Genomic DNA, 50,645 nt, shown 5'->3' on the forward strand with positions numbered 1-50,645 from the left:
AATGCGCTCCGAGCGCGAGTTCAAGGCCGCCGCCGAGCGCGGTGCCGTGAATTGCGGCGACCACCGGCTTGGAGGAATTCTCGATGACCTCGATCACTTCATGAAGGCTGGGCGACTGTGGCGGCTTGCCGAATTCGGTGATGTCGGCGCCTGCGATAAATGTGCGGCCGGCGCATGCAATGACAATCGCTTTGACCGATGCATCAGCTTCGGCGCTCTTCACGCCGTCGGCGATACCCTTGCGCACCGCAGCACTGAGCGCATTCACGGGAGGGCTGTTGACAATGACGATTGCAACCGCGTCGCGACGTTCCACCTTGACCACTTCGCTCACACAACTCTCCTTGTAGCGCTGTTTTTTGAATATTTCGCAGTGCGGAATTAAATTCCACATCTTGACACGGAGGGATATTTTGAAGCACGTCCTTTGTCAACGAAGACCACATATGCGGTTTGATGAATGAAACGCCCGCCGAAGAAATCTGCGACGGATCGCAGTTTTGTCATCGCGTTATCGCGCGGGCTCGATGTGTTGCGCGCATTTCGTCCGAGCGATGGCCTTCTCGGAAATCAGGAAATCGCCGCGCGCACGAATTTGCCGAAGCCGACGATTTCGCGCCTTACCTACACGCTGACAAAGCTCGGTTATCTCACGCCCGTTCCGCGTTTCGAGAAATACCAGCTCGCGCCCGCTGCGATGGCGCTCGGATATTCCGCGCTCGCCAACATGGGCGTGCGTCATGTGTCAGATCCCTATCGCGATCAGCTGATGCGCGAGACCGGAGGCGCCGTCGCCATCGGCGCGCGCGACCGTCTCAGTATGATCTACTTCGGCCAGAGCCGCAGCGAACTGACTGTCGGCGTGCTGCTCGATGTCGGCTCCAAGGTTCCGATCGCCACCACCGCTATGGGCCGCGCCTATCTGTGGGCACTGCCGGAAGACGAGCGCGCCAACCTGCTGCGCGAGATCAAGGAGCATACCGGCGCCAACTGGCCGAAGGTCCGCGACGGCATCGAGCGCGCCGGCGAATGCGTGGCCAAGCACGGCTTCGCCATGTCCGCCGGTGAATGGCACAGCGATATCCATGCGGTCGGCGTTGCGCTGAAGCTGAACGATGGAACCGGCCCCTATGCCTTCAACTGCGGCGCACCGGCCTTCAAATTCAGCGAAGTTCTATTAAAGAACGATATTGGTCCGCGCCTGGTCGCGATGGTAAGAAATATCGAGATCGCGATGACCGGGAGTGTCGGACGCGGTCCGCAAACCAAAGAAAATACAAGCATCAAAAAAATGAAAACCGCAGGGGGAAAAGTAACACGTGTTGCCGAGGGAATCCGCTAGCCGCCACCGTCGCGGTGGCATGCCAGATGACCTGGGCCTGGCGACACCGTCCTGGCCCTGAAACTGGAATTCTTTCAAGTTCAAAAAAAGAACTTTGTTGGATTCTGTCCGGCGACAGTGCTAAGGGAAAACTCGAGATCGCGCCCGCCCACGGCGTTGCGCGCGGATCGCAAAACAAAGAAACTGCCGACACCAAGAAAATGAAACCGCCAGGAGGAAAAGTTGCACGTTTTGAGGGGATCGGATAGCCGCGCGCGTTGCGGTTACATGCAGGCGGGAACTTCCCGGCCTCGCGTGGACATCAACACATGATGCAGGCACAGGTTGCGCAGGGGCATGCCCCCTTGCTCGCGGTCCGCGACGTTTCCGTCGTGTTCGGCGGCATCATTGCGTTGAACGGTGTTTCGTTCGACATGAAGAAGGGCCAGATTCTCGGCCTGATCGGTCCGAACGGCGCCGGTAAAACGACGCTCTTCAATTGTCTCAGCAGGCTTTATCAGCCGAGCAAGGGCGAGATCCTGATGGAAGGCCAGAGCATTCTGGTCCATCAGCCGCAGAAGATCGCCGAGGTCGGCATCGGCCGCACGTTCCAGAACGTCGCGCTGTTTCCGCGCCTGACGGTGCGCGACAACATCCGCATCGGCGGACATTGCCGCACCAAGAGCGATTTCATCAGCGATGCGGTGAAACTGCCGTGGGTTCGCGAGGAAGAGCGCAAGCTCAACGCGAAGGTCCATGAAATCCTCGATTATCTCGACCTGCACGACGTCGCCGACCGCGAAGTCTCGGGTCTTCCGTTCGGCACGCAGAAGCGGGTCGAACTTGGCCGCGCGCTCGCCGCCGAGCCGAAAATCCTGCTGCTGGATGAGCCCGCAGGCGGCCTCAATCACGAGGAGGTCTACGTTCTCGGCGACCTGATCTGCCGCATCCGCGACCAGCGCAACATCACGGTTCTGCTCGTCGAACATCACATGGGATTGGTGATGAAGATCGCCGATCACGTCGTCGCACTGAATTTCGGCAAGAAGCTCGCTGAAGGCACCCCGTCTCAGGTGCAGTCCGACCCCGACGTCATCAAGGCCTATCTGGGGAGCAAGGACCAATGAGCACGATGCTGACGATCAGGGACCTGCGCGCCTATTACGGCCAGGTGCAGGCGCTGCACGGACTGGAATTCTCCCTCAACGAGGGCAGCGTCACCACCCTGCTCGGCGCCAACGGCGCCGGCAAGACCACGACGCTGCGGGCGATCTGCAACATGATCCGCTCCACCGGCAACATCGAGTTCGACGGCAAGTCGCTCGCCGGCGTATCGACCGAGAACGTGGTGCGGCTGGGCATTGCCCATGTGCCGCAGGGCCGCGGCACCTTCACCAACATGACGGTCGAGGAAAACCTTCAGCTCGGCGCCATCTCGCGCGGCGACAAGAAGGCGATCGAAAGCGACATCGAGCAGATGTACGGGTTCTTCCCCGTGCTCAAGCAGCGTCATACCCAGCAGGCGGGAACGCTGTCGGGCGGTGAACAGCAGATGCTCGCGGTCGCCCGGGCGCTGATGCTGCGTCCCCGGCTGATGCTGCTGGACGAGCCCTCGTTCGGTCTCGCGCCGCTCGTCGTCCGCGACCTGTTCGGAATCCTCGGCCGCATCAACCGCGAGCACAAGGTGACGATCCTGGTGGTCGAGCAGAACGCCCAGCTCGCGCTCGAGCTGGCGGAGCAGGCCTACGTGATCGAAACCGGGCGTATCGTGATGTCGGGAAGCGCGAAGGAAATCGCGAACAACGAAGACATCCGCAAATCCTATCTCGGATACTGAGGACGCAGCCATGGAACTGTTCACCAACCAAGTCCTGGCTGGCATTGCCACAGGCGCGATCTACGCCTGCATGGCGCTGGCCGTGGTCATGATCTATCAGGCCATCGACCACCTGAACTTCGCCCAGGGCGAAATGGCGATGTTCTCGACCTTCATCGCCTGGCAGCTGATGCAGTGGGGCCTGTCGTTCTGGCCGGCCTTCCTGCTGACGCTGGTCATTTCGTTTATCGGCGGCATCGTCATCGAACGCGCGCTGTTCAAGCCGCTGACCAATGCGCCGGTGCTGGTGCATGTCGCCGGCTTCATCGCACTGTTCGCGATCCTCAACAGCGTCGCGGGCCTGACCTGGGACTTCACGATCAAGCAGTTCCCCTCGCCGTTCGGTTCGTCCGGCTTCCTGGGCAGCCAGCTGATCTCGACCCACCAGGCCGGCATGATCGGCGTTACGCTGGTCCTGCTTCTGCTGCTCTACATCTTCTTCCGCTTCACGCGGGTTGGCCTCGCGATGCGGGCAGCGGCGTCGCTGCCTGAATCGGCACGTCTGGTCGGCATCAACACGAGCTGGATGATCGCGCTCGGCTGGGGCATGGCCTCCGCCATCGGCGCCATCGCCGGTCTCCTGATCGCTCCGGTCGTGTTCCTCGAGCCCAACATGATGGGCGGCATCCTGCTGTACGGCTTCGCGGCGGCGGTGCTCGGCGGCCTCACTTCGCCGTTCGGCGCGGTGGTCGGCGGCTTCCTGGTCGGTGTCTTCGAGAACCTCGTCGGCACCTACATTCCGGGCGTCGGCAACGAACTGAAACTTCCGATCGCGCTGGCACTGATCATCGTCGTGCTTGTCATCAAACCGTCCGGTCTGTTCGGCCGCGCCATCGTACAGCGAGTTTAATCATGAGCACCGTTCAGGACTCCGTTTCGCAAGCCCCGGCGGTCACCGCCCCGTCGAAAAAATCGATGACGGTCGGCACCACCGCGACACTCGTGATGCTCGCACTGCTGGTCATCACGCCGCTGTTCGTGAAGAACTTCATCATCTTCCAGATGACGATGGTGCTGATTTACGCCATCGCCATCCTGGCCCTCAACCTGCTCACCGGCGGCAGCGGGCAGTTCTCGCTCGGCCAAAGCGCCTTCTATGCGGTCGGCGCCTATACCGCCGGCATTCTGATGGAGCATCTGGGCGTCAATTACGCCCTGACGATTCCCGCCGCGGGCCTCATCTGCTTCATCTTCGGGTTCCTGTTCGGGTTCCCGGCGCTGCGGCTCTCGGGCGTGTATCTGGCGCTCGCGACCTTCGCACTGGCGGTCGCGATGCCACAGATTCTCAAGCTGAACCTGTTCGAGCACTGGACCGGCGGCGTGCAGGGCCTCGTCATCACCAAGCCGGACGCGCCGTTCGGCCTGAAGATGTCGCAGGACATGTGGCTGTATTACTTCACGCTGTTCGTCTCGGGCATCATCTACGTCCTCGCCGTCAACCTGCTGCGAAGCCGGTCCGGACGGGCGCTGATGGCGATCCGCGACAATCCGATTGCCGCCTCGGCGATGGGCGTCGACCTGCCGCTGTACAAGACCCTGGCATTCGGCGTCTCGGCCGCCTTCACCGGCATCGCCGGAGCACTCGGCGCCATCGTGGTGCAGTTCGTGGCTCCCGACAGCTTCACCATTCAGCTTGCGATCGCGATCTTCGTAGGCATGGTGGTCGGCGGCGTCGGCTGGCTGCCCGGGTCGCTGGTCGGTTCGGCGTTCATCGTGTTCGTGCCCAACGTGGCGGAACACATTTCGAAGGGACTGTCCGGCGCGGTGTTCGGCGTGTTCCTGTTCGCCGTCATCTTCCTGCTGCCGCACGGCGCCCGGCAGGTCGCCTACGCCATCGAGGCCTTGTTCCGAAAAAAGAGCAAATCCTAAGGGTAAGTCGTAAGTCTGATTCCGGGACGTCAAATGAGACTTGTCGGCATCTGATTGTTTGCGCATGGTGTTTCCGGAAAATCGGTTTCCGGACCAAGTGACAGGGGGCCTGATTCAGTTTTGCTGAATCGGGCCCCTCATTTTAGCCCTCGGGGTATAATCTCTTTCCGGATCCGTTTCCGCCAATGTCCTGAATCCGAATTCCGCTTCTTTTTGCAGCGCGCTCAGGAGCGAACTTCGGATTCAAAAGGACACTGGAAACCATAATTCTGGTGTGGTTTTGGTTCTCCACACCAGGCGGAAAACCGCATCTCAGGGAGAGACTACAATGCTATCCAAACTCAAGCTCAACGTAGCAGCAGTGTCGGCCGTCGCCGCGCTCGCGATGACGAGCGGCCATGCGCTCGCGCAAAAAAAATACGACACCGGCGCGACCGATACCGAAATCAAGATCGGCAACATCATGCCCTACAGCGGACCCGCCTCCGCGTACGGCGTCATCGGGAAGATGGAAGAAGCCTACTTCAAGATGATCAACGATCAGGGCGGCATCAACGGCCGCAAGATCAACTTCATCACCTATGACGACGGCTATTCCCCGCCGAAGGCCGTTGAACAGGCCCGCAAGCTGGTCGAGAGCGACGAAGTGCTGCTGGTGTTCGGGCCGCTCGGCACGCCGTCGAATTCCGCGATCCAGAAGTATCTGAACGCGAAGAAGGTGCCGCAGCTGTTCGTGGCGACCGGCGCCACCAAGTTCGGCGAGCCGAAGGAATTCCCCTGGACCATGGGCTGGCAACCGGCCTACCAGAGCGAAAGCCGCGTTTACGCCAAGCATCTGCTTGCAACCAAGCCGGACGCCAAGATCGCGATCCTCTACCAGAACGACGACTTCGGTAAGGACATGCTGAAGGGCCTGAAGGACGGCCTCGGCGCGAAGGCGTCGCAGATCGTCGCGGAGGACAGCTATGAAGTGTCCGAGCCGACCATCGACTCGCACATCATCAAGCTGAAGGCCTCCGGCGCCGACGTGTTCGTCAGCTTCACCACGCCGAAGTTCGCCGCCCAGGCCATCAAGAAGGTGGCGGAACTTGGCTGGAAGCCGACCTACATCCAGAGCAATGTCGGCGCGTCCGTCGGCAGCGTGCTGAAACCGGCGGGCTTCGAGAACGCGCAAGGCATTCTCTCGGCGGCCTACGCCAAGGACGGCGCTGATCCGCAGTGGGACAACGACGAAGGCATGAAGAAATTCTACGCCTTCCTCGCCAAGTACGCCCCGGACATGAACAAGACCGACGGCTCTGTCGTTTACGGCTACGGCCAGGCGCAGACGCTGGTCCAGGTCCTGAAGCAGGCCGGCGACAACCTGACCCGCGAGAACATCATGAAGCAGGCGGCTAACCTGAAGGACTTCACCCCCGACACCCTGCTGCCGGGCGTGAAGATCAACACCAGCCCCACCGACTTCTACCCGATCGACCAGCTGCAGATCATGCAGTTCAAGGGTGACAAGTACGAGCTGCAGGGACCGATCATCACCGGCGGCATGGGCGGAAGTTAACCTTTCGCCCTGCGAAACGGACTGCCGCAAAAACGAGCCCTCCGCGACCCCGTCGCGGAGGGCTTTTCATTGAACCCGGCCTGCAAAGGGTATTGAATATCGTCGAGCCGCAAAGAGCTCGAAATCAAAAACAGTACGAGGACACAAACACGACCCAGGGAGAGACATATGGTTATTGCCGCATCTCGACTCGCGACAGTCTCGGCTGCGTTCACGATACTCGCCGCAACAAGCACCGGCGCACTGGCCCAGAAGAAGTACGATACCGGCGCATCCGATACCGAAATCAAAATCGGCAACATCATGCCCTACAGCGGACCGGCCTCCGCCTACGGCGTCATCGGAAAATCCGAACAGGCCTACTTCAACAAGATCAATGCGGAAGGCGGCATCAACGGCCGCAAGATCACCTTCGTCACCTACGATGACGGCTACTCGCCGCCGAAGGCCGTCGAGCAGGCGCGCAAGCTGGTCGAAAGCGACGAGGTTCTGATCGTCTATGGTGCGCTCGGCACGCCATCCAACTCGGCAATCCAGAAATACCTGAACGCCAAGAAAGTGCCGCAACTGTTCGTCGCCACCGGCGCGACCAAGTGGAACGATCCGAAGGAATTCCCCTGGACGATGGGCTGGCAGCCCAACTACCAGAGCGAGGGCCGCATCTACGCAAGCTACCTCATGAAGGAGAAGCCGAACGGCAAGATCGGCATCCTTTATCAGAACGACGACTACGGCAAAGACTACCTCAAGGGCATCAAGGACGGCCTCGGCAAGAAGGCCGCGACCATGATCGTCGCGGAAGAGCCGTATGAAACCAGCGTGCCCACCATCGACTCGCAGGTCGTCGCCCTGAAGTCGAAGGGCGTGGACGTTTTCATCAGCATCACCACGCCGAAGTTCGCGGCCCAGTCGATCAAGAAGGTCGCGGAGCTGCAGTGGAAGCCGCTGTTTATCCTGAACAACGTCTCGGCCTCGGTCGGCTCTGTGATCAAGCCCGCCGGATTCGAGAATTCGCAGGACATCATCTCGGCAGCCTATGCCAAGGACCCGACCGATCCGCAGTGGAAGGACGACAAGGGAATGAAGGACTTCGACGCCTTCCTCCTCAAGTATTTCCCCGATGCGAACCGGAGCGACGGTTCGGTGATCTATGGCTACAACTCGGCCCAGACCCTGGTCCATGTGCTTAAAGCCTGCGGCGACAATCTCACCCGCGAGAACGTCATGAAGCAGGCAGCGAGCATCAAGAATCTTGAACTCGGCGGCCTGCTGCCGGGCGTCAAGATCAACACCAGCGCCACCGACTTCGCCCCGATCAGCCAGATGCAGCTGATGCGTTTCAAGGGCGAAACATGGGTGCGGTTCGGAGAAATCCTGAATGGTGATGTCGGCGGTTAGTTCGCCCTCGCACAACAATTGCCCCCTGCGACATTTCGCAGGGGGCTTTCGATTTCAATACGGTTTGTTGAAACAAAAGAGCGAACGGTATTGAATACAAGAGAAGCCAAAAAGGCTTCCAAGGCAGAACGCCTAAAACAGCAAAAAACTAGGTTAGGGAAACAACAGAAATGGCTTTCAAAAAACTGAATCGCATGCTGCTGCTCGCGACCGCCGCGGCTTTCGCCGCGTCGACGGGCAGTGCGCTCGCGCAAAAGAAATACGACACCGGCGCCACCGACACCGAGATCAAGATCGGCAGCATCATGCCCTACAGCGGACCTGCGTCCGCCTACGGCATCATCGGCAAGACCCAGGCCGCCTATTTCAACAAGATCAACGCCGAAGGCGGCATCAATGGCCGCAAGATCAATTTCATTTCCTATGACGACGGCTACTCGCCGCCAAAAGCCGTGGAACAGGCGCGCAAGCTGGTCGAGAGCGATGAAGTCCTGCTGATCTTCAACTCGCTCGGCACGCCATCGAATTCGGCGATCCAGAAATACATGAACACCAAGAAGGTGCCGCAACTGTTCGTCGCCACCGGCGCGACCAAGTGGAACGATCCGAAGAACTTCCCCTGGACCATGGGCTGGCAGCCCAACTACCAGAGCGAAGGCGTGATCTATGCGAAGTTCCTGATGAAGGAGAAGCCGGACGGCAAGATCGGCATTCTCTATCAGAACGACGACTTCGGCAAAGACGTGCTGAAGGGGCTGAAGGACGGTCTCGGCGCCAAGGCCGCGACCATGATCATCGCGGAAGAACCTTATGAAACATCCGTGCCGACAGTGGATTCGCAGATCGTTGCGCTGAAGTCGAAGGGTGCGGATGTGTTCGTCAGCATCACCACGCCGAAATTCGGCGCGCAATCGGTGAAGAAGGTTGCGGAGCTTGGCTGGAAGCCGCTGTTTATCCTGAACAACGTCGCCTCCTCCACCGGCTCGGTGATCAAGCCCGCGGGCTTTGAGAATGCGCAGGGCGTGATCTCCGCGACCTACGGCAAGGATCCGACCGACCCGCAGTGGAAGGACGATCCGGGCGTGAAGAACTTCGACGCCTTCCTTGCGAAGTACTTCCCCGAAGCCAACCGCGCTGACTCGTCGGTCGCCTACGGCTACAGCTCGGCGCAAACCTTGGTGCATGTGCTGAAAGCCTGTGGCGACAACCTCACCCGCGAGAACATGATGAAGCAGGCCGCCAGCATCAAGGACCTGCAACAGGAAATGGGCCTGCCGGGCATCAAGATCAACACCAGCGCGACGGACTTCGCTCCGATCGAGCAGTTGCAGATGATGCGTTTCAAGGGCGAGCGCTGGGAACTGTTCGGCCCGATCATCAGCGGCGAGATCGGCGGCTGACAATCAGCCGGAAGGAGCCGGATTTCCAGTCCGGAAATCCGACTTTCCCGCTCCAGACAGGCACTCCTGAAAACATTTCCGCCCTCCGCAATAACTTGCGGGGGGCCTTTTATCGCACGGCCGATCATGTCATGTCTTTGAGTCCGTGTAGCGCCAAGCGATGACCTGATGACCGACAAACGCCCTTTGCTGCGTGCCATTTTCGACGCCGCTGTCGCCGCAGCCCATCCCGACCGGATACTTGCCGAGCACCTGCCGCCGCCGCCGCGCGGGCGGATTCTCTGTCTGGCCGCGGGCAAGGCCGCCGGTGCATTGGCGCACGCCGCGGAACGGCACTATCTCGACGGCGGACGCATCGATCCGGCGCAGTTGTCGGGGCTGGCCACCACACGCCATGGATACGGCAAGCCGACACGGCGCATCGAGATCGTCGAAGCCGGACATCCCGTGCCGGACGAAGCAGGCATGAAGGCTGCGGCACGGACGCTTGAACTGGCTGAAGCCGCCGGTGCCGACGATCTCGTTCTGGTGCTGCTGTCCGGCGGCGGTTCGGCGAACTGGGTCGCGCCGGCGGATGGAATTTCATTCGCGCAGAAGCAGGCGATGAACAAGAGCCTGCTGCGATCGGGTGCACCGATCGGCGAAATGAACACCGTCCGCAAGCATCTGTCGCGCATCAAGGGCGGGCGGCTTGCGCGCGCCGCTGCACCTGCACAGGTTCTGACACTGGCGATTTCGGATGTGCCGTTCGACGATCCGGCCACCATCGCATCGGGGCCGACGGTGCCGGACACCACGACGCTGGCCGACGCACGCGAGATCGTTGCGCGCTACGCAATCAAGACGGATGACGCCGTGACCGCGGCGCTGAACGATCCGCGCAACGAGAGCTGCAAACCGGGCGACGCCGCTTTCGCACGCTCCACATTCAAGATCATCGCACGGCCGCAGGAATCGCTCGACGCTGCGGTGACTGTTGCGCGCAACGCGGGCTACGAAGTCGTTGCGCTCGGCGCGGATCTCGAAGGCGAAGCCCGCGACGTCGCGGCGGCCCATGCGCAGCTCGCACTGAAGGCGCACGCCGAGGGAAAGAAGCTTGCGGTCCTGTCCGGCGGCGAACTCACCGTCACGGTGCGCGGCAATGGACGCGGGGGACCCAACCAGGAATACGTGCTCGCGCTGGCAAGTCTGTTCGCTGAGACAGCGGGCATTTCCGTGCTCGCCGGCGACACCGACGGCGCGGACGGCGGCGCCGGTCATCCGACCGATCCGGCCGGCGCGATCCTCGATCAGCGCACGTTCGCGAAGATGCGCGAGCTCAAGCTCGATCCGACGGCCTATCTCGCCAATAACGATGCCACCGCGTTCTTTGAGGCCACCGGCGATCTTCTCATGACGGGGCCGACGCTGACCAACGTCAACGACATCCGCATCATTCTGGTGGACCCGTAAGCCCGCATCGGCATCACGCCATCGCTTCACGTCCGATGTCGTCCCCGCGAAAGCGGGGACCCATAATCACCAGAATAGTGATGACAGGGAGTATGGGTCCCCGCTTTCGCGGGGACGGCGCGGGGAAAGATCGCGCTGGACGCGATGCCCGCTAAAACTCCTGCGCGATCTTGCCGAGCATCGCCAGCAGCAGGATGCGGTTATCCTCTCCCAGCAGTTCCTTAAGGCGCGCTTCGTGCCGGGTTTCGATCAGCTTCCTGGCGCGGGACAGGACCGCACGGCCCTTGTCCGTCAGCTTCAGGATATGGGAGCGGCGGTCGCTGCTGGAGCGAACCCGGACACAGAGATCCCGGCTTTCCAGTTCATCCAGCATGGCGACGAAATTCGGCCGCAGAATGCCGAGCGTCGAGGCGATCTCGGTCTGGTTCCGTCCGGGATTGGCGTCCACCAGCATCAGGACCGAGAACTGCGCCGGTGTCAGTTGCAGCGCCGCGACGCAACCGATGAAGTCGTCGAAAATCCGCAGTTGCGCGCGCTTGAGCGAATAGCCGAGGAAGTCCGCAAGATCCCCGATCCGGATCGGGGCGGCAGGCGATACCGTCCGCGTGCGCGCCGCGGCCGGACGCTTCTTGGCTTTGGCGGCAGCGGTGCTCGCGGTCCTGGAAACTGCCATCGTGCGCTTCCTGTCGTCGGTCTGCTCTTGCTATAAGGGCGCCTCGACTTCCCAAGGCGGCCGAGACTTGTGATTATACTCGATAATCGTTATAAAACATATCAAATAGCGATGGCGGAATTCAACCGCCGCGCTGGGTGCAGCGGACCCTTCACTCCGTATGCGCGCGACGCTTGAGGGGACCCCTTGGATAGCACGATCCTTCTGTTCCTGTTGCAGGACGGAATAACCAGCGGCGCGATCTATGCGCTGCTCGGGCTCGCGCTCGTTCTGGTGTTCGCGGTGACCCGCGTCATCCTGATCCCGCAAGGCGAATTCGTCACCTTCGGCGCACTGACCTATGCCATGCTGGCCACCGGCAAGGTGCCGGGCACCACCCTGCTTGCGCTGGGCATGGGCGTGGTTGCTTTCGCCTTCGACATGATCGCCGGACGCAACACGATGAGCGCCGGCAAGTTCGTTCGCTCGCTGGCGCTTAACATTGTGCTGCCACTGGCGATCTGGGCCCTCGCGACCGCGCTGGCGGGACGGCAGAACAATGTCGCCGTCAACTTCCTGCTGTCGATCGTCATCGTCGCTCCGATCGGCCTCTATCTCTATCGCATCGCCTACCAGCCCATCGCCCATGCGTCGGTGCTGGTGCTGCTGATCGCATCGGTCGGCATGCATCTGGCGCTGCAGGGACTGGGCCTCGCCTTCTTCGGCGCGGAAGGCCTGCGCGCGCCGGCGATCTCCACCGCCGCCTTCACCATCGGGCCGTTGCGCTTCACCGGCCAGAGCATCGCGATCTACGCCATCACCATTCTGCTGATCGTCGGGCTGTGGCTGCTGTTCGGCTACACGCTGTACGGCAAGGCGCTGCGCGCCACCGCAGTCAACCGCCTTGGCGCGCGCATTGTCGGCATCCGCACCACCCTGTCGGGACAGGTCGCGTTTCTGCTCGCCGCCGTGATCGGAACCATCTCCGGAATCCTGATCGTCCCGATCACCACGATCTACTACGACACCGGATTCCTGATCGGCCTGAAAGGCTTCGTCGCCGCGATCATCGGCGGCCTCGTCAGCTATCCCCTCACCGCCACCGCCGCGCTCGTGGTCGGCATCGTCGAGGCGTTCTCGTCGTTCTACGCCAGCAACTTCAAGGAGGTCATCGTCTTCACGCTGCTGCTGCCGGTCCTGATCCTGCGCTCGCTGGCTTCGCCAGAAGTCGAAGAGGAAGAGGATTAAGCGATGGCACAACGCTGGGGCATGATGATTTTCGCGCTGGTGATGGCGGTGATTCCGTTCATTCCCGGCATGCCGCCGTTCTGGATCGTGCTGCTCGACAATATCGGGCTGGCCGCGCTGGTGGCGATGGGCCTTGTGCTGCTGACCGGTGTCGGCGGCCTCACATCATTCGGTCAGGCCGCGTTCTGCGGTTTCGGCGCTTACACCACCGCGGTCCTGACAACGTCCTATGGCCTGTCACCGTGGCTGACATTGCCGCTGTCGCTGATTGTCAGCGGCGTGGCGGCGGTGATCCTCGGTCTGATCACGGTGCGCCTGTCCGGTCATTATCTCCCGCTCGGCACCATCGCCTGGGGCATCAGTCTCTTTTATCTGTTCAGCAAGCTGGAGCTGGTCGGACGCAACGACGGCATCTCGGGCATTCCGCCGCTGGCGATCGGCGGACTGCAACTGACCGATCCCGGCAGGATCTATTTCGCGATCTGGTTCGCGGTGATCGTCTGCGCGCTGCTAACGGTGAACCTGCTCGACTCGCGGACCGGCCGCGCGATCCGCGCACTGCGCCGCGGCCATATCGCGGCGGAAGCTTTCGGCGTACAGACCGCGCGGGCGAAGCTGCTGGTCTTCATCTACGCCGCCGTGCTCGCCGGGCTGTCCGGCTGGCTGTACGCACATTTCCAGCGCGCGGTGAATCCGACGCCGTTCGGCCTCAATGCCGGCATCGAATATCTGTTCATCGCGGTGGTCGGCGGCGCGGGCTACGTCTGGGGCGCAGTGCTCGGCGCTGGCATTGTGGTCGTGCTCAAGGAAATCCTGCAGAGTTATCTGCCTGTGGTGTTTCACGGCTCGGCACAGCTCGAAACCGTGATCTTCGGCATCCTGCTGGTGGCACTGCTGCAGGCCGCGCCTGGCGGCATGTGGCCACGCCTCGCCGCCCTGCTCAAACTGGACACCGGAAAACTACCTCTGCCGAAGAATGCACTGGCACTGCCGCCGCGCAGCAAGGCGGTTCCGGCGTCCGAAACGCTGCTGGACGTTCAGGCCGCGCGCAAACAGTTCGGCGGCGTGATCGCGGTCAATGATGTGTCCTTTAACGTGAAGGCCGGCGAGATCGTCGCGCTGATCGGCCCCAATGGCGCGGGCAAGAGCACCACATTCAACCTCATCACCGGCGTGCTGCGCTCGTCGGGCGGCACGATTTCCGTTCTCGGCCGCAACGTCGACAACGCGCCACCGCAGGAGATTGCAAAACTCGGCGTCGCCCGCACCTTCCAGCATGTCAAACTCGTTCCCGACATGAGCGTATTGGAGAACGTCGCGATCGGCGCGCATCTGCGCGGCCATGCCGGCGCCATCGCCAGCATGCTGCGCCTCGACCGCAAGGACGAGGCCGCGCTGCTCGCCGAAGCCGCACGACGGATCGAGCGCGTTGGCCTCGCCAGCCAAATCCACCAGCTTGCGGGCAGCCTGTCGCTCGGCCAGCAGCGTATCGTTGAAATCGCCCGCGCGCTCTGCGTCGATCCGATCCTACTGCTGCTCGACGAGCCCGCCGCAGGCCTGCGCCATATGGAGAAGCAGAAGCTGGCGTCGCTGCTGCGCCAGTTGCGCGCCGAAGGCATGTCGGTGCTTCTGGTCGAACATGACATGGGCTTTGTGATGGACATCGCGGACCGCATCGTCGTGCTGGAATTCGGCACCAAGATCGCCGAGGGCACGCCAATGGCCATTCGCGCCAATCCCGATGTGATCAAGGCCTATCTGGGGACGGCATCATGACCAGGCTGCTGTCCGTCGAGAATGCGCACATCGCCTACGGCAAGGTCGAAGCCGTGCGCGGCGTCTCGCTCGATGTCAACGCCGACGAGATCGTGACCATTGTCGGCGCCAACGGCGCGGGCAAGACCACGCTGCTCAACGCCATCATGGGAATTCTGCCGCTCTCCGGTAGCGTGGTTTTCTCCGGCCAGCAGATCTCGCGTCTCGATATCGAGGACCGGGTCGCGGCAGGACTTTGCATTGTGCCAGAGCACCGCGAGCTGTTCGGCACCATGACGGTCGAGGAGAACCTGCAACTCGGCGGCTTCCGTGTGCCGCGCGCAAAGGCCGCCAGCGAACAGGAGCGTGTCTTTGCGCTATTCCCGCGCCTGAAGGAGCGCCGCACCCAGCTTGCAGGCACGCTCTCGGGCGGCGAGCAGCAGATGCTGGCCATGGGCCGCGCGCTGATGAGCCAGCCGCGACTGCTGATGCTGGACGAGCCGTCGCTTGGCCTCGCGCCGCTGATTGTGGCGGACATTTTCCGCACCATCGGCGAACTGCGGCAGGCCGGCGTGTCCGTGCTGCTGGTGGAACAGAACGCCCGCGCCGCACTTGAGATCGCCGACCGCGCCTATGTCATGGAGCTTGGAGAGTTCATCATGAGCGGCTCAGCGAAGGAAATCAGCGGCGACCAGCGCGTGGTGGCAAGCTATCTCGGATTCCAACACGACGAACAGAGCAGGCTGTAAGAACACCAAGGCCGCTTTATCAACGTGGGTCGTCCCCGCGAAAGCGGGGACCCATAACCTCTAAGTTAGCTTTTAGAGCCGCTGTGTTGGCCCCTTGCACAAATAACACCGACAGGGAGTATGGGTCCCCGCCTACGCGGGGACGACATCGTGTTTGTTTCAGCTCCAACGATCCTCAGGGTCACCCAGCGTTGTCTGCCAAAACCATCTAACAATCTGCTCCGTTCTGCCCGATACTGGCCCCGGCAACATCCTGGTGCGGGGGCACTTCGGTCATGGACGCGCGGTCACAGCGAAAGCTGCGTTTCTTAACGGCAATTCTCGGAACCGGGGCGCTTGGCGGAATCATCTTTGTTGTCGCCCGCGTCGGCTTTTCGCCGTCGCAACTTGCCATCGGCATCATTTACGGTGTTCTGATCAGCGGCGCGATCGGCACATTCGAGCTTCTCGCCTCGTCGGGGCCGTTGCGCGACTGGCTGGGAAGCCTTCCGCTCACTGCAAGCCTCGCCGTCCGCAGCGCGTTCTATGCGGCTGTGATCATTCCCGTGCAGTATTTCGATCTCGGCGTTCTGATCGCCGGCCTGACGCCGGACCCCAATCAGAATGTCTGGACGCCCATTATCTTCTCGGCCGTGTTTGCAATCGCGCTGAACCTGCTGTTCGCGATCAGCAACATCATCGGACCGCGCGCCTTCCTCCATCTGGTCACTGGACGATACCACACACCGGTCGAGGAAAGCCGGTTTGTCCTGTTCGTCGACATTGCAGGTTCGACGGCTCTCGCCGACCGCCTCGACGGCCTTGGAATCCATAGTTTTCTGGACAAGACGTTCCGGAGCCTGACCGGACCGATCATCGATTGCCGGGGCGAGGTGCTGAACTATGTCGGCGACGAGATCATCGTGACCTGGTCGGAAGCCTCGGGCGTAGTGGATTGCCGGCCGCTGCGCTGCTTTCTGGCCATGCGCGACACCTTGCAAAAACTTCAAAGCCGTTTTGAGAAAGAATTCGGCGTTGCGCCGAGAATCCGCGGCAGCCTTCACTTCGGCCCTGTGATTGTCGGCGAAATCGGCGACATCAAACGCGCCATTGTCTTTAATGGCGATGTCATGAACACAGCCGCCCGGCTTGAAGAACTCAGCCGCAATGTCGAAGGCGGGTTTGTCGCCTCGCGCGCAGCGATCAATCAGTTCAAATCCGCTCTGCCGGCCCCACTGCAAGATCTCGGGGTCCGCGACATTCGCGGCAGGTCCGACGGACTCGCCGTCATGGGCCTCGCATAACACGGTGCCCGCACCGCTAAACAAAATGCCCGGCGCGAGGCCGGGCATTTCATCGAGCAATCGCTCTTAGAGACGTTACTTCACGAGTTCATACTTGCCGTTCTTGACGGTCAGGATGATGCGCGAGCGGTCGTCGGTGCCGAAACGGTTCGTCTCGGTGAAATTGTAGACGCCATGGCTGGCGGCAATTTCCTTCTCGCTCAGCAACGCCTTGCGGATCGCCTCGCGGAATTCCGGGGTGCCCGGCTTGGCGGTCTTCAACGCCACCGGCACGACGCGTTTCAGCACTTCAAAGGCGTCGTACATATGGCCCGCGAACTGGCTGCGGGTATTGGGGCCGTACTTCTTCTCATACACTTCGTTCAGGGCGAGACCCGGCTTCTTGGTCAGCGCGCTGTCGGCCTGGCCTTCCGGAGCCATCACCGGACCGGCGGCCATGATGACGCCTTCCGCCGACGGACCCGCGATGCGGATGAAGTCCATCGAAGCCGCGCCGTGGGTCTGATAGATCAGGCCCTTGTAGCCGCGCTCGCGCAGCGCCGACTGCGGCAGCGCCGCGCCGGTGCCCGATGCGCCGATCAGGATCGCGTCGGGATTTGCCGCGACGAGCTTCAGCACCTGACCCGCCACCGAGGTATCGGGGCGCGCGTAACGCTCTTCGGCAACAACAGTGATGCCGCCCATGGCGCCGGTCTGGGTCTTGAGATCGTTGAGCCACAGATCACCGTAGGAATCCGAGAAGCCGATGTAGCCGACGGTCTTGATGTTGTTCTTCTTCATGTGCTCGTAGAGCACCTTGCCCATGGTCGGCACCGGCTGCGGCAGCACGGCGGTCCACTTTTCGCGGGCCGGGGTGATCGGCAGCGGCGCAAGGCTGAGCTGCGGCACGCCGACTTCATTGGCGACGGTCGAGATCGCGATCGACGGCGGCGTGGTCGACGAACCGATCATGATGTCGGCGTTGGATTCGGTGACGAACCGGCGCGCGTTGGTGGTTGCCGCGGTCGGGTCTCCGGCGTCGTCCAGCAGGATGGTCTTGATCTTGGCGCCGCCGATTTCAGTCGGCACGAATTCGAGCGCGTTCTTTTCAGGAATGCCGAGCGCAGCCGCAGGACCGGTGGTGCTGATGCTGATGCCGATGGTGATGTCCTGCGCGAGCGCAGCGCCCGGCAAAGCCATCGCGGCGGCAAGGACCACTGCGGTCCAGGTGAAAGTCTTCATGTCATCCTCCCTCGAAGGTCTCTTTTGACGTTTCTGACAGTCGTTAACGATTGGCGAGACAAGGCTATTTGCGGTGCACCATCCCGTCTCGATTGCCGCCATTCAGATACAAGTTAGCGGCCATTTGCAATGCTTTCCGCATGTACATTGGTATGATGCGCGAGGTCTCGAACGGCCTTTCCGGATATTGTTATCTGGTATAATCAATTTTAGCGATGCGCAAAACCATATTCGGGCGGCCAGGAGAGACACAGATTGCGGACACAGGTTGCCATCATCGGCGGAGGCCCGGCAGGTTTGCTGCTCGGGCAGTTGCTGCACCGCTACGGCATCGACAATGTCATTTTCGAGCGCAAGGATCGCGACTATATCCTGGCGCGGATTCGGGCCGGTGTGCTCGAACAGGGCACCGTCGGCCTGCTGGAAGAGGTCGGTGTCGCAGAGCGGCTGCACCATGACGGCCTGATTCATCATGGCATCGAACTGGCCTTCGGCGGCGCACGCCACCGCATCGATATGACGCAGGCGACCGGCAAGACGGTAACCGTCTACGGGCAGACCGAAGTCACCCGCGACCTGATGGATGCGCGCCTCAAGGCCGGGCTCACCACCATTTACGACGCCGCCGATGTCAGCCTGCATGACTTCGAGAGCGGCCAGCCGCGGGTGCGCTACATCAAGGATGGCATGGCGCATGAAGTCGCCTGCGACTTTATCGCGGGCTGCGACGGCTTCCACGGTGTCAGCCGGCAGAGCGTCAAGCCGGATGCGCTCAAGACGTTCGAGCGCATCTATCCGTTCGGCTGGCTCGGCCTGCTGTCGGAAACGCCTCCGGTCTCGCCGGAGCTGATCTACAACAACCACGAGCGCGGCTTCGCGCTCTGCTCGATGCGATCCTCGCATCGCAGTCGCTACTATCTGCAATGCAAGCTCGACGACCATGTCGACAACTGGCCCGACGATAAGTTCTGGGATGAGCTGAAGCGCCGGCTGGACCGCGAGGCCGTCGATCATCTGGTCACCGGGCCCTCGATTGAAAAGAGCATCGCGCCCCTGAGGAGCTTTGTCGCCGAGCCGATGCGGTTCGGCCGGCTGTTCCTGGCCGGCGACGCCGCGCATATCGTGCCGCCGACGGGCGCCAAGGGACTCAACCTCGCCGCCAGCGACGTGCACTATCTCTCCATCGCGCTGCGCGAGTTTTACGCCGACAAATCCCCGGCGGGTATCGACGATTATTCGCGGCGCGCGCTGAGCCGGGTGTGGAAGGCCGAGCGCTTCTCCTGGTGGATGACATCGATGCTGCATCGATTCCCCGGCACCGATGAATTCAGCTCGCGCATCCAGATCGCGGAGCTGAATTACCTGATCGAATCCGACGCCGCGAAGATGTCGTTATCGGAAAACTATGTCGGATTGCCGTACTAGCGCACCTGAAGGCGTGTTGGAATTTCGTCATTGCGAGCGAAGCGAAGCAATCCATTCTTGATCTGGAGAGCTGGATTGCTTCGTCGCTCCGCTCCTCGCAATGACGCAAATAACAGCCACCCGTTTCAAACAGCCAGCATTCTCACGTTTCAAACTTGATTTCGAATGATCGCACGCGACGCCGGCTTTATGATGCGAGAGAGCCACACAGCACTCATTCGAAAGAGCTGAGATGACAACGCCAGAAACATCAGATGCCGCCGTCCCCGAAGGCTTCGCGCGCCATCCGCGGCGCAGTCCGCTCACCGAGCCCTGGGAGCCGATCTATTTCAAGGCGACACCAGATGCCTACATTCTCGGGCTTCGCCTCGCCGAGGCACACACCAATTCACGCGGGCTGATCCATGGCGGGCTGATCGCGGCGCTTGCCGACAATGCAATGGGACTGAGCTGCAGTCTCAAAGCCGGCAATCTTCTTGGGCTGGTCACCATCAACCTCTCGGTCGATTATCTCGGCTCGGCTAATATCGGGCAGTGGCTCGAGATCGACACCAACTTCATGAAGATCGGCGGTTCGATCTGCTTCGCGCAATGCCTGGTCACCGCCGACGGTGAACCTTGCGCGCGCGCCAACGCCACCTTCAAGATTGCCCGGAAAAAATAGCGACCGTCGTTGCGAGCCGACGGGTCCGGCTTCGCCGGCCCGATGATAAACTCCGCGAAGCAACCATTCTTGGAAAGAAAAACTGGATTGCTTCGCCGCGGCGTTCCTCGCAATGACAACCTATGCAATCTGGCACCGCTCTTCGCCGCTACTTCGTACCAAACCGCCAGTCGGTCTGCGCTACCACGAGATCGATGAACGCGCGGACCTTCGCGGAGAGCAACCGCGAGGTCGGATACACCAGATGGATCGGCATCGGTGGAAGTTCGTATTTCGCCAGCACGATCTTTAGCCGTCCTGCCTTGAGCGATTCCGCCACCTGATAGGCCAGGACACTGATGAGGCCTCCGCCCTGCTCGGCATGGAGCACGGCGGCATCGGTGCTGTTGGTTGCAAAGCGCGACGTATTCGGCACGCGGATTTCGCGCCCGTCTTCGACAAAGCGCCATTCCACCAGCGCACTGCTGCCCGAGAACTGGATCACCTCATGATCGGCGAGGTCAGACAGTTTCTGCGGCGTACCGTGCGCCTTGAGATACCGCGGCGATGCCACCACAACCCGCCGCATGTCACCCACCGCACGCGCGATCACACTGGAATCCGCCAGATGGCCGATGCGCACGGCAAGGTCGATCCCTTCGTCTACGAGACTTACCGTCCGGTCCGACAGCCGCAGTTCGGCGCTGACATCAGGATACTGTTTCAGATAGGCCGACATCACCGGGCCGACATGCAACCGTCCGAACATCAGCGGCGCTGAGACGATCAGCCGGCCCGATGGCTTGCTGCGTTCGGCCTGGACTGAACTTTCAGCCTCCTCAAGATCGCCGAGAATCCGCCGTGCCCGCTCCAGATAACGCGCACCGACATCGGTGAGCGTCACCGAGCGCGTGGTGCGCTGGAGCAGCCGGGCCCCGAGATGATTTTCCAGACTCGCGATCAGGCGCGTCACCGCAGACGCCGACAGGCCAAGCTTGCGCGCAGCGGGAGCAAACCCCTCAAGGTCTGCCACCGAAACAAAGGCGCGCATGGCGTCGATCCGGTCCATGGTATTATTTCATATCGTGCAATTATGTACTGTCAATTGCATTAATTGTCTCGGAACAGGAAACGACACACCTTTCACAGGACGAACGGCAACGGGCCGGCTCGCACGAAAAGGATGATGTTGATGTCCCTGATCCCAACCCCCACCTCGATCGAAGCTGCCCCGGCAGAATCGCGCCCCCTGCTGGAGGCGGTGAACAAGCAGATCGGCAGAGTGCCTAACCTGTTTCGCCTTGTCGGCGTCAGTCCCGCCAGCCTTGAAGCTTACCTTGGCATGAGCAGCGCGCTCGGCAAGGGCACACTCGATGTCAGGACGCGCGAGCGGATCGCCCTCGCTGTCGCAGAGATCAATGGCTGCGGCTACTGCCTGTCGGCGCATTCCTATTTCGGCAAGAATCTCGCCAAGCTGAGTGACGATGAGATTCTCGCCAACCGGAACGGCGGCTCGGCCGACGTCAAGGCCGACGCCGCAGTGCGCTTTGCAGCGCAGTTGGCGAACGCGCGTGGTCAGGTCGGCGACGATGCCGTGCAGGCAGTCCGGCAAGCGGGCTACACCGATGCGCAGGTCGTCGAGATCATTGCCCATGTCGCGATCAACACATTCACGAATTACGTCAACGAGTCGCTGAAGACCGAGATCGACTTTCCGGTCGTGTCGCGCCGCGCCGCGGCCTAGTCTGCATAGAGGCCGCCGGGTGGGACTACGTCTCATCCGGCGGGCACAATCGAACGCCGGCACAATCAACGAGGTGTGAGATGACAACCACCCAGTCCTATTCGAGCGACGTTGCCTTTACGCCGGCCGTCAAAGCGATCCAGACCCGCAAGGGATCGCGCGGCGGTTACGCGCATATGGAAGACGGCGGCGGTTTTCGCACCGAGATCGATGAAGCGCTGGCCGCCTTCATCGGCGAGCAGACCAGTTTCTTTCTGGCCACCGCGAACGCCGAGGGTCAGCCCTATATCCAGCATCGCGGCGGGCCCGCAGGCTTCATCAGGATTCTCGACAAGACCACGCTGGCCTTCGCGGACTACAAAGGCAACCGGCAATACATCACGCAGGGAAATCTCAGCGAGAATCCGAAGGCCTATATTTTTCTGATCGACTATGTGAACCGCCGGCGGATCAAGATCTGGGGCGAGGCGCGGGTGGTCGAGGATGATCCGGCCTTGATCGCTGCACTGATGCCGAAGGATTACAAGGCGAAGCCCGAGCAGGCGATCCTGTTCAGGATCACCGCATGGGACAGCAACTGCCCGCAGCACATTCCGATGAAGTTCGACGCCGCCGACGTCGCGGCAGCGATTGCCGAGCGCGACGCGCGGATTGCGGAGCTTGAGGCGGAAGTAGCGCGGTTGAAGCAGAAGATAGCAACGGTCTAAGACCGTCATTGCGAGCGAAGCAATCCGGAACAACGCAACGGTTCTGGATTGCTTCGTCGCTTTGCTCCTCGCAATGACGATTTATCTAGGGCTCATGCCGCAGCGATCATCCGCTGCCATTGATGCTCCGGATAATAACGCGCCATCATCCGGTCCACGTAAGCGACGAGATTGGCGAATTCCAAGGCACGCTCGCGCAGCGGCGAATCAAAGAACGGCGTCATCAGACCGGCCAGTGATGCGAAGGCCATCGCATCGGTCCCGCAAGGCTTGTCGCCCATCAGATAGGGCTTCCAGCCGAGCAGCATCGACAGCGCGGAAAGCGAGCGCACGCCGAGTTCAGTGATCTCGTCCGGCGTGTGGCGGGCCAGCCCTGCGATCCGCATGTTTTCGGCGACCCGGCCGCGAATGTCCTCGCGCAGCGCGTCGCGGATGGCCTCGGGCGCACCGTCGAAGAAATGCGCCGGTCCCTTGGCGAAGTTTTCAGGCATCATCCAGCGGGTATAGACAAACGCCCAATTGAAATGATTTTCGATCATGCGCTCGATCGCCCAGGCCTCGGCGCGCTGGCGCTCGTCGAGAGCGGCATCGAAATCGAAGCCGCGCTTCTTTTCCAGATGGAAGCGGATGAAGGTGGAGTCCGCGATCCGCTCATCACCGTCGTCGATATAGGGCAACTGCCCCTTGGGCGAGGTGTCCGGCATCGCCTGTTCCTTGACGTATGTCAGGCCGGCCATCCTGAGCTGGACCTCGGTCTTGGTGACATAGGGGCTGATTTCCGGAAGGCCGAAACCGGGGCCGATGCCATAGAGGGTGATCATGGGGCGCATCCTTCTGCGTTGAAAAGATGCCCGTTTGTAGGTACCCCCTGCTGCCACCATACTGTCAGCAGCAAGCGACCAGCGAGACCCGAATGAGGCGCGCCGACCGGCTGTTTCAGATCATCCAGGTGCTCCGGCGCACCCGCAAGCCGCTGACCGCCGAGGCGATTGCGACGGAGCTGGAAACCTCGAAACGCACCATCTACCGCGACATCGCCACCCTGATCGGCCAGCGCGTGCCGATCCGGGGCGAGGCCGGCACCGGCTATGTGCTGGAAAAGGGCTTCGACATGCCGCCCTTGATGCTGACGCCGGACGAGATCGAAGCTGCGGTTCTGGGCGCGCAATGGGTGGCCGGACGGGCCGACCCGGTGCTGGCAAAGGCGGCGCAGGACCTGATCGCCAAGATCGTCGAGACGATTCCCGAGCGGCTGCAACCGCTGGCGCTGGAGCCCGCCAGCCGGACACCGCCGAAATGGGACGCGCCGCCCGACAGCATCGACATGACGCAATTACGGGCGCATATCTACGCCAGCAAGAAGGTTCTGCTGCACTACCGCGACGAACAGGGCCGCAATACGCGGCGCACGGTGTGGCCGATCGCGGTGGGCTATCTGGAAACCGTGCGGATGCTGGCCGCCTGGTGCGAACTGAGAAAAGACTTTCGCAGCTTCCGGATCGACCGCATGACCGACGCCGTATTTCTGGATGAGAAGTATCCCGAGCGCCGCGCAACCCTGCGGACGACATGGATGAAGACTTTCTCGCTCAACCACAGAATGCGCGAGCGCTGACGCCATGACCGCAACCGACAGCCCCTGCCAGAGCTGCGGCGCCTGTTGCTCCTATTCGAGCAACTGGCCGCGCTTCACGGTGGAAGACGACGCCGCGCTCGATCTCATTCCCGAGAAGTTCGTCAACGACCGGCTGTCAGGTATGCGCTGTGACGGCGACCGGTGCTCGGCGCTGACCGGCAAGATCGGAACCGCAACCGCTTGTGGCATATACGAGGTGCGGCCCGAAGTGTGCCGTACCTGCATGCCGGGCGACCCGGAATGCGGTATGGCGCGGCGGCGCTTCGGGTTACCGGAACTTGCCGGTTCCATATCCGGAGATCAGTAAGCCGGGAACCAAGCCGCACCGTCAGGCGTCAATACGTCAGCACCTCGAAGAACGGGAGCACGACGCCATGCGGGAAATGGAAATTCATGACTATGCGCGGCAATTGATGGAGGCGCATGGTCCCCGGGCAATTGCAGAGGCCGCCCAACGCGCGACCGAGTGCGAAGCGGAAGGCAAGTCCGAGCAGGCCAGGGACTGGCGGCATGTCGAGGACGCGCTGAAAATGATGCGCGGACCACACCAAAGCTGAAATGATTCATCCGCGCGGCCGGTCTGCGGACCGGCCAATCGCCATCGTGGCTGCGCCGGAACGCAGCCGGCGAAAGCTTGCTATGCCGGCATCGCCGCAAGATCCGATTCATCGTCGATCTCGTCGGCGATCGGAGCGAAGGTGCTCAGCGGCTTGGTCGAAAGCGTGATGTTGCGCCGGTTGCCATAGGCTGACGCTGCCGGTCCTGCCGATGGCGCTTCCCGCGACATCGCGAATAAGGTCGACCCGACGATACCGCCCTGCTCGACAAGATCGCGTTCGGTACAGGTCGCCGCGATGGCGAGGCTCATTCCGTGCAGGTGGGCGCGGCGGTAGCAGAACAGAGCGAGCATCGCCCTGACGTCTGCCGATACCGATTCCACAAGTTGAGGAAGACCATGTTCGCTGGCTCGGTACAGGCTTCCGAGCATCTCGTCGCCCACCGGGCAGACGTCGTTCTCAAAGGCTTCGCGGCTGGACCACATTGAAATTCTCCCCAGCTACATGACCCGCCAGTATGGGCGGCTTGGCGGAAAAATCATGCGCCACTTCATATTCGGAAGATGCAATGCAATTTCCTAACGCAGGGTTAACCACGCGCTCGGGTTCGTGCGGACGTTCATTGAATGTTAGAGAGATGGAACCGGACCGCGCGCGGCGCGAATCAACCGCTGATTCGGCGGGGCACAGGAGGAGACAGTGGTGACGGACACCAAGAACGAGCGCAGGCTTGCCGGACAATGCTTCTGCGGCGCGGTTCACTACACCGTCGCCGACGAATTCCGCTATGCCATGAACTGCCACTGCGCGAACTGCCGCCGGACCACGGGATCGGCGTTCAAGCCGATGGCCGGGATCGAACGCGGCAAGCTCAGCGTCACCAAAGGCGCCGACAGTCTTCTGATCTTCGGCGAGGACAACGGCCACAACGCGCACTGCAAGACGTGCGGCTCGCTGCTCTACTCAGTCGTCCGTGAGGGCACCTTCGTCCATGTCGCCCTGGGGACCCTCACCGACGATCCTGCTATCCGTCCCACCGCACACATCTTCGTCGGCTCGAAGGCGCCGTGGTTCACCATCACCGACGACCTCCCGCAATACGACCAGCATATGTGACGGCGAAGGCTAGACGCGGTTATCCCTGATCCAGCTTGCGATGGCGCGGCCGATCGCAGGGCCGGAATCTTCCTGAATGAAATGGCTGCCGGGAACGGTGACCTCGGTCTGGTTCTTCCAGCCGCGGCAGAACTCCCGCACCTTGCCGATCAGGATCGCGCCGGGCTCGGCATTGACGAACAGTTTCGGCAGATCGTTCTGCGCCATCCACTTGGCGTAGGCATCGACGATGGCGACCACATCGGCGGGCTCGCCGCCGATCGGGATCTGGCGCGGCCAGGTCAGTGTCGGCCAGCGGTCCTCTGACTTAAGAAACGGCTTGCGATAGACCGTCATCTCGGCGTCGGTCAGCTTGCGCAGCACCGAGCCGGGCAACACACGCTCGATGAACAGATTGCGCTCCAGAATCATCTGCTCGCCCTTGTCGGAACGGAAACCCTGGAACACCGGCGTTGCCGCCTCGCTCCACTCGTCCCAGCCCGCGACAGGCCGCACGATACCTTCCATATAGGCGATACCGCGCACACGATCGCGATGCTGGTTGGCCCAGTCGAAGCCGAGCGCCGAGCCCCAGTCGTGAATCACCAGCAGGACCTTTTCGCTCGGGCCGATTACCGCGTCGATGAAGGCCCACAGATGATCGCGGTGGGTGGTAAAGCGATAGGTATCCGGCTTCACATCGGGCAGCTTGTCGGAATCGCCCATGCCGATCAGATCCGGCGCGATCAGGCGGCCCTGTCCTTCAAGCTCGGGCATGACGTCACGCCAGAGATAGGACGACGTCGGGTTGCCATGCAGGAACAGGATTGGCGGGCCCTCGCCGCGCTCATGGTAGGCCATGCGATGACCGAGGACATCGACAATCCTTTTTGACAGCGGCTGTTCGGTCATGGCTTTGGTGTTCTCCGGCCCTAGGGACTGACTATTCAACGTCATTGCGAGTCAAAGGGTCGGCGCAAGCGCCGCCTGATGACAGGCTCCGCGAGGCAATCCACCTTTGGAAACAGGATTGCTTCGTCCCTCACGAATTTAGTCGCCGATGAAGGTGACTGCCTCGGGGATCGTCGCGCGGTTGGTGCGGTAGCTGTTGGCGGGATGCGTTGTATCGGCATAGCCGAACGAAATACCGCACACCACGCGGCGATCTTCCCCGACGCCGAGATGCTTGCGCACCACGTCCGCATGTCCGGCGAGCGCCGCCTGCGGAATCGTTGCAAGGCCCGCAGCCTGCGCGGCGAGCATGAAATTTCCGACATAGCCGCCGCAATCGATTGCGCCGTAAGTGCCGAGCGCTTCGTCGCTGGTGATGATGGCCACGTGGGGGGCGCCGAAGAAGCGGAAATTCTCCAGCATCTGCTTGTTGTAGGCGGCCTTATCGCCGCGCTGGATACCCAGTGCATTGTAAAGCTGGAAGCCGCTTTCGCGGCGGCGATCCAGATAGACGCCCCTGTATTCGCGCGGGAAGTCGAAATCCGTGACAGGCGGCGCGCGTTCGCTTGCCGCCTTGTACATCGCCTCGCCGAAAGCCTTCACCGCATCGCCGGAAAAGATCGCGACCTGCCACGGCTGGCTGTTGCACCATGACGCGGTCTTCTGCGCCGCGGCCAGCACGCGCTCGATAATCTCGCGCGGCACCGGGTCCGGCTTGAACGCGCGGCAGGAGTACCGCGCGGCCAGCAGCTTCTCCACGACCTCGATGTCGCGGCTGTCGGGTTGTGCAAGCATGGTGCTCAGCGTCCCTTGGTCGGAATGGCATTGAAGGGAACATCCTTGTCGACGCGGATGTCGCCCGGCAAGCCTAGCACGCGCTCAGCGATGATGTTGCGCAGGATTTCATCGGTACCACCTGCTATGCGATCCGATGGCGAGCGCAGCAGGATCGACTGGAACTGACCGCCGACCGACGGGCTGTCGGCATCGGTCAGTGCGCCGGACGCGCCCTGAAGGTCCATCGCAAACATCGCGATGTCCTGCAGCATGGTGCCGGCCACCAACTTGCCGATGGAGTTTTCCGGGCCCGGACGCTCGCCGCGCGACAGCGCCGAGATCGAACGGTAGCTGGTGTACTTGAGGCCGCTGGCCTTGACCGCCCAGTTCGCGAGCCTGGAGCGGACATTCTTGTCCTCGATCGCAGGACCATCCTCCAGCATGAGGTCGTTGCAGAATGCGAACAGTTCCGGGAAACCGGTCGACTGCCGTGCGCCGATCGACATGCGCTCGTTCATCAGCGTGGTCAGCGACACGTTCCAGCCATCGCCGACCTTGCCGAGCCGCTGCGAGTCCGGGATCTTCACGTCGGTGAAGTAGACCTCGTTGAATTCCGACTGGCCATTGGCCTGTTTGATCGGCTTGACCACGACGCCGGGCGACTTCATGTCGAGCCAGAACATGGTCAGGCCCTTGTGCTTGGGCTGGGTCGGATCGGTGCGCGTGATGACGATGCCGTAGTCGGAGAAATGCGCGCCCGTGGTCCAGACCTTCTGGCCGTTGATGATCCAGTCGTCGCCCTTCTTTTCAGCGCGGGTGCGCAGACCGGCGACGTCGGAGCCCGCCGACGGTTCGGAGAACAACTGACACCATACGTGTTCGCCCGAGGCGAGCGGCGGCAGATACTTTTTCTTGTCGGCGTCACTGCCGAATGCCATCAGCGTCGGACCACACATGCCCTGCCCGATCAGGAACACGCCCTCCAGCTTGCCGTAGAAACCTTCTTCCTGCTGCCAGATCACACGCTCGATCGGCGATGCGCCGCGACCGCCGAATTCCTTCGGCCAGTGCAGGCAGGCCCAGCCCGCCGCGGCCTTCTTCTTCTGCCACTTCTTGGATTCTTCCAGGATGTCGCGGTTCTTCAGCTTGATGCGGCCGACGGTCGGCTGCGAGAGTTCGGCTTCGAGTTCCTTCGGTGCGTTGGCCTGAATCCAGGCGCGGGCTTCGGCGCGGAACGCGGCTTCCTGCGGGGTGTCATCGAAATTCATGGGAATGATCCTTCTTAAGAAGCGTTGCGGAAGCGCAGGCGGTCGATCAACTGGTTTTCCCAGTACGACAGGCTTCCGAGCGACAGCGCGAGCACGTTGGCGCGCCGGTAATACAGATGGCAGTCGAACTCCCAGGTGAAGCCCATGCCGCCGTGCACCTGGATGTTGTTCTTCGAACAATGCTGGAATGCCTGCGTCGCGCTGATGCGGGCCGTTGCCGCCGCCTCCGGCAGCTCCGCTGCGTCGGTCGAGAGTGCCCATGCGCCGTAGTAGCAATTGGAGCGCGCCAGCGTCGCCGAGACATACATGTCGGCAAGGATGTGCTTCACCGCCTGGAACGATCCGATCTGGCGGCCGAAGGCGATGCGGTCGAGCGCATAGTCGCGGCCCATTTCCAGCGCGCGGTCGGCGCCGCCGACCTGCTCGAACGCCATCAGCACAGCTGCGCGATCCAGCACGCGGGTCAGGATGCTCCAGCCTTCGTTCGCCGCGCCGAGCGGCTCCGCCTTGGCGCGGTTGAACGTGATCGCGGCCTGGCCATGCGCCTGATCGAGATTGGCGAGCGCCTTGCGCGTCACGCCTTCGCTGTTCAGATCGACGATGAAAAGTCCGATGTCGGTCTCGCGGCCGGTCGATCCGGTGCGCGCGGCAACGATCGCAAAATCTGCAATCGCGCCGTCCGCCACCGGCGTCTTGGTGCCGGAGAGCGCACCCTGCGAGGCCGAGACCTTGATCGCCTTGTGCGACGGATTGCCGACGCCCTCGAACAGCGCCAGCGTGCCGATCGCTTCGCCCGAGGCGATCTTCGGCAGCCACTTCGCCTTCTGTTCGGCGTTGCCCGCGAGCATGATGGCTTCGGCGGCAAGATAGATCGTGGACGAGAACGGCACCGGCGCCAGCGCGCGGCCCATTTCCTCGGCGATCACGCACAGCTCGAGATGGCCCGCGCCCGCTCCGCCGAATTCTTCCGGAATGGCGACACCGAGAAAGCCCATCTCGGCGAGGCCTTTCCACAGCGCCTTGTCGTAGGGCGCCTTGCCTTCCAGCACGGCGCGCACCGCTTTCGGCGGCGAATGTTCCGCGAGATAGCGCCGCGCCTGATCGCGCAATTGCTTCTGGTCGTCCGAGAATTCAAAGTTCATGAGTTTCGCCTTTTCTCATTCATGTTCAGTCAACACATTCGTCATTGCGAGGAGCGAAGCGACGAAGCAATCCATCTTGTTATCTCCAAAAAATGGATTTCTTCGCTTCGCTCGCAATGACGATTATCGATCCAGCATGATCACGTCCGGTCCCGGCTGGTCTGCATAAAGCTGTTCGACCAGCGCGGCGCGGCGTTCCAGGCCCGCGCGCTGGTTGATATACCCCTTGTCGGTGAGTTCGTTGCCGTCGATGGACGGCGGCTCCGCCATCAGCATCGCGCGCACAATGCGGCGGCTGCTCGTGTTGTTGCACGCCTGGTTATGCGCCAGCAATCCGTCGCGCAGATGCGCGCGGACCTCGGGATGGTTCACCACCGTGTCCATCGACGCATTCATGTCGCCGATCAGCCGGCGGCAGGAATCGAGATTGGGCCATGCCAGCAATCCGATGAAGGGGCGGTCCTGTCCCGCGACCAGCGCATCCTGAACCACCGGCGAAGCCGCGGCGATCGCATCGGTGCGCAGCGCGCCGACAAGAACGAACGTCCCCGTGGTGAGCTTGAAGTCCTCGACCACGCGGCCCGAAAAAATCAGGCCCTGCGCCGGGTCCTGCGGATCGACGAACACGCCGGCATCGCCGATGCAGTAGAAGCCTTCCTCGTCGAACGCCTTCTGCGTCAGTTCGGGCTGGCCGTAATATCCCGGCGTGACATTGACCCCGCGCAGCCGCAATTCATACTGCGCGCCAACCGGCACCATCTTCAATTCGACACCTGGAAACGGCAGACCGATCAGGCCGACGCGCTCGGTGTCCCAATAGGTGCCTGTCGATGTCGGCGCGGTCTCGGTCGAGCCCCAGCCGGTGTAGAACACAAAACGCTCGCCGGTGGTACGCACCGCGAGTGTCTGGAAGCGATCGTAGAGATCATCCGGGAGCCGCGCGCCGCCATAGGCGAGCAATCCGAGATTCCCGAAGAACGAGCGGCACAGCGCGTCATCCTTTTCCATCACCGCCGCCAGCGCCGCGTAGCCGGCTGGCACGTTGGCATAATAGGTCGGCGAAATCTCACGCAGGTTGCGCAGGGTTTCCTCGAACTGGCCCGGTACCGGACGGCCGTCGTCGATGTAGAGCGTGCCGCCTTCGGTCAGCGCCACATTGAAAAGCGCATTGCCGCCCATGGTGTGATTCCACGGCATCCAGTCGAGATAGACACCGTCCGGCGCATCGTCCGGGCGCGGCCGCACCTGCATCATCATGCGGGCATTCGCGCACATCATCTTCTGCGTGTTGCTGACGGCCTTGGGCATGCCGGTAGAGCCCGACGTGAACAGCAGCTTGCCGACAGTGTCTGGCGTGATCTGCGCGATGGATTCTTCAACTGCCGATGTGACCGGTGTTGCAGCAAGATCCGCGTAGGCCACGCTTTTGATGTTCGCGGGCGCGCGATCGACATGGATCACCGTGATGCCATCGAGATCGAGCGCGGCCAGCGCCTTCTCGAACATCGCGCCATCCTGCACCATCACCACGGCAGGTTTAACCAGATTGAACAGGTATTTCAGCTTGGCGTGATCCAGACTCATCAGCGAATAGGCCGGAGACACCGGCGCCGCCGGGATCCGCGCCTGCATCGCGGCCTGCGTCATCAGTGCGTGCTCGATGGAATTGCCGCTCAGAATCGCGACCGGGCGTTCGGCGGGCAGCTTCATGTCGAGCAGCGCCTGGGTCAGCGCATCGATGGTCCGCTTGGCGTCACCATAGGAAACCTTGTGCCATTGCCGCTCCGGTCCCCTGCGCTGCGCCAGCCAGATGTGATCGGGACGTGCCGCAGCCCATTTCGCCACCGAGGCGGGAATATGCGGCTCATACGGATCGAGCGGAAACCGGGACTTCAGGACGATCACGCCATCGTCCCGACGCTCCACCGCGATGTCGCGCGGCAACCAGTCGATCTTCCGGAATGCGGGCTTCGTCAACACTGATGCCGTCTCCGCGTTCACTTCGCTTCTCCCTTGAACGTGGCCTCTTGTGAGGCCTTTTGTTTGTTCGTTCGCAATTACATATTGCGGTAGACAGGCTTCCTCTTCTCCAGAAAGGCGCGCACGCCTTCCTTGAAATCCTCAGAGCGCGACGTGAGAACCTGATTGCGGTCTTCCATCGCGATCACGGCTTCAATCGATGACGCATCGACGCTCATGTTGAGGCATTCTTTCGAGAGCCTCAGGCCGAGCGGCGACGCCGCCAGCATGGATTCGATATAGGGCGCAGCCGCCGCCTCGAGCTGGCCGTCGTCAACGACTTCCGACACAAGACCGACCGCATGCGCACGCTCGGCATGGATGAAGCGCCCGGTCAAAATCAGTTCCGACGCCACGGACACGCCGACAAGGCGCGGCAGGAAATAGCTGGTGCCGATGTCGCAGCCGCCAAGGCCAAGGCGAATAAAGGCGCAGTTCATCCGCACCGATTTTGCAGCGATGCGGATATCCGCCGCCAGCGCCAGCGCAAAGCCGCCACCGGACGCCGCGCCCTGCACCAGCGCGATGATCGGCTGCGGACAGCGCCGCATCAGCATGACGATGTCGGCGATCGAACGCTGATGATCGAGCGCATCGGCGACGCTGGCCGGCGGTGCATCGGGCGGACGCCGATTCATCGCCTCCTTGAGATCGAGACCGGCGCAGAATGCCCGGCCCGCGCCCTTCAGCACGACGATCCGGGTGCGCGTGTTGCGTGCCAGATCGCCGAAGTACTGATTGAGCGCATCGACCATCTGATCGTCGAGCGCGTTCAGGCTGTCCGGGCGATTGAGGGTCACCCAGTCCACACCGTCGGCGTGCTCGACAATCAGAGGCGTTGCGGTCATGGCGTCAGCGCGGCGCCATGCGGATCGCGCCGTCAAGGCGGATGGTTTCGCCGTTCAGCATCGGGTTCTCCACGATGGCGACGGCAAGCTGCGCGTATTCGCTCGGATCGCCGAGACGTGCCGGATGCGGCACCTGCGCGCCGAGGCTCTTCTGCGCTTCTTCCGACAGGCCCATCAGCAGCGGCGTCAGGAACAGTCCCGGCGCGATCGTCATGACACGGATATTGAGCGACGCGAGATCGCGCGCCACCGGCAGCGTCAGGCCGACGATACCGCCCTTCGACGCTGAATAGGCCGCTTGGCCGATCTGGCCGTCAAAGGCGGCGACGCTGGCGGTGTTGATGCAGACGCCGCGCTCCTCACCGATCGGCGGCGCGGTCTGCATGCGCTCGGCGACGAGACGGATGCAGTTGAACGAGCCGATCAGGTTGACCTTGATGATGCGCGAGAAGTGATCCAGCGGATACGCGCCGTTCTTGCCGACGGTCTTCACCGCGCCGCCGATGCCGGCGCAGTTCACCAGCACGCGGATAACGCCGTGTGCGGCTTCGGCCTTCGCGATGGCTTCCTTGACCGGCGCTTCTTCCGAGACGTCGCCGACCAGCGCGAGACCCTTGATCTCGGCGGCGACTTTCTCGGCGCCTTCCTTGTTCATGTCGATGACGGCGACCTTGGCGCCCTTCGCGGCCATCGCGCGCGCCGTTGCCGCGCCCAGACCCGAACCGCCGCCGGTGATGAGTACTGAAACATCCTTGAGCTGCATAAGTCGTTTTCCTCGTGTGACGGATTGTTAAGTCGTGATGACTTCAGGATGCTTTCGCGGCAGCCGTTTGCGACCACTGCGAAAGGATTTCGGCGGCATCGACCGGCGGCACCGCCGGCGATCCCTGAATGTTTGACGGTGTGCGCGAAAAGCGCGGTGCGGGGGCCGGCTGCACATGGCCGTCGATATCAACGAAAGTCTTGCGCGCAGCGAGATGCGGATGCTTTGGCGCATCGAACAGTCCGCGCACGGCGGCGGCGCAGGCGTCGGAGCCTTCGAGGATCGCCGCCCATTCATCCCGCGTCTTGCTCTTGAACAGCGCGGTCATCTTTTCATGCAGATTTGGCCAGCCCTTGCGGTCCATCTGCGCGTCGTAACAATCCTCGCTCAGCCCCGCGAGCTTGCGCAGTTCCGCATAGAACTGCGGCTCCAGCGCGCCGATGGCCATGAAGCCGCCGTCCCTGCATTCATAAGTGCGGTAGAACGGCGCACCGCCATCGAGCAGATTGGTGCGCGGCTGATCGGTCCAGCGCCCGGTCGCCTTCATGCTATGGAACATGGTCAGCATGCTGGAGACGCCGTCGCACATCGCGGCATCCACCACCTGTCCCTTGCCCGACGCTCGCGCTTCGATCACGCCCGCCAGAACGCCGACGACGAGATACAGCGCACCGCCGCCGTAATCGCCGACAAGATTGAGCGGTGAAACCGTTTCACCATTGGCGGCGCGGAACGAATCCAGCGCGCCGGTGATGGCGATGTAATTGATGTCATGACCCGCAGCCTGCGCCAGCGGACCTTCCTGGCCCCAGCCGGTCATGCGGCCATAGACCAGTTTCGGATTGCGCTTGAGCACGACGTCCGGCCCGAGGCCGAGCCGCTCCATCACCTGAGGGCGAAAACCTTCGATCAGCACATCCGCCGCGGCAATCAGATCAAGTGCCTTGGCGATGTCAGCCGGATTCTTCAGGTCCAGTTCAATGACACGGCGGCCGCGATTGACGAAATCCCGCACATCGCGCTTGCCCTGACCGGGCCGCGCGATCGACACCACGTCCGCACCCATGTCGGACAACAGCATCGATGCGAATGGACCCGGCCCGATGCCTGCGAACTCGATAACGCGCACGCCACGCAGCGGACCAGTTACCGCCGAACGATCCTTCATCTGTTTCTCTCCCGCACTCACGTCTTCTTGTTTGCGCGCCGGATTATCGACGCTGCTTATTTTGGTGGAAATCTATCACGCCTTGCCGGTCGGCGATCCTTCCGTGTCGAAAGACATGCCTGCCTTGTCCGTCAGCAATCCGCCGAGAAACAGCGTTGTCATGTGCCTGATGTACTGACGCCTGATGTCGTCGGTGATGCCAGTCGGCCCGAGGAATCGGGCATTCATCTGGCGCCCGTAAAACAGGTTGTCGCAGGCGCCGTTGAGACTGATGTAGAACAGCGCCGGATCGACCTTGCGGAATTCGCCCGCGGCGACGCCCTGTTCGAGCAGCCCGCGCACGAAGCCGAACAGCGGATCGATGAAAAAGCGATGGACCTCTTTTGACGTCGCCTCGCTGCCCTGATGCAGGAGCAGATGAATCAGCCGGCTCAGATACGGTACCCGGTAATAGGCATTGATGATGCCGGCGATATGCCGCCGCATTTTCTCGGTCGGAGAAATCGGCTGATCGAGGACGAAGGCGAGATTCTTCATTTCCGCGGCGGCATCGCGCGCGAGCAGCGCCAGCAGCAGACCATCCTTGTTGCCGAAGTGATACTTCACCAGCGCCGCGTTCACGCCCGACTTCTGCGCGATCTCGCTCAGCGACACCTCGGTCGAGTTCCGCTCGATCATCAGATCGCCGGCGGCCACCAGCAATTTCGCAGCCGTCGCATTCATCGGCGCGGCTTCCTTTTCGGGAACCTGCTTCGATGGCGGCCGGCGCGGCTTTTTGGCGGTCAGGGTCGGTGACATGCGCGGTCTCGGGACATAACGGGCCACCAGCTAACCCGATGATCGGGCCGCGCTCAAGAGTTAATTGACCGATTGACTAAATCTCGCACCGCGCCTTTAATCGCGCCCAACCGAAAACAATCCATCAGGGAGCACCACCATGGCTGAAGCCTATATCGTCGCCACCGCCCGCACCGCAGGAGGACGCAAGGGAGGCCGCCTCGCAGGCTGGCATCCGGTCGATCTCGCAGCTTCAGTGCTGGATTCGCTGGTGGATCGCACCGGCGTCGATCCCGCCCAGATCGAAGACGTTATTATGGGCTGCGTGATGCAGGCCGGCGAACAGTCGAACAACGTCGCCCGCAATGCGGTGATGGCGTCCAAGCTCCCGGAAAGCGTGCCGGGCACCTCGGTCGACCGCCAGTGCGGTTCGTCGCAGCAGGCGCTGCACTTCGCGGCGCAGGCGGTGATGGCCGGCTCGATGGACATCGTGATTGCCGCGGGTGTCGAGGGCATGACCCGCGTGCCGATGGGACTTCCGGCGACACTCGCTGCGAAGAACGGCTTCGGCAACTATTACAGCCCGAACATTCAGCAGAAATATCCGAACATCCAGTTCAGCCAGTTCACCGGCGCGGAAATGATGGCGGAGAAGTACGGCCTCGCAAAGGAAGAGCTCGACCAGTACTCCTACCAGAGCCACCAGAAGGCGATTGCCGCCACGCAGGCCGGCGCGTTCAAGGATGAAATCGTTCCGCTGAAGTTCACACGCGAGGACGGCTCCAGCGACATTCACAGCATCGATGAAGGCATCCGCTTCGATGCGACCATCGAAGGCATCCGCGGCGTCAAGACCATCGCGGAAGGCGGCAAGCTCACCGCTGCCAGCGCCAGCCAGATCTGCGACGGCGCATCCGGCGTCATGGTGGTGAACGAAAGAGGCCTGAAGGCGCTCGGCATCGCCCCGCTGGCGCGCATCCATCACATGACCATGATCGGCGGCGACCCCGTCATCATGCTGGAAGCGCCGCTCCCCGCGACCCACCGTGCGCTGAAGAAGGCCGGCATGAAAATCGACGACATCGATCTGTTCGAGGTCAACGAAGCCTTCGCTTCGGTGCCGACTGCCTGGCTCAAGGACACCGGCGCGGACCCATCAAAACTCAACGTCAACGGCGGCGCGATCGCGCTCGGCCATCCACTCGGCGGCTCCGGCACCAAGCTGATGACGACGCTGGTCAACGCGCTCAAGCAGCGCAACAAGCGCTACGGCCTCCAGACCATGTGCGAAGGCGGCGGCATGGCCAACGTGACCATCGTCGAGCGTCTGTAAGCAGCGACTTTGAAAAGGGCGGGTTCAGGACCCGCCCTTTTTGCTGATGGCGATCGGCCGCAGCACCGGATCATTCAAAACCCAACGAACGAGCGGCAAAAGCCGCCGATGCATCGGGAGCACCGAGGAAACGTCATGTCTCATCCTTCGATTCACGCACAGAAAACCCCGGACAAGATCGCCTACCAGATGGCGAAAAGCGGCGAAGCCATCACCTATCGCGATCTCGACCGCCGCTCCAACCAGGGCGCACAGCTGTTTCGTTCGCTCGGGCTGAAACGGGGCGACCACATCGCGCTTCTGATGGAAAACACCATTGCCTTCATGGAAATCTGCTGGGCCGCACAGCGTAGCGGGCTCTATTACACCGCGATCAGCCGCTATCTCACCGCCGACGAGATCGCCTATATCGTGAAGGATTGCGGCGCCAGGGTCGTCATCACCACGCCGAAATGCATCGACTCGGTCGCGCCGCTGCTGACGGATGCGCCGGGCGCGCCTCACTTCTACATCACCGGCGCGGCTCAACGCGGCTTCAAGTCGTGGGACGACGCGCTCGCAGCACAACCCACGACGCCGATCGCCGACGAATCCGCCGGTTACGACATGCTGTATTCGTCCGGCACCACTGGCAGACCCAAAGGCATCAAGCGCCCGCTGACCGAACCGTCGATCCTGGTGCCTAATCCGCTGCTGAAATTGCTGTGCGGCAACATGTGCGGCATGACGGACGAAAGTATCTATCTCTCGCCGGCGCCGCTCTATCACGCAGCCCCGCTGCGCTTCAACATGATGTCGGCGGCGCTCGGCGGCACATCGATCATCATGGAATCGTTCGACGCAGAGGAATTCCTGGCGCTGGTCGAGAAGCACAAGGTCACGCAGTCACAGCTCGTGCCGACCATGTTCGTGCGGATGCTCAAGCTGCCGGATGATGTCCGCACCAAGTACAAGACCTCGACGCTGAAAGGCGCGGTCCATGCCGCGGCGCCCTGCCCCGCCGACGTCAAGGCGAAGATGATCGACTGGTGGGGCCCGGTCCTGATCGAGTATTACGCCGGCTCCGAAGGCAACGGCGTCACGGTGTCCACGTCGAAAGACTGGCTGGCGCATCGCGGCACTGTCGGCCGCGCCGTGGTCGGCGAGGTGAAAATTCTCGACGATGATGGCGTTGAGCTGCCGGTCGGCGAAACCGGCACGGTGTATTTCGCCGGCGGACCCCAGTTCGCCTATCACAACGACACCGACAAGACGCAGCGCGCTTACAACGATCGCGGCTGGTCGACGCTCGGCGATGTCGGTTATCTCGACAATGACGGCTTTCTCTACCTCACCGACCGCAAGGCCTACATGATCATTTCCGGCGGCGTAAATATCTACCCGCAGGAAACCGAGGACGCGCTGATTTCACACCCGGCGGTTGCGGACGTCGCGGTGTTCGGCGTCCCAAACGAGGAAATGGGCGAAGAGGTCAAGGCCGTGGTGCAGCCGCACGACATGTCGCGCGCGGGCAAGGAGCTGGAAGCGGAACTGATTTTGTTCTGCCGCAAGCGTCTGTCGCCGATCAAGTGCCCGAAGAGCGTCCACTTCGAAGCCGAATTGCCGCGCACGCCGACCGGCAAGCTGGTGAAGCGGCATCTGCGCGACAAGTACTGGGCGAAGGTCAAGACGCCGGCACAGGCGTGAAACATTCGTCATTGTGAGCGAAGCGAAGCAATCCAGACATCAGAAATGGATTGCTTCGTCGACATGTTCCTCGCAATGCGTGAGCAAGTCCGGATCGATCAGACTCACTCTTCCTTCAGCCACTGCTCCACGAGCATGACGTCCGGCGGCTGGAGATAACGCGTGGTCCACATATCGACGGACCACTCGATCCGGCTTTCCTTTTCCACGATCACCGCCGTGTTGTGCGGCAGCTGCATCGCGAGGATGTTTCCCCGATAACGCGGATTGCCGACGGTGTGATGCTTCAGAAGTCCCCAATCCTGCAACACCAGCAGGAAGCTCGACACGTTGCGGGTCGAATCCCAGCAGTCGAAATTCTTCGCGTCAGCTCCGCTGCGGATATCAGCGCGAGACACCCGCCCGGCGGTGCCGACGATCGGCGCAACCCGGCGGTCGAACCAGATCACGGCTTTCTGGATGGCTGCTCGCTCGGCGACCGCTGTCGCCTTGCCCGCCGTCAGAATCTGCGTCAGCGCCTTGCGGTCGGCGGCCGTGAAATCAAGCGTCGCGCGGCGGCGGCAGACGAAACCGTAGCAGATCGTCATTTCCGACGATGACGGCGGATTGATCGAGACCGATGTGTAGAGTTCGTTCTGCTGCGGGCTGAGCTGCATGGCAGACGCCGACGGCACGGCCGACATGAAGCCGAGCGACGCCGCGATCACGATGATCGGAAAAACCGGTTTGAACAACGCAGGAACCCTGAAAGTTTGGCTTCGCAGGACTATGGCGGATTTCGCGCGCAATCAACAGCCGGATCGCCGACGCACCCGCAATCGCAGCAACGTGAGGCGGTTCCGTCACACCGGCAGCGGCGCGTCGCGCTTCACTTCTTCCATCACCGCGTAAGTTCGTGTTTCGCGCACGCCCGGCAACGCGAGCAGCGTCTCGCCGAGAAACCGCCGATACGCTGTCATGTCAGGAAGACGCGCTTTCACGAGATAGTCGAAGCCGCCCGCCACCATGTGACACTCCAGCACTTCCGGTGCGAGTTTCACGGCTTGCGCGAAGCGCTCGAATACATCGGGCGTGGTCTTGTCGAGCAACACCTCGACGAACACCAGCAATCCGAGCCCGAGCCGATGCGGATTGAGCCGCGCGCCATAGCCCTCGATGAAACCGTCACGCTGTAGCCGCTTCAGTCGCTCCCCGATGGACGTCGGCGACAGGCCAATGCGCTCCGCCAGCTCGACATTGGCGATCCGCCCGTCCGCCTGCAAGATATCGAGGATTTTCCGGTCTATTTTGTCAATATCGCTCATTTTTCCAGAATTATCTGCTTTTCTCCGTAATTCATAAGGAAAAATTGCGAATTTGTCTATCGAACCACGGCAGGCCGCGGAGGTAGGATCGCGCAACTCCAGAGGACGCCATGCCCGACCAGAATCGCCAGACCACCCCCTTCTCGGCACCCTACGCGCCTGACGACGGCGAGATCGCCGCACGCCTGCTGGCGATGCCGCCGCTGTCGACCGAACAGAATGCCCGCATCGACCGCACCGCCACGCGCCTGATCGAGGCCGTGCGCGCGGAGGACGGCGGCTTCGGCGGCGTGGAAGACATGCTGCGCGAGTTCGCACTTTCGACCAAGGAAGGCCTCGCCCTGATGGTGATGGCCGAGGCGCTGCTGCGCGTTCCGGACGCCGCCACCGCCGACCGCTTCATCGAGGACAAACTCGGTCAGGGTGATTTCGCACATCACCGGACCAAATCCAGCGCGCTGCTGGTCAACGCATCGGTATGGGCCCTCGGCCTGTCCGCGCGCGTGATCCAGCCCGGCGAGACGCCGCTCGGCACCGTCGGGCTGATTGCCAAGCGGATCGGCCTTCCCGCCGTGCGCACTGCGACGCGGCAGGCGATGCGGCTGATGGGCAATCACTTCGTACTGGGCGAGACCATCGATGCCGCATTGGCGCGCGCGGCTGACGACGATGGCCCGGATCACCACCATCGCTACTCTTTGGACATGCTTGGTGAAGGCGCGCGCACCGCAGCCGACGCTGCGCGCTACTTCGAATCCTATGCCTCGGCCATCGAAGCCATCGGGCGCACAGGTGGCAACAGGACCCCTCTGGACCGGCCGGGAATCTCGGTGAAACTGTCGGCCCTGCATTCGCGCTATGAAGCGCTCAGCCGCTCGCGGGTGATGGCGGAACTCGTGCCGCTCACCCTCGATCTCGCGCGCCGCGCCAGGGCGCACGACATGAACTTCACCATCGACGCCGAGGAGGCCGACCGGCTCGAGCTGTCGCTGGATGTGATCAGTGCGGTGTTTGCGGATTCCTCGCTCGCGGGCTGGGAAGGATTCGGCCTCGCCGTACAGGCATATCAGAAGCGCGCCGAGGCCGTGATCGACTACATCCATGATCTTGCCAAGCGGCATGACCGCCGGATGGTGCTGCGTCTTGTGAAGGGCGCCTATTGGGACACGGAAGTGAAGCGCGCGCAGGAGCGCGGACTCAGCGGCTATCCCGTGTTCACCCGCAAGGCGATGACCGACATCAACTACATCGCCTGCGCGAGGAAGCTGCTCGGCCTGCGTCCGACAATCTTCCCGCAATTCGCCACCCACAACGCGCTCTCGGTGGCAACCATTACCGAACTCGCAGGCAACGGCGACGATTTCGAGTTCCAGCGGCTGCATGGCATGGGCGACGCGCTCTATGCAAAGCTCCACACCGACAAGCCGGAGCTTGCGTGCCGCATCTATGCACCGGTCGGCAGCCATCGCGATCTGCTGGCCTATCTGGTACGGCGGCTTCTGGAGAACGGCGCCAACTCGTCCTTCGTAGCGCTGGCTGCGGATGACACTGTTCCGGTCGCAAAGCTGCTGGAGAGGCCTGAGCAGGTTGTCGCAACGCCGGATCAGGCCCGCAACACACGACTGCCGCTGCCGCACGATCTCTATCTGCCGCGCATCAATTCAAACGGCATCGAGTTCGGAGAACGCGCCGCGCTCAGTGCGTTGCTGATATCGGTTGACGGTGCAGCACCCCCTGCCGGCACCAACAAGGATGCAACCGAAAACGACGCCGCCGTGGCCGTCGCGCTGGCACGCACCGGTTTTGCCTTCTGGAGCCGGACCACGGCAGACACACGCGCCACGGCATTGGAACGCACCGCCGACCTCCTCGAACAGCGGATGCCGCACTTCATCGTGCTGCTGCAGACCGAAGGCGGCAAGACCATCGACGACGCGGTCTCCGAGGTACGCGAGGCGATCGATTTCTGCCGCTACTACGCCATCGAAGGCCGCAAGCTGTTCGGTGACGGCTTGCCGCTCCCCGGCCCCACCGGAGAGAGCAACACGCTGCGTCTGCGCGGGCGCGGCGTCATGGTCGCGATCTCGCCATGGAATTTTCCGCTGGCAATTTTCTTGGGGCAAGTGGCCGCGTGCCTGATGGCAGGCAATGCCGTGGTGGCCAAGCCCGCCGAACAGACGCCGCGCATTGCCGCGGAAACCGTGGCGCTGCTGCATGAAGCCGGCATTCCGGATTCGGCGCTCCATCTCGTGCAGGGCGACGGCAAGATCGGCGCGGCGCTGGTTGCACATGACAATATCGCCGGCGTTGTCTTCACCGGCTCCACCGAAGTCGCACGCTCCATCAACCGCACGCTCGCCGCGAAGGACGGCCCGATCGTCCCGCTGATCGCTGAGACCGGCGGCATCAATGCCATGATTGTCGACGCGACCGCGCTGCCCGAACAGGTCTCCGACGACGTTGTAACGTCCGCGTTCAGGTCTGCCGGTCAGCGCTGCTCGGCGTTGCGGCTATTGTTCGTGCAGGACGATGTCGCGGACCGCATGATTGAGATCATCGCTGGCGCCGCAGCTGAACTGAAGGTTGGCGATCCGCGCGATCCGGCGACCCAGGTCGGGCCGGTGATCGACGTCGAGGCGAAAGAACGTCTCAATGCGCATATCGCGCGGATGAAGACCGCGGCACGCGTTCACTTCGCGGGCGAAGCGCCTGTCTCAGGCCACTTCGTCGCGCCGCATATCTTCGAGTTGGAAAACGCGGAGCAGCTCACAGAAGAGGTGTTCGGCCCGATCCTGCATGTGGTGCGCTACAAGGCGGTGGATTTGGAGCATGTGCTGCAATCGATCGCCACCAGCGGCTACGGACTGACGCTCGGGATTCACTCGCGCATCGACGATACCGTCGAGACAACCGTGGAGCGGCTGGCGGTGGGCAATGTCTACGTCAACCGCAACATGATCGGCGCGGTGGTCGGCGTGCAGCCGTTCGGCGGTCATGGACTGTCGGGAACGGGACCGAAGGCAGGCGGACCGCACTATCTCCCGCGTCTCGCCACCGAGCAGACAATCACGATCAACACCGCGGCCGCGGGCGGCAATGCCGGGCTGATGACGGAGGAGTGAGGCCGCAGACGCCGCTATTCGCCATTGCGAGCGAAGCGAAGCAATCCATCCCTGAATCATGGATTGCTTCGTCGCTTCGCTCCTCGCAATGACGCCATGCGATACTACAACACCACCGGCCTGTCGGGCAGTTCATTGCCATGTCGGCCGCTGGCCGGGAAATGCTTTGCAAGAAGCTTGGTCACGGCTGAAATGCCTTTCAGCACCCCGCCCTCGAAATTCTTGGCGCGGAACTCCGCTTCCATCACGCGGCAGATTTTCTCCCATTCCGCCTGCTGGACCTTCTGGCTGATACCGCGGTCGGCGACGATCTCGACATCGCGGTCGGCGAGCAGCAGATAGATCAGAATGCCGTTGTTGTTTACGGTATCCCAGAGCCGAAGCTGGGCGAACACATCGATGGCGCGCTCGCGCGCGGGCTGATCTTTGAACAGCGGTGCACCATCGAGCGCGCCTTCCACCACGAAGCGGATCTGGCCGGCATGGGTCGCTTCGCTGGCCTTGATGGCCTTCTCGATGTTGGCCAGCGCCTGGCGCGGAAATGCGCGCCGGACCCGCCAGCGATTGAGAAGAAGATGTTTGCCGATGCGCTTGATGCCCATTGCTCTGCTTTCGGCTACCAGCTGCCCGACGCGCCGCCGCCGCCGAAGCTGCCGCCGCCTCCGCTGAATCCCCCGCTGGAACTGCTCGAACCGCCGGAACTGAATCCGCCGCCGTAGCCGCCACGGCCTCCTCCGCCTCCGGACGATACCAGCGTGTCGCCGATCAGCGTCACGACAAAGGCGATCATTCCTCCGATGGCTGCAATCGGCAAGACGCCGAGGAAGAACCAGATGAAGAGCGCGACGCCGCCGCCCGCGACCAGCGAGCCCAGCAGCCGTCCGAAGATCGCCCTGAAAATCCCGCCGCCGACCAGCACGACAATAAAGAGAAACGGAAAGTACTCGCCGATTGCGCTCAGGTCCGGCATCTCGCCTTCGGGCTTCGGCGGCGGCAGCGGTTCACCGTCGATCACTTTCAGGATCCGGTCCGCGCCGTCGGAAATACCGCCAGCAAAGTCCCCACTCCTGAACTTCGGTGTGATGATTTCGTCGATGATCCGCTTCGAGGTCGCGTCGTTCAGCGCGCCTTCAAGACCGTAACCCACTTCGATGCGCAGCTTGCGGTCGTTCTTGGCGATGATCAGCAGCGCGCCGTCGTCGACCTTCTTGCGGCCGAGCTTCCATTGCTCGGCCACACGCAGCGAATACTGCTCGATGGTTTCCGGCTGGGTGGTCGGCACGATCAGCACCGCGAGCTGACTGCCCTTGCGATCCTCGAACGCCTTCAGTTTCTGTTCGAGGGTGGCGGTCTGATCGGCCGACAGCGTTCCCGTCAGATCGACAACGCGCCCGGTCAGCGGCGGCACTGCGACGTCCGCCCACGCGACAAACGACGCGCCGGCAAACGCCCAGCACAGCGTGAACGCAAAAATGACCGCCTTGACCGCTTTCATCGCGCGCGCTCGTCGCGCAGCTTATTTCGCGGGCGCTGGTGTTGCCGGTGCAGGCGCGGGAGCGGTCGTCGCGGGCGCGTTGAAATCGACCTTCGGCGCGGTCGAAATCGATTTCTCGTTCTCCACGGTGAAGTTGGCCTTTTCCTTGTAACCGAACGCCATCGCAGTCAGGTTGTTTGGGAAGGTGCGGATGCCGACGTTATAGTCCTGCACCGCCTTGATGTAGCGGTTGCGCGCCACCGCGATGCGGTTCTCGGTGCCCTCAAGCTGCGCGACGAGATCGCGGAACAACTGGTCGGATTTCAGTTGCGGATAGTTTTCCGTCACCACCAGCAGCCGCGATAGCGCACCGGTCAGCTCGCTCTGCGCCGCCTGGAATTTTTGCAGCGCCGCCGGATCGTTGAGAACTTCCGGAGTCACCTGCACGCCGCCGACCTTGGCGCGCGCATTGGTCACGCCGAGCAGCACATCCTTTTCCTGCTGCGCGAACCCTTTGACGGAGTTGACGAGGTTCGGCACCAGATCGGCGCGGCGCTGATACTGGTTCACGACTTCGGACCATGCCGACTTCACCGACTCGTCATTCTGCTGGATCGCATTGTATCCGCAATTGGTGAGGCTCAGCGACGCGAGCGCTGCGAGGACCGTCAAAATCTTGCGCATAAATATCTCCAGTAAAACGCCGAACGGCGGCAGAATGAGAGCAGGCGAACGACCCTAACGTGGCCGTGTGACGGCAAGCATACACGCCCTGTCTGCCCGGGTCATCTTGCCTCGCCTGTTCGTTTTTTAGCGACTTTGCTCTTGAACCATCGATGAACGAAACCGCTGTGCACGGATGAGGGATACTCGTCTGATGGCCACAAAAATCTCATGCAACATGACTGCGTTGCGCGAGGTTTCACTGGAAATTGCCTGCGGCAAGGTACACAGTTCCAATTCGAAACCAACTCGACACCGGGACAGCGACCATGACCGCCACCGCGATGACCTCCTCCGAAACCGTGATCGACACCGGCACGGACGAACTCCTCTGCGAGATCCGCGACCGCGTCGCCGTCATCACGCTCAATCGCCCGCAGGCGCGCAATTCGCTTTCCGACAATCTGACGCCCGCACTGCGCCGCATGATCAAGCTCTGCGGCGAAGACCCGAATGTCGGCGCTCTTCTCATTACCGGCGCAGGCGATGCGTTTTGCGCCGGCGGCGACGTCAAGGGCATGGGCGGCAAGCCCGGCAGCAGCAACGCGCCGGAACTGACATTCGACCAGAAGGTCGCGCGGCTGCAGGAACGCCAGCGCACGCTGACCGGCGCGCTGGTCAACGTGCGCAAGCCGACCATCGCCGCGCTTCCCGGCCCGGCAGCAGGCGCTGGTTTGTCGCTGGCGCTGGCGTGCGACCTGCGCATCGCGGCGGAGTCGGCCTTCGTCACCACAGCGTATGTGAAGATCGGGCTGAGCGGCGACTACGGCATGTCATGGCTGCTGACGCGGCTTGTCGGCACGTCACGCGCGCGCGAATTGATGTTTTTCGGCGATAAGATCGACGCGAAACGATGCGAGACACTCGGCATCGTCAACCGCGTGGTGCCGGACGACAAGCTGCGCGAAGAGGCGTTTGCCTGGGCGAAGAAACTGGCCGAGGGACCAACCACCGCACTGCGTTTCCTGAAGGACAATCTCGACGAAGCGCTGATGAACGATTTCCTGACCTCGCTCGATCACGAAGCCGAGCGCATGGTGCGATCCGCAGGCACTGCGGATCACAAGGAAGCCGTGAAGGCTTTCGTCGAAAAGCGCAAGCCGGTGTTCAAGCGCGGCTAACTCGCGGGGAAATTAAACGCCCTCGAACTGCAAGCGTGCGAGGCGCGCATAAAGCCCGTTCGCCGCAACCAGCGAGGCGTGGGTGCCCTGTTCGACGATGCGGCCATTCTCCATGACCAGAATGCGGTCGCAGGACAGCACGGTCGCGAGCCGATGCGCGATCACCAGCGTCGTGCGATGGCTCATCAGTTCTTCCAGTGCGGTCTGCACCAGCGTCTCGCTCTCGGCGTCAAGCGACGACGTCGCCTCGTCCAGCAGCAGCAGCGGCGCATCGCGCAGGATCGCGCGCGCAATCGCAATCCGCTGGCGCTGGCCGCCGGACAGCGTGACGCCGCGCTCGCCGAGCTGCGTATCGAAACCCTGCGGCAGACGGGTGATGAACTCGGTGGCATGAGCCAGATCGGCCGCGCGTGCGACTTCCGCGTCGCTGGCATCGGGGCGGCCAAACCGGATGTTCTCGCGGGCGCTGGTGGCGAACACCGCTGAATCCTGCGGCACCAGCGCGATGCGCGAGCGCACAGCGGATGGATCAGCCTCGCGGATCGGCACGCCGTCGACCGAGATCACGCCGCTGGCCGGATCGTAGAACCGCAGCAACAGGTGGAACAGCGTGCTCTTGCCCGCGCCCGAGGGCCCGACCACCGCGACCTTCTCGCCGGCCTTCACCGCGAACGAGACGCCATCGACCGCAAGATGATCCGGCCGTGTCGGATAGGAGAACCGCACATTGTCGAAAGCGACATCGCCACGCGGCGGCACCGGCAGCGCGCGGGGACTAGCAGGCGCAGCAATGTCCGGCCTGATACGGAGAATCTCGAACAGCCGCTCCGATGCGCCGGAAGCCTGCGAGATTTCGCCCCAGACCTGGCTGAGTTCGCCGAGCGCGCCCGCCGCAAACGCCGCATAAAGAATGAACTGGCCGAGACGGCCCGCGCTGATCTGATTGGTCAGCACGTCGTGCGAGCCGATCCAGAGGATCGCCACGACGCTGGCGAAAATCAGGAAGATCACGGTGGCCGTGAGAAATGCGCGGGCGCGCGTCGAATTACGTGCCGCAACATAGGCGCGCTCGACTTCGCCGCCGAAGCGCGCTTCCGCGAGGCGTTCGTTGGTAAAGGCCTGCAGCGTGCGGATCGCGCCGATCAATTCGGACGCATAAGACGAGGCGTCCGCCAGCGTGTCCTGCGCGCCGCGCGACAGTTTCTGTACCCGGCGGCCGAACGCCACCAGCGGCAGCACGATCAGCGGGATCACCGCAAGCACGATGCCGGACAGCTTTGGACTGGTCACAACCATCATCGCGGACGCACCGACGAACAGCACGAGGTTGCGCAGCGCGATCGAGACCGAGGCGCCGACAGCGGACTTGATCTGCGTGGTGTCGGCGGTCAGGCGCGAGACCAGTTCGCCGCTGTGCGCGGTATCGAAGAACGACGGCGACAGCGAGGTGAGATGCTTGAACACATCGCGGCGCAGATCGGCGACGATGCGCTCGCCGAGCGTGATGACAAGGTAGTAGCGCGCGGCGCTGGCGCAGGCGAGCACCGCCACCACCGCGATCATCACCGCGAAGTAGCTGTTGATCAGCGCGATGCCTTCGGGACTGAAACCGAAATCGATCATGCGCCGCACGGCAAGCGGCACCACCAGTGTCGCGGCGGATGCAATGATCAGCGCCACCAGCGCCGCGAAGGCCTGCCCGCGATAACGCGCCACGTAAGGCGCCAGCGCGAGCAGCGGACGCAGCTTTACGCCGCGCGACTTCTTTGGCGTCTCCGGCGGCGATCCGGCAGCAGGCGCGGAAGCTCCCGTGACGGCATCGGTCTCGCGTGCCGGCGCGGATGTCAGCCCCCTGTCTTCAACGCGTTCCACTGCACTCATCTATGCGGCCGCCTCTTGCTTTCCGGCCCTCCAATAGGCCCCCATTCAGGGGCTGGCAAATGACGTCGCTGCTTGTTTCCGGGCCGTTCCTGCGATATAGAGCCCCCAAATTCGTCCCGAACATCATTGATCTGTGGGCGCGCGGCGCCAGAGGATTTGCCATGAAAGCCGAAATTCACCCGGATTATCATACAATTAAGGTCGTCATGACCGACGGGACCGAGTACCTGACCCGCTCGACCTACGGCAAGGAAGGCGACACGCTGAACCTCGATATTGACTCGAAGTCGCACCCGGCCTGGACCGGCGGCACCCAGCAGATCCTCGATCGCGGCGGCCGCGTTTCGCGCTTCCAGAAGAAGTTTTCGGGGTTCCTCAAGAAGGATTGATCCTTCCCCGAATGTCCCGTTCGATACAAAAACGCCCCCGCTTTTGCAGGGGCGTTTTTTGTTTCTGGCTTGACCGGCCTAGCGGCGCTCGAAGGCCGCCTTCAGCATGTTCATCTGCGGCACCAGCGGATTGCCGATCGCCAGATGCTCGGACGCCGGCGTGTGAATCGTGGCATCGAGCCGGCGCACCTTCGATTGCAGCGCCATCGAGCGCGCGACAAGGTCCTGCAGGCGTGTCGGCAGCTTGGAGATGATATCTTCCGGACCCGGATCGGCCGCGGTCAGCTTGACCTTGGTCTTTTCACGATTGGCCTGGTGCAGCGTCATCTCGCCTTCCTTGACCGCGCGATGCAGCAACAGCCACGATGCGAGTTGCATCAGGCGCGTCGTCAGCCGCATGCTTTCGGTGGCGTAGCTCAGGCTCACCGAGCGCTCCAGCGCCTTGGCCTCGGTGCGGCCCGGTCCGTCCAGATAGGCCGCGGTCTCTTCGACAAGATCCATGCCCTCCCTGAACAGGGTCCCGAAGGCCGGTGAATTGGTGATCCGTTCGCTCAAGAGAACGAGATCGGCTTCGCCCTGGTCGGACATGGTTAACGCCTCACGCAGTTGGTTCGCTGATTTTTTTATGATGAACAAATCATTGCGCGCCCGCGACCGGGAGTCCAGCCACGCCACGTAACAATGAGGAGATATGGTTTCCAGCCGGATGCCGGGTGCGGGGAAACGGCCCCGGCGAAAGTATCAACCTGAACAAAAAAGAGCCGCCGTTTCCGGCGGCTTTTGAAAGTTGATAACAGGGAGGCGTCAAACAGAGTGACAGGAGCCACTCGGTGTCCAAACAAGGACAATTGCAGTCATACTCCCGAAAGCTTAATACGCCGTAAATGAAGGATTTCCTTTACGGTTCCTTTGCAATTGCGGAACCTGCGTTTAACGACCGGACCAGAGTTCACGATTTGAAGAAGGCGTTGGCGGCGTCGCGGCTGGCGCGCTTCTTGGCGGCATCGGCTTTCAGCCGCTCGATCTCGGACGTGAGTGCTGCGATGCGATCCTCGATGTCCTCGAACGACAGCAGCGACAGATCCTGTCCCAGTTCGTGGGTGACTTTCTTTCGCGGCTTGTCGTCGTCATCACTGGCCATGCTTCCCTCCTCCCGTTCGCCCGATTATAGCTGCGTTATCGCATGACATCTTTCATTCCCCGCCATCCGCCGCAAGGACACATCATGGACAAGCTGCCCGCACAAATGACCGCCATCGCGATTTCCAAGCCCGGTGGACCCGAAGTGCTCGTGCCGGAACAGCGGCCGGTGCCGAAGCCGGGACCGAATGAAATCCTCATCAAGGTGGAAGCCGCGGGCGTCAATCGTCCCGACGTGTTGCAGCGCATGGGACTGTATCCCGTGCCTCCCGGCGCGAGCGATCTTCCAGGTCTTGAAGTCGCCGGCGAAGTGGTCGCGCTCGGCGAGGGCGTCACCAAGCGCAAGATCGGCGACAAGGTGATGTCGCTGGTCGCAGGCGGCGGCTACGCCGAATACTGTCTCACCCATGAAAGCCACGCGATGTCGGTGCCGAAAGGGTTTTCGATGACGGAAGCCGGCGCTGTCGCCGAAACGCTGATGACGGTCTGGCACAATGTGTTCGAGCGCGGCGGATTGAAGCCCGGCGAGACACTGCTGATCCACGGCGGCTCATCCGGCATCGGCACCATGGCGATCCAGATGGCGAAGGCGCACGGCGCGAAAGTGTTCGTCACCGTCGGCGGACAGGACAAGGTCGATGCGTGCCTCAAGCTCGGCGCGGATGCCGCGATCAACTACAAGACCGACGATTTCGTCGCCAGGACGAAGGCGCTGACCGACGGCGTCGGCGTCGACGTCATCCTCGACATGGTCGGCGGCGACTACATCGACCGTAACTATGAAGCCGCGGCCGTCGAAGGCCGGATTGTCCAGATCGCATTCCTCGGCGGCTCGAAGGCGACGCCGAACTTCGCCAAGCTGATGATGAAGCGGCTGCACCATACCGGCTCGACGCTGCGCCCGCGCACTGTCGCGGACAAGGCGGCGATGGTCAGCGCAATTGAGGCCAAGGCAATGCCCTGGCTTGCGGACGGACGCGTCAAACCCCTGATGGACAGCACGTTCCCGCTGAAAGACGCCTCAAAAGCCCATGCACGAATGGAATCCAGCCAACATATTGGCAAAATTGTGCTCACGGTTTAAGGCCGGGGAACCCATCGAAACCCTTTGATTTGCTTCATATTCGTGGCATTTATCGCGTTCCTACCGGCGGGTCCTGTTAACCCCGC

51 protein-coding genes (1 of these 51 running past the window's edge) are annotated in these 50,645 nt (G+C 62.2%); 28 read left to right on the forward strand and 23 right to left on the reverse strand.

Annotated features, from left to right (window positions below; all coding sequences use genetic code 11):
• Positions 1-334, reverse strand: partial view of a 3-hydroxyacyl-CoA dehydrogenase NAD-binding domain-containing protein gene (locus tag I554_RS0107910; RefSeq protein ID WP_024576976.1) — the 5' portion only. Its footprint begins 1,757 nt before the window's first position; 334 of the gene's 2,091 nt are visible here — the first part of the coding sequence; its start codon is at positions 332-334; the stop codon falls past the left edge of the window.
• A 126-nt stretch (positions 335-460) separates the two neighbouring features.
• On the opposite strand from I554_RS0107910, the gene I554_RS0107915 reads away from it, so the two are divergent.
• From I554_RS0107915 to I554_RS0107955, 10 genes are all read left to right on the forward strand, one after another.
• Complete coding sequence (locus I554_RS0107915; protein WP_024576977.1) at positions 461-1,342, forward strand: IclR family transcriptional regulator; 882 nt, start codon at positions 461-463, stop codon at positions 1,340-1,342.
• Between the two features lie 26 nt (positions 1,343-1,368).
• Complete coding sequence (locus I554_RS26825; protein ID WP_152527688.1) at positions 1,369-1,590, forward strand: hypothetical protein; 222 nt, start codon at positions 1,369-1,371, stop codon at positions 1,588-1,590.
• 60 nt (positions 1,591-1,650) lie between these two features.
• Positions 1,651-2,448, forward strand: a complete 798-nt coding sequence (locus I554_RS0107920; RefSeq protein WP_024576978.1) for an ABC transporter ATP-binding protein — start codon at positions 1,651-1,653, stop codon at positions 2,446-2,448.
• On the forward strand, positions 2,445-3,158 hold the full coding sequence (locus tag I554_RS0107925) for an ABC transporter ATP-binding protein (protein WP_024576979.1): 714 nt from the start codon (positions 2,445-2,447) through the stop codon (positions 3,156-3,158). Before I554_RS0107920 ends, I554_RS0107925 begins: the two co-directional genes overlap by 4 nt.
• A 10-nt stretch (positions 3,159-3,168) precedes the next feature.
• A complete protein-coding gene (locus tag I554_RS0107930) occupies positions 3,169-4,047 on the forward strand; it encodes a branched-chain amino acid ABC transporter permease (protein WP_024576980.1) in 879 nt (292 codons plus the stop codon).
• A 2-nt stretch (positions 4,048-4,049) separates the two neighbouring features.
• Entirely contained in the window at positions 4,050-5,066 is a 1,017-nt protein-coding gene (locus tag I554_RS0107935) for a branched-chain amino acid ABC transporter permease (RefSeq protein WP_024576981.1), read from the forward strand.
• A 328-nt stretch (positions 5,067-5,394) separates the two neighbouring features.
• On the forward strand, positions 5,395-6,624 hold the full coding sequence (locus I554_RS0107940) for an ABC transporter substrate-binding protein (RefSeq protein WP_024576982.1): 1,230 nt from the start codon (positions 5,395-5,397) through the stop codon (positions 6,622-6,624).
• 168 nt (positions 6,625-6,792) lie between these two features.
• Positions 6,793-8,022 (forward strand): ABC transporter substrate-binding protein, encoded by a 1,230-nt coding sequence (locus I554_RS0107945; protein ID WP_024576983.1) that lies wholly within the window; start codon positions 6,793-6,795, stop codon positions 8,020-8,022.
• Positions 8,023-8,192: 170 nt separating this feature from the next.
• A complete protein-coding gene (locus I554_RS0107950; protein WP_024576984.1) occupies positions 8,193-9,422 on the forward strand; it encodes an ABC transporter substrate-binding protein in 1,230 nt (409 codons plus the stop codon).
• Between the two features lie 168 nt (positions 9,423-9,590).
• Entirely contained in the window at positions 9,591-10,874 is a 1,284-nt protein-coding gene (locus I554_RS0107955; protein WP_024576985.1) for a glycerate kinase, read from the forward strand.
• 151 nt (positions 10,875-11,025) lie between these two features.
• Here I554_RS0107955 and I554_RS0107960 read toward each other — a convergent pair whose 3' ends face one another.
• A complete protein-coding gene (locus tag I554_RS0107960; RefSeq protein ID WP_024576986.1) occupies positions 11,026-11,547 on the reverse strand; it encodes a MarR family winged helix-turn-helix transcriptional regulator in 522 nt (173 codons plus the stop codon).
• 186 nt (positions 11,548-11,733) lie between these two features.
• Here I554_RS0107960 and I554_RS0107965 point away from each other — a divergent pair, with 186 nt between their 5' ends.
• The 4 genes from I554_RS0107965 to I554_RS0107980 all read left to right on the forward strand — a co-directional run bounded on the left by I554_RS0107965 (position 11,734) and on the right by I554_RS0107980 (position 16,561).
• Positions 11,734-12,774 carry a branched-chain amino acid ABC transporter permease gene (locus I554_RS0107965; RefSeq protein WP_024576987.1) on the forward strand — a complete coding sequence of 347 codons (1,041 nt, stop codon included), beginning with the start codon at positions 11,734-11,736 and terminating at the stop codon, positions 12,772-12,774.
• A 3-nt stretch (positions 12,775-12,777) separates the two neighbouring features.
• Complete coding sequence (locus tag I554_RS0107970) at positions 12,778-14,550, forward strand: branched-chain amino acid ABC transporter ATP-binding protein/permease (protein ID WP_024578278.1); 1,773 nt, start codon at positions 12,778-12,780, stop codon at positions 14,548-14,550.
• Entirely contained in the window at positions 14,547-15,278 is a 732-nt protein-coding gene (locus I554_RS0107975) for an ABC transporter ATP-binding protein (RefSeq protein WP_024576989.1), read from the forward strand. The genes I554_RS0107970 and I554_RS0107975 overlap by 4 nt, the downstream gene beginning before the upstream one ends.
• A gap of 275 nt (positions 15,279-15,553) precedes the next feature.
• Positions 15,554-16,561: an adenylate/guanylate cyclase domain-containing protein gene (locus tag I554_RS0107980; RefSeq protein ID WP_024576990.1), complete on the forward strand. Its 1,008-nt coding sequence runs from the start codon at positions 15,554-15,556 to the stop codon at positions 16,559-16,561.
• A gap of 75 nt (positions 16,562-16,636) precedes the next feature.
• On the opposite strand, the gene I554_RS0107985 is transcribed toward I554_RS0107980, so the two are convergent.
• Positions 16,637-17,782, reverse strand: a complete 1,146-nt coding sequence (locus tag I554_RS0107985; protein WP_024576991.1) for an ABC transporter substrate-binding protein — start codon at positions 17,780-17,782, stop codon at positions 16,637-16,639.
• A 255-nt stretch (positions 17,783-18,037) separates the two neighbouring features.
• Between I554_RS0107985 and pobA the strand changes: the two genes are divergently transcribed.
• Positions 18,038-19,207 (forward strand): 4-hydroxybenzoate 3-monooxygenase, encoded by a 1,170-nt coding sequence (gene pobA / locus I554_RS0107990; protein ID WP_024576992.1) that lies wholly within the window; start codon positions 18,038-18,040, stop codon positions 19,205-19,207.
• A 232-nt stretch (positions 19,208-19,439) separates the two neighbouring features.
• Entirely contained in the window at positions 19,440-19,871 is a 432-nt protein-coding gene (locus I554_RS0107995; protein ID WP_024576993.1) for a PaaI family thioesterase, read from the forward strand.
• A 148-nt stretch (positions 19,872-20,019) separates the two neighbouring features.
• Here I554_RS0107995 and I554_RS0108000 read toward each other — a convergent pair whose 3' ends face one another.
• On the reverse strand, positions 20,020-20,919 hold the full coding sequence (locus tag I554_RS0108000; protein ID WP_024576994.1) for a LysR family transcriptional regulator: 900 nt from the start codon (positions 20,917-20,919) through the stop codon (positions 20,020-20,022).
• 123 nt (positions 20,920-21,042) lie between these two features.
• On the opposite strand from I554_RS0108000, the gene I554_RS0108005 reads away from it, so the two are divergent.
• Both I554_RS0108005 and I554_RS0108010 read left to right on the forward strand, forming a co-directional pair.
• Positions 21,043-21,594 carry a carboxymuconolactone decarboxylase family protein gene (locus I554_RS0108005; RefSeq protein WP_024576995.1) on the forward strand — a complete coding sequence of 184 codons (552 nt, stop codon included), beginning with the start codon at positions 21,043-21,045 and terminating at the stop codon, positions 21,592-21,594.
• Between the two features lie 80 nt (positions 21,595-21,674).
• Entirely contained in the window at positions 21,675-22,301 is a 627-nt protein-coding gene (locus tag I554_RS0108010) for a pyridoxamine 5'-phosphate oxidase family protein (protein ID WP_024576996.1), read from the forward strand.
• A gap of 92 nt (positions 22,302-22,393) precedes the next feature.
• Here I554_RS0108010 and I554_RS0108015 read toward each other — a convergent pair whose 3' ends face one another.
• Positions 22,394-23,122 carry a glutathione S-transferase family protein gene (locus tag I554_RS0108015; protein ID WP_024576997.1) on the reverse strand — a complete coding sequence of 243 codons (729 nt, stop codon included), beginning with the start codon at positions 23,120-23,122 and terminating at the stop codon, positions 22,394-22,396.
• Between the two features lie 92 nt (positions 23,123-23,214).
• On the opposite strand from I554_RS0108015, the gene I554_RS0108020 reads away from it, so the two are divergent.
• From I554_RS0108020 to I554_RS0108030, 3 genes are all read left to right on the forward strand, one after another.
• Positions 23,215-23,916 carry a YafY family protein gene (locus tag I554_RS0108020; protein WP_024576998.1) on the forward strand — a complete coding sequence of 234 codons (702 nt, stop codon included), beginning with the start codon at positions 23,215-23,217 and terminating at the stop codon, positions 23,914-23,916.
• A 4-nt stretch (positions 23,917-23,920) separates the two neighbouring features.
• Positions 23,921-24,244 carry a YkgJ family cysteine cluster protein gene (locus tag I554_RS0108025; RefSeq protein WP_024576999.1) on the forward strand — a complete coding sequence of 108 codons (324 nt, stop codon included), beginning with the start codon at positions 23,921-23,923 and terminating at the stop codon, positions 24,242-24,244.
• A 67-nt stretch (positions 24,245-24,311) separates the two neighbouring features.
• Complete coding sequence (locus I554_RS0108030) at positions 24,312-24,494, forward strand: hypothetical protein (RefSeq protein ID WP_024577000.1); 183 nt, start codon at positions 24,312-24,314, stop codon at positions 24,492-24,494.
• Between the two features lie 80 nt (positions 24,495-24,574).
• On the opposite strand, the gene I554_RS0108035 is transcribed toward I554_RS0108030, so the two are convergent.
• Positions 24,575-24,979 (reverse strand): hypothetical protein, encoded by a 405-nt coding sequence (locus I554_RS0108035; protein WP_024577001.1) that lies wholly within the window; start codon positions 24,977-24,979, stop codon positions 24,575-24,577.
• A 217-nt stretch (positions 24,980-25,196) separates the two neighbouring features.
• On the opposite strand from I554_RS0108035, the gene I554_RS0108040 reads away from it, so the two are divergent.
• Positions 25,197-25,610, forward strand: a complete 414-nt coding sequence (locus tag I554_RS0108040; RefSeq protein WP_024577002.1) for a GFA family protein — start codon at positions 25,197-25,199, stop codon at positions 25,608-25,610.
• A gap of 9 nt (positions 25,611-25,619) precedes the next feature.
• Here I554_RS0108040 and I554_RS0108045 read toward each other — a convergent pair whose 3' ends face one another.
• The 9 genes from I554_RS0108045 to I554_RS0108085 all read right to left on the reverse strand — a co-directional run bounded on the left by I554_RS0108045 (position 25,620) and on the right by I554_RS0108085 (position 35,323).
• A complete protein-coding gene (locus I554_RS0108045) occupies positions 25,620-26,501 on the reverse strand; it encodes a haloalkane dehalogenase (RefSeq protein ID WP_024577003.1) in 882 nt (293 codons plus the stop codon).
• Between the two features lie 138 nt (positions 26,502-26,639).
• Positions 26,640-27,335 (reverse strand): nitroreductase, encoded by a 696-nt coding sequence (locus tag I554_RS0108050; RefSeq protein ID WP_024577004.1) that lies wholly within the window; start codon positions 27,333-27,335, stop codon positions 26,640-26,642.
• A 5-nt stretch (positions 27,336-27,340) separates the two neighbouring features.
• A complete protein-coding gene (locus I554_RS0108055; RefSeq protein WP_024577005.1) occupies positions 27,341-28,585 on the reverse strand; it encodes an acyl-CoA dehydrogenase in 1,245 nt (414 codons plus the stop codon).
• Positions 28,586-28,599: 14 nt separating this feature from the next.
• Complete coding sequence (locus I554_RS0108060; RefSeq protein ID WP_024577006.1) at positions 28,600-29,727, reverse strand: acyl-CoA dehydrogenase family protein; 1,128 nt, start codon at positions 29,725-29,727, stop codon at positions 28,600-28,602.
• Positions 29,728-29,850: 123 nt separating this feature from the next.
• Complete coding sequence (locus I554_RS0108065; RefSeq protein ID WP_024577007.1) at positions 29,851-31,728, reverse strand: AMP-binding protein; 1,878 nt, start codon at positions 31,726-31,728, stop codon at positions 29,851-29,853.
• Positions 31,729-31,784: 56 nt separating this feature from the next.
• Positions 31,785-32,594: an enoyl-CoA hydratase/isomerase family protein gene (locus I554_RS0108070; RefSeq protein WP_024577008.1), complete on the reverse strand. Its 810-nt coding sequence runs from the start codon at positions 32,592-32,594 to the stop codon at positions 31,785-31,787.
• Positions 32,595-32,598: 4 nt separating this feature from the next.
• Positions 32,599-33,357 (reverse strand): SDR family NAD(P)-dependent oxidoreductase, encoded by a 759-nt coding sequence (locus tag I554_RS0108075; RefSeq protein WP_024577009.1) that lies wholly within the window; start codon positions 33,355-33,357, stop codon positions 32,599-32,601.
• A gap of 43 nt (positions 33,358-33,400) precedes the next feature.
• A complete protein-coding gene (locus I554_RS0108080; protein WP_024577010.1) occupies positions 33,401-34,525 on the reverse strand; it encodes a CaiB/BaiF CoA-transferase family protein in 1,125 nt (374 codons plus the stop codon).
• A 75-nt stretch (positions 34,526-34,600) separates the two neighbouring features.
• Complete coding sequence (locus I554_RS0108085; protein WP_024577011.1) at positions 34,601-35,323, reverse strand: TetR family transcriptional regulator; 723 nt, start codon at positions 35,321-35,323, stop codon at positions 34,601-34,603.
• A gap of 139 nt (positions 35,324-35,462) precedes the next feature.
• Here I554_RS0108085 and I554_RS0108090 point away from each other — a divergent pair, with 139 nt between their 5' ends.
• Complete coding sequence (locus I554_RS0108090; RefSeq protein ID WP_024577012.1) at positions 35,463-36,635, forward strand: acetyl-CoA C-acetyltransferase; 1,173 nt, start codon at positions 35,463-35,465, stop codon at positions 36,633-36,635.
• 135 nt (positions 36,636-36,770) lie between these two features.
• Positions 36,771-38,321, forward strand: a complete 1,551-nt coding sequence (locus I554_RS0108100; RefSeq protein WP_024577013.1) for an acyl-CoA synthetase — start codon at positions 36,771-36,773, stop codon at positions 38,319-38,321.
• Between the two features lie 104 nt (positions 38,322-38,425).
• On the opposite strand, the gene I554_RS0108105 is transcribed toward I554_RS0108100, so the two are convergent.
• Positions 38,426-39,004, reverse strand: a complete 579-nt coding sequence (locus tag I554_RS0108105) for a hypothetical protein (protein WP_051358648.1) — start codon at positions 39,002-39,004, stop codon at positions 38,426-38,428.
• 159 nt (positions 39,005-39,163) lie between these two features.
• Entirely contained in the window at positions 39,164-39,625 is a 462-nt protein-coding gene (locus I554_RS0108110) for an Lrp/AsnC ligand binding domain-containing protein (RefSeq protein ID WP_024577015.1), read from the reverse strand.
• 110 nt (positions 39,626-39,735) lie between these two features.
• Between I554_RS0108110 and putA the strand changes: the two genes are divergently transcribed.
• On the forward strand, positions 39,736-42,747 hold the full coding sequence (putA, locus tag I554_RS0108115; protein ID WP_024577016.1) for a bifunctional proline dehydrogenase/L-glutamate gamma-semialdehyde dehydrogenase PutA: 3,012 nt from the start codon (positions 39,736-39,738) through the stop codon (positions 42,745-42,747).
• A gap of 104 nt (positions 42,748-42,851) precedes the next feature.
• On the opposite strand, the gene I554_RS0108120 is transcribed toward putA, so the two are convergent.
• Genes I554_RS0108120 through I554_RS0108130 form a run of 3 tightly spaced genes read right to left on the reverse strand, consistent with a single transcriptional unit; the run spans position 42,852 to position 44,905 of the window.
• Positions 42,852-43,349, reverse strand: coding sequence for a TPM domain-containing protein (locus I554_RS0108120; RefSeq protein ID WP_024577017.1), 498 nt, complete (start codon positions 43,347-43,349; stop codon positions 42,852-42,854).
• 14 nt (positions 43,350-43,363) lie between these two features.
• Positions 43,364-44,242 (reverse strand): YgcG family protein, encoded by an 879-nt coding sequence (locus tag I554_RS0108125; protein WP_024577018.1) that lies wholly within the window; start codon positions 44,240-44,242, stop codon positions 43,364-43,366.
• A gap of 21 nt (positions 44,243-44,263) precedes the next feature.
• Positions 44,264-44,905 (reverse strand): LemA family protein, encoded by a 642-nt coding sequence (locus tag I554_RS0108130; RefSeq protein WP_024577019.1) that lies wholly within the window; start codon positions 44,903-44,905, stop codon positions 44,264-44,266.
• A 308-nt stretch (positions 44,906-45,213) separates the two neighbouring features.
• Here I554_RS0108130 and I554_RS0108135 point away from each other — a divergent pair, with 308 nt between their 5' ends.
• Positions 45,214-46,065, forward strand: coding sequence for an enoyl-CoA hydratase (locus I554_RS0108135; protein ID WP_029659352.1), 852 nt, complete (start codon positions 45,214-45,216; stop codon positions 46,063-46,065).
• A gap of 12 nt (positions 46,066-46,077) precedes the next feature.
• Here I554_RS0108135 and I554_RS0108140 read toward each other — a convergent pair whose 3' ends face one another.
• Positions 46,078-47,946: an ABC transporter ATP-binding protein/permease gene (locus I554_RS0108140; RefSeq protein WP_024577021.1), complete on the reverse strand. Its 1,869-nt coding sequence runs from the start codon at positions 47,944-47,946 to the stop codon at positions 46,078-46,080.
• A 161-nt stretch (positions 47,947-48,107) separates the two neighbouring features.
• Between I554_RS0108140 and rpmE the strand changes: the two genes are divergently transcribed.
• Positions 48,108-48,335 carry a 50S ribosomal protein L31 gene (gene rpmE, locus I554_RS0108145; RefSeq protein WP_002717151.1) on the forward strand — a complete coding sequence of 76 codons (228 nt, stop codon included), beginning with the start codon at positions 48,108-48,110 and terminating at the stop codon, positions 48,333-48,335.
• Positions 48,336-48,413: 78 nt separating this feature from the next.
• Here rpmE and I554_RS0108150 read toward each other — a convergent pair whose 3' ends face one another.
• Both I554_RS0108150 and I554_RS0108155 read right to left on the reverse strand, forming a co-directional pair.
• Positions 48,414-48,923, reverse strand: coding sequence for a DUF1465 family protein (locus I554_RS0108150; RefSeq protein WP_024577022.1), 510 nt, complete (start codon positions 48,921-48,923; stop codon positions 48,414-48,416).
• A gap of 361 nt (positions 48,924-49,284) precedes the next feature.
• Positions 49,285-49,476, reverse strand: coding sequence for a DUF1192 domain-containing protein (locus I554_RS0108155; RefSeq protein WP_024577023.1), 192 nt, complete (start codon positions 49,474-49,476; stop codon positions 49,285-49,287).
• A gap of 84 nt (positions 49,477-49,560) precedes the next feature.
• Here I554_RS0108155 and I554_RS0108160 point away from each other — a divergent pair, with 84 nt between their 5' ends.
• The gene (locus I554_RS0108160) at positions 49,561-50,559 is read left to right on the forward strand and encodes an NAD(P)H-quinone oxidoreductase (protein WP_024578168.1); all 999 of its coding nucleotides are present in this window, start codon (positions 49,561-49,563) and stop codon (positions 50,557-50,559) included.
• The last annotated feature ends 86 nt before the right edge of the window (positions 50,560-50,645 follow it).

The organism is Afipia sp. OHSU_II-C1 (assembly GCF_000497575.1).
In the GTDB taxonomy this organism is placed as follows: Bacteria; Pseudomonadota; Alphaproteobacteria; order Rhizobiales; family Xanthobacteraceae; genus Afipia.

What these genes read in the sequence shown, in the direction of transcription:
- I554_RS0107915 (WP_024576977.1), top strand. Translation starts at nt 461, where the DNA reads ATGAAACGCCCGCCGAAGAAATCTGCGACGGATCGCAGTTTTGTCATC.
- I554_RS26825 (WP_152527688.1), top strand. Translation starts at nt 1,369, where the DNA reads ATGACCTGGGCCTGGCGACACCGTCCTGGCCCTGAAACTGGAATTCTT.
- I554_RS0107920 (WP_024576978.1), top strand. Translation starts at nt 1,651, where the DNA reads ATGATGCAGGCACAGGTTGCGCAGGGGCATGCCCCCTTGCTCGCGGTC.
- I554_RS0107925 (WP_024576979.1), top strand. Translation starts at nt 2,445, where the DNA reads ATGAGCACGATGCTGACGATCAGGGACCTGCGCGCCTATTACGGCCAG.
- I554_RS0107930 (WP_024576980.1), top strand. Translation starts at nt 3,169, where the DNA reads ATGGAACTGTTCACCAACCAAGTCCTGGCTGGCATTGCCACAGGCGCG.
- I554_RS0107935 (WP_024576981.1), top strand. Translation starts at nt 4,050, where the DNA reads ATGAGCACCGTTCAGGACTCCGTTTCGCAAGCCCCGGCGGTCACCGCC.
- I554_RS0107940 (WP_024576982.1), top strand. Translation starts at nt 5,395, where the DNA reads ATGCTATCCAAACTCAAGCTCAACGTAGCAGCAGTGTCGGCCGTCGCC.
- I554_RS0107945 (WP_024576983.1), top strand. Translation starts at nt 6,793, where the DNA reads ATGGTTATTGCCGCATCTCGACTCGCGACAGTCTCGGCTGCGTTCACG.
- I554_RS0107950 (WP_024576984.1), top strand. Translation starts at nt 8,193, where the DNA reads ATGGCTTTCAAAAAACTGAATCGCATGCTGCTGCTCGCGACCGCCGCG.
- I554_RS0107955 (WP_024576985.1), top strand. Translation starts at nt 9,591, where the DNA reads ATGACCGACAAACGCCCTTTGCTGCGTGCCATTTTCGACGCCGCTGTC.
- I554_RS0107960 (WP_024576986.1), bottom strand. Translation starts at nt 11,547, where the DNA reads ATGGCAGTTTCCAGGACCGCGAGCACCGCTGCCGCCAAAGCCAAGAAG.
- I554_RS0107970 (WP_024578278.1), top strand. Translation starts at nt 12,778, where the DNA reads ATGGCACAACGCTGGGGCATGATGATTTTCGCGCTGGTGATGGCGGTG.
- I554_RS0107975 (WP_024576989.1), top strand. Translation starts at nt 14,547, where the DNA reads ATGACCAGGCTGCTGTCCGTCGAGAATGCGCACATCGCCTACGGCAAG.
- I554_RS0107980 (WP_024576990.1), top strand. Translation starts at nt 15,554, where the DNA reads ATGGACGCGCGGTCACAGCGAAAGCTGCGTTTCTTAACGGCAATTCTC.
- I554_RS0107985 (WP_024576991.1), bottom strand. Translation starts at nt 17,782, where the DNA reads ATGAAGACTTTCACCTGGACCGCAGTGGTCCTTGCCGCCGCGATGGCT.
- I554_RS0107995 (WP_024576993.1), top strand. Translation starts at nt 19,440, where the DNA reads ATGACAACGCCAGAAACATCAGATGCCGCCGTCCCCGAAGGCTTCGCG.
- I554_RS0108000 (WP_024576994.1), bottom strand. Translation starts at nt 20,919, where the DNA reads ATGGACCGGATCGACGCCATGCGCGCCTTTGTTTCGGTGGCAGACCTT.
- I554_RS0108005 (WP_024576995.1), top strand. Translation starts at nt 21,043, where the DNA reads ATGTCCCTGATCCCAACCCCCACCTCGATCGAAGCTGCCCCGGCAGAA.
- I554_RS0108010 (WP_024576996.1), top strand. Translation starts at nt 21,675, where the DNA reads ATGACAACCACCCAGTCCTATTCGAGCGACGTTGCCTTTACGCCGGCC.
- I554_RS0108015 (WP_024576997.1), bottom strand. Translation starts at nt 23,122, where the DNA reads ATGATCACCCTCTATGGCATCGGCCCCGGTTTCGGCCTTCCGGAAATC.
- I554_RS0108020 (WP_024576998.1), top strand. Translation starts at nt 23,215, where the DNA reads ATGAGGCGCGCCGACCGGCTGTTTCAGATCATCCAGGTGCTCCGGCGC.
- I554_RS0108025 (WP_024576999.1), top strand. Translation starts at nt 23,921, where the DNA reads ATGACCGCAACCGACAGCCCCTGCCAGAGCTGCGGCGCCTGTTGCTCC.
- I554_RS0108030 (WP_024577000.1), top strand. Translation starts at nt 24,312, where the DNA reads ATGCGGGAAATGGAAATTCATGACTATGCGCGGCAATTGATGGAGGCG.
- I554_RS0108035 (WP_024577001.1), bottom strand. Translation starts at nt 24,979, where the DNA reads ATGTGGTCCAGCCGCGAAGCCTTTGAGAACGACGTCTGCCCGGTGGGC.
- I554_RS0108045 (WP_024577003.1), bottom strand. Translation starts at nt 26,501, where the DNA reads ATGACCGAACAGCCGCTGTCAAAAAGGATTGTCGATGTCCTCGGTCAT.
- I554_RS0108050 (WP_024577004.1), bottom strand. Translation starts at nt 27,335, where the DNA reads ATGCTTGCACAACCCGACAGCCGCGACATCGAGGTCGTGGAGAAGCTG.
- I554_RS0108055 (WP_024577005.1), bottom strand. Translation starts at nt 28,585, where the DNA reads ATGAATTTCGATGACACCCCGCAGGAAGCCGCGTTCCGCGCCGAAGCC.
- I554_RS0108060 (WP_024577006.1), bottom strand. Translation starts at nt 29,727, where the DNA reads ATGAACTTTGAATTCTCGGACGACCAGAAGCAATTGCGCGATCAGGCG.
- I554_RS0108070 (WP_024577008.1), bottom strand. Translation starts at nt 32,594, where the DNA reads ATGACCGCAACGCCTCTGATTGTCGAGCACGCCGACGGTGTGGACTGG.
- I554_RS0108075 (WP_024577009.1), bottom strand. Translation starts at nt 33,357, where the DNA reads ATGCAGCTCAAGGATGTTTCAGTACTCATCACCGGCGGCGGTTCGGGT.
- I554_RS0108080 (WP_024577010.1), bottom strand. Translation starts at nt 34,525, where the DNA reads ATGAAGGATCGTTCGGCGGTAACTGGTCCGCTGCGTGGCGTGCGCGTT.
- I554_RS0108085 (WP_024577011.1), bottom strand. Translation starts at nt 35,323, where the DNA reads ATGTCACCGACCCTGACCGCCAAAAAGCCGCGCCGGCCGCCATCGAAG.
- I554_RS0108090 (WP_024577012.1), top strand. Translation starts at nt 35,463, where the DNA reads ATGGCTGAAGCCTATATCGTCGCCACCGCCCGCACCGCAGGAGGACGC.
- I554_RS0108100 (WP_024577013.1), top strand. Translation starts at nt 36,771, where the DNA reads ATGTCTCATCCTTCGATTCACGCACAGAAAACCCCGGACAAGATCGCC.
- I554_RS0108105 (WP_051358648.1), bottom strand. Translation starts at nt 39,004, where the DNA reads ATGTCGGCCGTGCCGTCGGCGTCTGCCATGCAGCTCAGCCCGCAGCAG.
- I554_RS0108110 (WP_024577015.1), bottom strand. Translation starts at nt 39,625, where the DNA reads ATGAGCGATATTGACAAAATAGACCGGAAAATCCTCGATATCTTGCAG.
- putA (WP_024577016.1), top strand. Translation starts at nt 39,736, where the DNA reads ATGCCCGACCAGAATCGCCAGACCACCCCCTTCTCGGCACCCTACGCG.
- I554_RS0108120 (WP_024577017.1), bottom strand. Translation starts at nt 43,349, where the DNA reads ATGGGCATCAAGCGCATCGGCAAACATCTTCTTCTCAATCGCTGGCGG.
- I554_RS0108125 (WP_024577018.1), bottom strand. Translation starts at nt 44,242, where the DNA reads ATGAAAGCGGTCAAGGCGGTCATTTTTGCGTTCACGCTGTGCTGGGCG.
- I554_RS0108130 (WP_024577019.1), bottom strand. Translation starts at nt 44,905, where the DNA reads ATGCGCAAGATTTTGACGGTCCTCGCAGCGCTCGCGTCGCTGAGCCTC.
- I554_RS0108135 (WP_029659352.1), top strand. Translation starts at nt 45,214, where the DNA reads ATGACCGCCACCGCGATGACCTCCTCCGAAACCGTGATCGACACCGGC.
- I554_RS0108140 (WP_024577021.1), bottom strand. Translation starts at nt 47,946, where the DNA reads ATGAGTGCAGTGGAACGCGTTGAAGACAGGGGGCTGACATCCGCGCCG.
- rpmE (WP_002717151.1), top strand. Translation starts at nt 48,108, where the DNA reads ATGAAAGCCGAAATTCACCCGGATTATCATACAATTAAGGTCGTCATG.
- I554_RS0108150 (WP_024577022.1), bottom strand. Translation starts at nt 48,923, where the DNA reads ATGTCCGACCAGGGCGAAGCCGATCTCGTTCTCTTGAGCGAACGGATC.
- I554_RS0108155 (WP_024577023.1), bottom strand. Translation starts at nt 49,476, where the DNA reads ATGGCCAGTGATGACGACGACAAGCCGCGAAAGAAAGTCACCCACGAA.
- I554_RS0108160 (WP_024578168.1), top strand. Translation starts at nt 49,561, where the DNA reads ATGGACAAGCTGCCCGCACAAATGACCGCCATCGCGATTTCCAAGCCC.